Source organism: Flavobacterium sp., assembly GCF_046296355.1.
Classification (GTDB): domain Bacteria; phylum Bacteroidota; class Bacteroidia; order Flavobacteriales; family Flavobacteriaceae; genus Flavobacterium.
The window spans coordinates 1-46,897 of record NZ_JBKBLM010000012.1; the positions used below are offsets into that span (position 1 = coordinate 1).

The window sequence follows — 46,897 nt, forward strand, 5'->3', positions numbered from 1 at the left end:
CTTCTCTGTTGTTGTACATCATCCAAAGGATAATCACGAAGATTAAAGCAAAACCGATAATCGAATTAAAATCAAATTTCTTTTGTTCCATTTTTTATTTATTTGTCATAAGAAGCAACAATGAATTAATTGTTACATCTTTATTTTTTATGTTTTACCATTGCGGCCACAAAGCTAACAAAAATTGGGTGTGGATTGGCAACAGTACTCCTATATTCCGGATGGTATTGTACACCGATGAAAAAAGGATGGTTCTTAATTTCGATGATTTCTACCAAACCGGTATCAGGATTGACTCCCGAAGCAATCAAACCTGCTGCTTCCAGTTGTTTCCTGTACTCATTATTAAACTCGTAACGGTGACGGTGACGCTCTTGAATTTGGCTTTTGCCATAAATTTCATAGGCCAAACTTCCTTCTTTAATATCACATTTCCAAGCGCCTAAACGCATCGTTCCTCCTTTGTCGGTAATCGTTTTTTGCTCTTCCATGATAGAAATCACCGGATGTTTGGTTTCCTCATTCATCTCGGTTGAATTGGCATCTTTCAATCCGAGAATATTTCTGGAATATTCGATAACCGCCATTTGCATGCCCAAACAAATTCCGAAAAACGGAATGTTATTTTCACGGGCGTAACGAACCGTATCAATTTTTCCTTCAATGCCTCGACCACCAAATCCCGGTGCTACCAAAATTCCGTCTAACCCTTGTAATTGCTCAGCAGCATTGGCCTCATCCAAATATTCCGAGTGAATACTGATTACATTTACTTTAGTCTGATTCGCAGCTCCGGCATGAATAAAGGCTTCTAAAATCGATTTATACGAATCTTGCAATTCTACGTATTTTCCAACCAAACCAACGTTTACTGTTTGTTTTGGATGTTTTAATCGGTGTAAAAAAGTGTTCCAGTTTTTTAAATCCGGAGCCGCTTTTTTGGGTAAGTTTAATTTCTTTAGCGCAACGATATCCAAACCTTCTTCCAACATCAAATTAGGCACTTCATAAATTGTTGAAGCATCTATAGATTGGATAACAGCTTCGCGTTTTACGTTACAGAATAACGCTAATTTTTGACGCAATTCGTCTGATATTTCGTGTTCGGTTCGACAAACTAAAATATCCGCTTTTATACCGCTTTCCATCAACGTTTTTACCGAGTGTTGGGTTGGCTTTGTCTTTAATTCTCCGGCTGCCGCCAAATAAGGAACTAATGTTAAATGGATTACTAACGAATTAGATTCACCCAATTCCCAAACCAATTGGCGTACAGATTCAATGTATGGTAACGATTCGATATCGCCGACTGTTCCACCGATTTCTGTAATTACTATATCAAAATCGCCTGATTGTCCAAGCAATTGCATGCGGTCTTTAATTTCGTTTGTGATATGAGGAACGACTTGAACCGTTTTACCCAAAAATTCTCCTCTTCGCTCCTTTTCAATCACAGAAAGATAAACTCTTCCTGTTGTAACATTATTCGCTTGCGAAGTCGGAACGTTTAAGAAACGCTCGTAATGACCTAAATCCAAATCGGTTTCCGCGCCGTCATCCGTTACAAAACATTCTCCGTGTTCGTAGGGATTTAAAGTTCCTGGATCGACATTGATGTAAGGATCAAACTTTTGTATGGTCGTTCGATAACCTCTAGCCTGTAGTAACTTGGCTAAAGAAGCTGCGATGATTCCTTTTCCTAAGGAAGATGTCACACCGCCGGTAACAAAAATGTATTTTGTTTGTGTTGGGTTCATTGTAAATTATGTTGCTGTGTTGTTGTTGTAAAAAACGAGGCAAAAATACAATTATAATTCGATTGTTAGATTGTTAAAATGTTAGATTTTTAGAAAAAAGAAAATCCAATAATCTAACTTGTCTAAGTAGTCTAAAAATCTAATAATCTTTCTTAGGATATTGCTTTTTGATATTGCGTACCAATTCTTCCAAACCGTTTAATTTGAGTTCGTAAACGAGTTGGAGTTGTTCTCCTAATTGTCCTTTTGGTAATCCTTTTTGAGAATACCAAACTACGTAATATTCGGGCAAGTCAATGAGATAATAGCCTTCATATTTGCCGAAAGGCATTTTGGTGTGCGCGAGTTTAATGAGGAGTTTTTGTTGGTCGTTCAAAATTACTTCCAATTAAAAACAATTTCTCGTTTGATATCGGGATGCAAACTGAAATGTACCGGACAAGTTAATGCAGTTCTTTCCAAAATGGTTTTGGTTTTTTCATCGGCTTCGAGGTTCATTTCAAAAGTCACGTGAATTTCGGAAATTCTTCTTGGATCAGCGGCCATAATTTTAGTTACTTCAGCGGTAGAACCGGAAAAATCTACACCCATTTCACGAGCTTTGATTCCCATAACGGTAAACATACAACTGGCAAATCCATTGGCAACTGTATCCGTTGGAGAAAAAGCTTCTCCTTTGCCATTGTTGTCTAGTGGCGCATCGGAAATGATTTCGCTTCCGGATTGTAAATGGATGGAAGACGTTCTCAAATCTCCTAAATAAGTAACTTTGGATGTAGGCATTATAAAGCTTCTTTGATGGTTAAGTCGGTGTCGTAATACAAAATATAAATTCCGTTGTTTGAGTATCCGTAAGTAGCATTTTGGGTATAATCAAATTTGTTTTCTATTTGCTCAGAAGCATCGGTTTGAATGCTTTCTTCAAAAGTTTTTTCCTGTGACAAACGCAGTAAAGTATCAAAAGTCAAATCAAAACCTCTAATGGCATATTGATTTGGAATAATTTTATTGGACTTTTTATATTTTGCATCAAACTGATTGGCTTCAACCGTTTCGTTTGGTCTTGACAATGACGGATAAAGCAATTTCAATTTAGTCAAACGAGTCAAAGATATTTCTTCGAAATCTAAGGTTTCGTTGGGTTCCATAATCACCAATTGCACTTGGTAATCCTTCTGGGCCGAAAGCATCGCATTAGTTGTGGCCAAAATCATCCCTGTACTCTCAGATGCTAATAGTACATAATTCATTTTGTCTTTTTGCAAATGGACACGCAAACTGTCGGACACAAAACTTCCTTTGGCGCTTAAGCCAACCAGTTTTGTATCGCTTTGCATTTCCTGTATGTATTGTTTTACGCTGCCTTTTTTGGCATCAACCACAGCAATAACGTTACCACCTTTGGTTTTCATATACTGAAAAACCGAACCACGCATTTGCTCTAATGACGGCATTGATTGGTACAAATTGGCAAACTTTTTTCCTGTGTCTTTGGATAGCGGAGAGATAACCGGTGTTTTGGTTGGCTCTAATAACTCGGCCAATTTTTCAACATTGGCTTGGTAGAACGGCCCGATAATCGCATCCATACTTGCCAAATTATTTTGTTGTACCAATGCGGCTGCGTTTGAATTACTTTTGGTTTCTTGAGAATCTAAAATTTTGATATCGATATTCATTCCCAAAACTTTGGCAGAATCAATGGCCATCAATGCGCCCGAATAAAAATCTAAGGTCAGATTGAGAAACTTATCCTTTTTCAAACGCGCTTGGGTTGAATTGACTGTGTCGTTTTCAATTTTACTGATATTAAAGGGCAAAAGTAATGCGAGTTGTTTCCTCGCATTAGTGTTTAAATTCTTCATTAAATTGCCTTGATCCTTTTTGGGGACATTAACTTTCTGACCCATGGGTACCCGCAAAATCATACCCAGTTTGATTCCTTTTTTCAACTCCGGATTGAGCTGAATTAATTCGGTTTCAGTAATTCCGAAATCGGTGGCAATGCTTTGAATCGTTTCTTTTGGCTTGACCACATATTCCTGCAAATATTTTTTTCCTGAATTCGGATTAACAACTGCCGGTTTTTCTTTAATTGGTTCAGCTGATTCAACAGGTTTTGAAGTTACCGCAGGCGCATTTCCCGAAACCACTAATTTTAATCCCACTGGAAAATCAGTCAAAATTGCCGGATTTAATCTTTCCAACTCTTGAATGGTCATGCCATATTTTTTTGAAATCCCGTATTTGGTCTCCTTTGGTTCGATGATGTGATAAGCAGCATTTGTTTTGGGTGATTCAACCTTTGGTTCGCTTTTCACGACTACTTTCGGTGTCTCTTTTGGAGCCGGAACCGGTTTTTCTAAAGGTGGTTTCTCGTAAGTTTCTCGACTTACAACACCTGATGGAATCTTTATTGTTTGTCCAATTTTCAGACCTTCTTTTAACAAATCGCCATTGGCTTCTTTTAATGCCTCTACCGAAACACCATATTGTCTGGAAAGACTAAACAAGGTTTCTTTGGGTTGCACCAAATGAGTTGTTGGATTTGAATTAGCTTTAGGCTGTGTTTGCTTTGGCGCAATTACCGTTGGCTCTGCCGATGATGGCGGAATCAACAAAACGCTGTTCAATTGGATTCCGTTTTGAGAATCGGGATTAAGTTTATAAATATCAAAAGGAGTAACCTTGTATTTTTGCGCTATTAACGTGATCGTTTCCCCTTGCACCACAGTATGCTTGACGTATTTGTCTTGTTTCGCCGAAGAGCTAAACGTGACAATCAGTACAAAAAGCAGTGAGAAAATAATTCGGTTTTTCATAAATTGGTCATTTATTTAACGTTAAAGTTAACAAAACTTTTGACTTGCAATGTTTATTGCTTTACTTTTCATTAACTTTTTTATGTTAACAAAAACTATTCCCATTCTATCGTTGCAGGTGGTTTTGAGCTGATATCATACACTACTCTGTTTACGCCTTTTACTTTATTGATGATTTCATTGGAGATTTTCATCAAAAAATCATAGGGTAAATGTACCCAATCCGCAGTCATTCCGTCAGTTGATTCAACGGCACGAAGGGCTACAACTTTTTCATAAGTACGTTCGTCTCCCATTACTCCTACACTATTGACCGGCAATAAAATAGCTCCGGCTTGCCATACTTTATCGTACAAACCGTGTTCTTTTAATCCGTTGATGAAAACGGCATCTACTTCTTGCAGAATTCTAACTTTTTCAGGCGTTATTGCACCCAAAATTCTGATAGACAATCCCGGTCCTGGGAACGGATGCCTTCCTAAAAGTTCAGGGTCGATGCCCAATGTTTTTCCTACGCGACGCACTTCATCTTTGAAAAGCATGCGCAAAGGTTCAACAATTTGGAGTTTCATAAAATCGGGTAAACCGCCAACATTGTGGTGTGATTTTATAGTGGCCGATGGTCCTTTTACCGAAACCGATTCGATTACATCAGGATAGATTGTTCCTTGCGCCAACCATTTTACGTCTTCAATAAGATGTGCTTCATCATCAAATACTTCGATAAAAACTCGACCGATGGCTTTTCGTTTGGCTTCCGGTTCTTCGATTCCGTCTAAGGCTGAAAGAAAACGTTCTGAAGCGTCAACGCCTTTTACGTTTAATCCCATGTCTTTGTATTGGTGCAATACGTTTTCGAATTCGTTTTTGCGAAGCAAACCATTATTTACGAAAATACAATAGAGGTTTTTACCAATGGCTTTATTCAACAATACAGCAGCCACGGTAGAATCTACGCCACCTGAAAGTCCAAGAACTACTTTATCGTCTTTAACTTTTTCTTGTAATTCTTTCACACAATCTTCCACGAAAGCATTCGGGGTGAAATTTTGCGGTACTTCGGCTATTTTGACTAAGAAGTTTTCTAAAATTTGTTTTCCATCGGTTGAATGGTATACTTCAGGATGAAATTGAATAGCATAGGTAGTTTCTCCTTCAATACGATAAGCTGCATTGGCTACGTCTTTGGTACTAGCTAACAATACACCATTGGTTGGCATTTGTTTAATCGTGTCACTATGACTCATCCAAACCTGACTGTTTAAAGCTACTTCCTCAAAAAAGGCTTCGTCATCTTTGATAAAATACAAATTGGCTCTACCATATTCACGAATATTACTTGGTGCCACTTCTCCACCGTTGAAATGGGCTAAATATTGGGCACCGTAACAAACCGCCAACAAAGGCATTTTACCACGAATTTGAGATAAATCAGGATGAGGAGCATCTTCTCCTCTCACAGAATAAGGGCTACCCGAAAGGATAACTGCTTTATAGGACGATAAATCATCAGGAAAATGATTGAACGGAAAAATTTCGCAGAATATGTTTAATTCGCGAACGCGGCGTGCAATAAGTTGTGTGTATTGCGAACCGAAATCTAAAATAAGTACGTTGTGTTGCATGCGCAAAAGTACTACTCTCGATTGAAAATAAAAAACGGCAAAAGAAGAATCTTTAAAGGAATTTTCTTTTGCCGTAAATTTTGGGAATAGCGCTTACTCTTTCACTATCTTTTTGGTCTTTTCACCGCTAATTGAATCTACTTTTAAAAAGTAAATGCCATTAGAATAATTAGAAACATCAATAGTTGCTTGCGAAGTATCGGTAATTTGAGTTAACAAAACCCTGCCTTGCATATCACATAACTGAATGGATTTGATAATACTATTGGCCGTAACGGTGATGTTGTCTTTGGTTGGATTAGGGTAATAATCAAAATCTAATTGGGTAAAACTTTCTACTCCTAAAACCGTATTTTCTCCTTGTAAATACAAAGAAACCGGTATATAACCTTGTGCGCCTACAAAGACAGCATCAGGCACAGCTATTTGAAACGAATGGGCACCCGGACTTAAATTACCCAAACTGATTTCGCGAATAGGAATAACCGAACCCGGACACCAATTGCTAAAAGACTGCCATTGTGATGGCGTTCTTGGGGTTGCACCATAAATTCCGTTTGCCTGAGTATTATAAATTCGGTAAGGCTCACAAGTTAGTTCGCCCGGACGATACGTCAATATCTGGTTGGAATCCAAAGAAATATAATGCCATCTTCTGTTGTATTCTTCTCCACCTGAATTGGCTCCGTGATTGGACGTAATCAAATAAAATTTAGCATTATTAATTTGGGAATCAAGATTAAAATTGATGGTTCTTACAGTTGTTCCTATCGCATCTGAAGCACCGGTCGCATAATTATTGAGATCCTTTTTGAAATTTAAAGGCAAAATAAAAGTGTCGTCGGGCACCGTTGTATCTGTATTGGTAATAAAATTCAATGTTCCGTAAAACACATCATTCCGACCTGAACAACCTGCGATTTGTGTATTGGCTGCATAAGGCACACCAAATAATTCAAACTCTATCCAAAAATCATAAAGCGTATTTAGGTACTCGTCTTTTAATATTTTGGTTACATTATCTACTGTAAAAGTGTAAGGCACCAAATTGGGCGCAACATTTTTATTCATAAACGGTGTTATAAATCTGCCTAACTCAATTCTGCTTGTAGTGGCCGGACTATAAAACGGAGATCCTTTGGGCACTAAGGCCAAATTGATATTTCCGATTCGGTCATAGTTATCGCACGCGGCAGAGATTGAAATATCAAGCGTTAGGGTATTTCCAATTTGCGACAATACTTCGGGTGTCAATTTTTTGGTAAACAAATCGTTTCTCAATCTGACTACATCGGCCGCAGTAGGATGGTTTACCAAGGCAGCATAGCCGTCATAAAACAATACGTCTTCATAAATAAGAATGGTAGTTTGCGCTTTAGATGTTAGGGATAATCCTAAAAGGAAAAGTACTAAAAAGTAATATTTCTTCATAGTTGTGTTTTTGGTTGTTAAGTGTGTAAAAGTAAAAAAAAGTTTATTTAAACTGAACTTATTTGCCTGAAAATCAAAAGGAAATCACAGAATAAAAAAACACCTGACAGATTCCAAAAACCGGTCAGGTGCAACTAAATATTTTTAATAATTATTTTTGTTTAAATGCTCTTAAGCCCGGAAAGTAAGCCGTATCGCCTAATTCTTCTTCTATACGCAACAACTGGTTGTATTTCGCCATACGGTCTGAACGCGAAGCCGAACCCGTTTTGATTTGACCACAGTTTAAAGCTACGGCTAAATCAGCAATGGTGTTGTCTTCTGTTTCTCCTGAACGGTGAGACATTACCGAAGTATAGCCCGCGTTATGTGCCATATTTACCGCTGCAATGGTCTCCGTTAAAGTTCCAATTTGATTTACTTTTACTAAGATAGAATTTGCGATTCCTTCACTAATTCCACGTGATAAACGTTCTACATTGGTTACGAATAAATCGTCACCTACCAATTGGGTTTTGTTTCCGATTAACTCTGTTAAATATTTCCAACCTTCCCAATCGTCTTCATACATACCGTCTTCGATAGAAATGATTGGATAATTTGTTGCTAAAGACGCTAAGTATTCCGCTTGTTCTTTTGAAGTTCTGATTTTTCCGGTTGCGCCTTCGAATTTTGTGTAGTCATATTTTCCGTCTACATAAAACTCTGAAGCGGCACAATCAAGGGCAATCATAATTTCGTCTCCAAATTTATATCCTGCATTTTCAACCGCTTTTTTGATGGTATCCAAAGCATCTTCTGTCCCGCCGGCAAGGTTTGGTGCAAAACCACCTTCGTCACCTACTGCTGTAGAAAGATTTCTATCGTGTAATACTTTTTTCAAGTTGTGGAAAATTTCTGTTCCCATTTGCATTGCATGAGTGAATGATGTTGCTTTTACCGGCATAATCATAAACTCTTGGAAAGCGATTGGCGCATCGGAGTGTGAGCCACCATTGATGATGTTCATCATGGGAACCGGTAAAGTATTGGCAGAAACACCACCTACGTAACGGTATAATGGCAATCCTAATTCGTTAGCTGCTGCTTTAGCAACGGCCAAAGAAACGCCTAAAATTGCATTGGCACCAAGGTTTGATTTGTTTGGAGTAGCATCCAATTCAATCATTAATTGGTCGATGTGATTTTGTTCGAAAACAGAAACACCCATTAATTCAGGAGCAATAGTATCGTTAACATTCTTCACGGCTTTCAAAACTCCTTTACCCATATAGGCTTTTCCGCCGTCTCTTAATTCTACTGCTTCGTGTTCTCCGGTTGAAGCGCCACTTGGAACAGCAGCACGACCTAAAACGCCGTTTTCGGTTACTACATCTACTTCAATAGTTGGATTTCCTCTGGAATCAAGAATTTGTCTTGCGTGAACTTTGATGATTATGCTCATTGTATATTGTTTTTAGATTTTAATTAGGTTCACAAATTTAAGAAATTTAAAAAAGCCATTATTAATTATTTACACAACTTATAAACGCAATCGATTTAGTTTGGCCAAAATTTAACACAAATTCATTTTACCGTTAATTATACAAGTTTAATGCAATATTGCATAACAACTGTCATTGATGTTCTGTATAACTTTACGGTAATGTTTAAAACCTATTTGTCATGAAAAATGCTACTCTTAAAAACAGTGTCCGAAGTAAATTATTTACTATAATTTACTTGGTTCTTTTGGTTGGACTTATTCCAACTTCTATATACTCACAAGATTATCGTTATATCAATGCTTATATGGATGATTTTGGAAAGAACGAAATGTTTGTAAAGAAATCGTTAATGGATTATTCGGTTACTATCGTAGAATCACAATTGGCCTCGAGATCTAATGCTGCTGCCGGAAAAATTATTGAAAAATTGGAAAGTATGAATGCCAATTTAAGAAGTAACAACAAAGGCTTTGAGAACAACACTTCGCTTAGAGACAGCTTTATCAAAATGAATCAAAAAACGATAGTGTCTTTGCTTAACGGGAGTTTGATTTTAAACGATTATGAATACCAAAGCACTTTATCATTGACCGAAATTGGGGTAAATCTTAATCAGAAAGAAAAAGACTTGGCCAGTTATTTTCAAGAATTGAAAGATTATGAAAAAAGCAAAAAAGCTTTTGGAACCCAATACAATATGACTTTAAAGAGTTGTAACGGCAAAAATGTTTTAGAATACAATGCCTTACAAAACGTATTATTTTATAAAATCAATGTGATTGACCAAAAACTAACTTTTGTAATTACGGCGAAGGATAAAAAAGGATTTTTCGACTGTTTGAACAGTATAACCGTTATGCACCAAGCTGCTTTGGCAAAAACTACTCAGTATAACAACAATTTTAAAGACAACACGCTTAACGCTGCCAATATAAAATATTCGAATTTCATCAATGACCAAAAAGGAAAATTTGCCAATTTATTTAATGATTATGTGGATGAATACAATGCGCTTCAAACCTTAAAAAATTCAAAAGCTCCGCAAACCAATGAGACTGTTGCTAATTACAACCAAGTCGTTAGAAGTTATAATACCAAAAAGAATTCGTTTTATGCTGTTTTTAATACCATTCAAACTGCCAAAAAAGTATTGTATGACAGTTGGTTTGTAACCAATGGCACTTTCTTAAAAAACAACGGGGAATTTGAAAACATCCACACAAAATATGCTGTTAACAATTAATTCCCCGTATTAGAATTTAGTCTGTGAAGGCAAAAGGTTTATACTTCAAGTAAGCTTTTTGCCTTTTTGATGTTGGTGATAAAATCATCAAACAAATAAGAAGAGTCATGCGGACCTGGACTGGCTTCCGGATGGTATTGCACCGAAAATACATTTTTTGATTTCATTCTCATTCCCGCAACAGTATTGTCGTTGATATGGTAATGCGTGATTTCTATATCGGTGTGATTTTCCAATTCTTCTCTGTTGACTGCGAATCCGTGGTTTTGCGAGGTGATTTCTCCTTTTCCGGTCAAGATATTCATTACCGGATGATTGATTCCTCTGTGACCGTTGAACATCTTGTAAGTTGATACGCCATTGGCCAAACCTATAATTTGGTGTCCTAAACAAATCCCGAAAACGGGTTTATCTGAAGTAATCATTTCTTTTGCCACTTCGATTACACCTTCTAGTGGTTCCGGATCGCCCGGTCCGTTTGACAAGAAGTAACCATCAGCATTGAAGGATTTTAGCTCTTCGAAAGTGGCGTTGTATGGGAATACTTTGATGTAGCAATCTCTTTTCGCTAAATTTCTCAAGATGTTTCTTTTGATCCCTAGATCTAAGGCTGCGATTTTATAAGTAGCATTTTCTTCTCCGAAGAAATATGGTTCAGTAACAGATACTGTTGACGCCAATTCCAAACCTTTCATATCGGGAACGTTGGCTAATAATTGTTTTAATTCTTCTATCGGAGTTCCGTCAGTACAGATTACGGCGTTTTGAGCACCGTGGTCACGGATGTAACTTACCAAAGCTCTTGTATCGACATCTGAGATACAGATTAGGTTTTCTTTTTCGAAGTAATCGTAAAGGTTGCTTTCCGAATCGGGGCGCGAATGGGTAAAGCTGAAGTTTTTACAAACTAGGCCTGAAATCATGATTTTGTCAGCTTCTACTTCATTGGCGTTTACACCATAGTTTCCGATGTGCGGATTGGTAGCTACCATGATTTGTCCGAAATAAGACGGATCGGTGAAGATTTCTTGGTAACCGGTCATTCCGGTGTTGAAACAAACTTCGCCAAAGGTTTTGCCGGAGATACCGATTGATTTTCCGTAAAAGATGGTGCCGTCTGCTAGTAGTAAGAGAGCTTGTGGTCGTGTGGTGTACTTCATTATCTTGTTGTGTTGTAGTTTTGCAAAATTAAATTATTGTACTGTGATAATAAAACAGAATTATAAAAGTTTATAAACATTCCTTTTGTTTTCTTTTTAGCCCTGATTGTAGAAGTTGCCGTGCAACTCGAAAAGCAGGAATATGGATGGCTGATAAATCCCGAACCATTCGCTCCTGACTTTGACACTACCTCTTTGCTCGGTACAAGCCAAAAAAAAAGGATAAACAAAACGTTTATCCTTTATATTTAAGAATGGGCAACCATTAGGCTTGCTCTTCTTTAGATTCTTCATCAGCCGGAGCTTTCGGAGTTTCGTCAGCCGGAGTTTCTTCCACTTCGGCAACTGCCGGAGCTTCTTCAACAACTTCTGGAGTCTCAACTTCAGCAACTGGAGTTTCTACAACCTCTGCAGCCGGAGTCTCAACAACTTCTTCTACGATTGGAGCAGCCTCTTCAACGATTGGAGCTACTTCTTCTACAACTGGTGCAGCAGTAGGAGTTGCAGCAGGCGCAGTCGTTTTCTTAGCACGACGTGTTCTACCTTTTTTCTCTTCTTTTTTACCTCCGTTGTATAGTTCGTTGAAATCTACTAACTCGATCATGGCCATATCAGCGTTATCTCCAAGACGGTTACCCATTTTGATGATACGAGTATATCCACCCGGACGATCTCCTACTTTCGCAGCTACGTCTCTGAATAATTCAGTTACGGCGTATTTGTTGCGTAAGTAAGCGAAAACGATACGTCTGTTGTGCGTAGTATCTTCTTTTGATTTTGTTACCAATGGCTCAACAAATTGTTTAAGCGCTTTAGCTTTAGCAACAGTAGTATTAATACGTTTGTGCTCGATAAGAGAACAAGCCATATTAGCCAACATAGATTTTCTATGTCCGGTCTGTCTGCTTAAGTGATTTACTTTTTTTCCGTGTCTCATGACGTGTTTTTTTAACCTTCATCTTGCTCAATCCACCTTGGAGAGCAAAATATGAAGTAATTTATTCTTTATCTAATTTATATTTACCTAAATCCATTCCGAAAGTTAGATTCTTGTTGGCTACTAATTCGTCTAACTCAGTTAGCGATTTTTTACCAAAATTACGGAACTTCATTAAGTCGTTTTTGTTGAAAGATACAAGATCTCCAAGGGTATCAACTTCGGCTGCTTTCAAACAATTAAGTGCTCTTACTGATAAGTCCATATCAACCAATTTGGTTTTCAATAACTGTCTCATGTGTAATGACTCTTCGTCGTAAGACTCTGTTTGAGCAATTTCATCAGCTTCAAGAGTAATTCTCTCATCGGAGAATAACATAAAGTGGTGAATTAAAACTTTGGCAGCTTCTGTTAAGGCATCTTTTGGATTGATTGAACCATCAGTTTTGATTTCAAAAACTAATTTTTCATAATCTGTTTTTTGCTCCACACGGAAGTTTTCAATGGCGTATTTTACATTTTTTACCGGGGTAAAGATAGAGTCTGTAAAAATAGTACCAATGGCTGCATTTTGTTTTTTGTTCTCCTCAGCAGGAACATAACCACGACCTTTCTCGATAGTTAATTCCATGTTTAGGTTAACTTTGCTATCCAAGTTACAAATTACCAGTTCCGGGTTTAACACCTGAAAACCGGAGATGAATTTTTGAAAATCACCTGCTGTAATTTGGTCTTTTCCTGAGATTGAGATAGAAACCGTTTCATTATCTACATCTTCGATTTGACGTTTGAAACGTACTTGTTTAAGATTAAGGATAATTTCGGTAACATCTTCAACAACTCCTGAAATGGTAGAAAACTCATGCTCAACTCCTTCGATACGAACCGAAGTAATGGCATAACCTTCTAACGCAGAAAGTAAAACTCTTCTAAGTGCATTACCAACGGTCAATCCGTATCCCGGTTCTAAAGGTCTGAATTCAAACTTACCTTCAAAATCGGTTGAATCGATCATGATAACTTTATCGGGCTTCTGAAAATTAAATATTGCCATATAATTTAGACTATTGTCAATTATTATTTGTTGTACAACTCTACGATTAATTGTTCTTTAATGTTTTCTGGGATTTGAAGTCTTTGAGGAACAGAAACAAAAGTTCCTTCTTTAGTATCATTATTCCAAGTGATCCATTCATATACATGAGAAGAGTTGGCTAATGAACGCTCGATAGCTTCAACAGATTTAGATTTTTCACGAACAGCAACTTTGTCACCTGGTTTCAAGTGGTAAGAAGGGATGTTTACCAATTCTCCGTTTACAGTAATGTGACGGTGAGAAACGATTTGTCTTGCAGCTCTTCTTGAAGGTGCAATTCCCATTCTAAATACAACGTTATCTAAACGAGCTTCACATAATTGTAAAAGGATTTCGCCTGTTACACCTTTAGAAGCTGCTGCTTTTTCGAAAAGGTTTCTGAATTGTTTTTCTAAAATACCGTAAGAGTATTTAGCTTTTTGCTTTTCCATTAATTGGACAGCGTATTCAGATTTTTTACCTCTTTTTTTAGCCATCCCGTGTTGTCCAGGAGGATAATTTCTTTTTTCGAAGGATTTGTCTTCTCCGAAAATTGCTTCGCCAAATTTACGAGCAATTCTAGTTTGTGGACCAGTATATCTTGCCATTTTAAATTGTTTTAAGATTGAGATTATGAATTCAGGTCACATCCTTCGATAATCTATTCGCCAATCTTGATTATACTTATTGTTTGTTTAATTAGATACTGAAAATAAATTCAGTATAAATTATACTCTACGTCTTTTAGGAGGACGACATCCGTTGTGTGGCATTGGAGTAACGTCAATGATTTCGGTTACTTCAATTCCTGAATTATGAATAGATCTGATAGCAGACTCACGTCCGTTACCCGGTCCTTTTACATAAACTTTTACTTTTTTAAGACCAGCTTCTAAAGCCACCTTTCCACAATCTTCTGCTGCCATTTGAGCTGCGTATGGAGTGTTCTTTTTAGAACCTCTAAAGCCCATTTTACCGGCTGAAGACCAAGAGATAACTTCACCTTTTTTGTTAGTTAACGAAATGATGATGTTATTAAAGGTAGCATTAATATGAGCTTCACCCGTTGATTCAACGATAACTTTACGTTTTTTTGCAGTTGCTTTAGCCATATTATTTATTATTTAGTTGCTTTTTTCTTGTTAGCAACAGTTTTTCTTTTACCTTTTCTTGTTCTAGAGTTGTTCTTAGTTCTTTGTCCTCTTAACGGAAGACCAGATCTATGACGGATACCTCTATAACATCCAATATCCATTAAACGTTTGATGTGCAATGACACTTCTGAACGAAGTTCACCTTCAATTTTGTAATATGATACCGCATCACGGATTCCTCCGATTTCGTCATCATTCCAATCTTGAACTTTTTTATCTTGGCTTACTTGAGCTTTTTCTAAAATCTCAATAGCTCTACTTCTACCTACTCCGAAGATGTAGGTTAAAGCGATAACTCCTCTTTTGTTTTTTGGGATGTCTACCCCTGCTATTCTTGCCATAACTTATCCTTGTCTTTGTTTAAATCTAGGATTCTTTTTATTAATCACGTACAATCTGCCTTTGCGACGTACGATAATGCACTCGGCACTTCTTTTTTTAACTGATGCTCTTACTTTCATATTAGTAGCTTTAGTATCTATAAGTAATTCTTGCTTTTGACAAATCGTAAGGGCTCATTTCCAATTTCACTTTGTCACCTGGTAACAATTTGATGTAATGCATTCGCATTTTACCGGAGATGTGAGCAATCACAATATGTCCATTTTCTAATTCCACACGAAACATAGCATTGGATAATGCTTCAATGATTGTTCCGTCTTGTTCTATTGCTGATTGTTTTGCCATAAAAATTAAGCTACTGCTTTTCTATTTTTACCACTTTTCATCAATCCGTCATAGTGTTTATTCAATAAATAAGAATTTATTTGTTGAATAGTATCGATAGCAACACCAACCATAATGATTAATGAAGTACCACCATAGAACATTGCCCAAGATTGTTGTACATCAAGACTAACAACAATGGCTGGGAACACAGCGATTAATGCTAAAAATAATGAACCAGGGAATGTTATAAGAGACATGATTTTATCTAAGAAATCGGCTGTTTCCACTCCGGGTTTAACACCAGGAATAAAACCACCACTTCTTTTTAAATCATCGGCCATTTTGTTTGTTGGAACTGTAATTGCAGTGTAGAAGAATGTGAATATTAAAATCAACAAAGCAAATACAAAGTTGTACCAAAATCCGAACATATTACTAAAAGTACCTGCAATAGACTGAGACGTTTCAGATTTTGAAAGTCCGGCTAAAGCCGCAGGGATGAACATAATCGCTTGTGCGAAAATGATTGGCATAACTCCTGCAGAATTCAATTTCAAAGGAATCCACTGTCTGTTGCCACCCATCATGTCTTGTTCAAAATCACCGGTTGTTGTACGACGAGCGTATTGTACCGGAATTTTTCTAACTGCCATTACTAATAGCACGCAAGCAATGATTACCAATAACCAAACTACGATTTCAAATACCAATAACATTGGACCACCATTATTGTTGGTCACTTTAGAGGTAAATTCTTGAAATAATGCTTGTGGCAATCTGGCTAAGATACCCACCATAATCAATAGTGAAATACCGTTACCAATACCTTTGTCTGTAATTTTTTCACCTAACCACATGGCGAATATTGTACCTGTAGTTAGAATTAATACTGAAGAGAACAAAAATTGGAATGAATCAAATCCTAAAAGGAAGGCACCCGGAGGTAGCGTAGTGTATAGGTTATAGATATAACCAGGACCTTGTACCAAAGTGATTGCGATGGTTAACCATCTTGTTATTTGATTTAATCTTTTTCTGCCACTTTCGCCATCTTTTTGCAATTTCTGCAAATAAGGAATAGCGATACCCATTAATTGAACAACAATTGAAGCTGAAATGTAGGGCATAATACCTAACGCAAAAACTGATGCTTTAGAAAAAGCTCCACCGGTAAACATATCTAGTATTGATCCAATACCTTTATCTGTTTGACCTGCTAAGTTTTCTAATTGTGTAGCATCAATTCCCGGAAGAGTTACATGCGCTCCAAATCTGTAAACTAATAAAAGAAGTAACGTTAAAGTTATTCTTGTTCTTAGTTCTTCTATTTTCCAAACATTATTTAATGATTCAAAAAATTTCTTCATTGTTCTATTAATTATAAGGTTACAGCTTCTCCACCGGCAGCTTCAATAGCCGCTTTAGCAGTTGCAGTAAATTTGTGAGCAGTTACTTTTAATTTTGCTTTTAATTCTCCTCTTCCTAAAATCTTAACCAATTCGTTTTTAGTAGCCAAACGGGTTTCTACATATACTGTAAAATCTACTGTATCTGTAACAGTTCCGTTGTCTACCAATAACTGAAGTGCATCAAGGTTGATCCCTTGATATTCTTTACGGTTGATGTTTGTGAAACCAAACTTAGGCACACGTCTTTGAAGTGGCATTTGTCCACCTTCAAAACCAATCTTTTTAGAATAACCAGAACGAGACTTTGCTCCTTTGTGACCACGTGCAGCGGTACCACCTTTACCAGAACCTTCTCCTCTACCTAATCTTTTATTTTGATTGTGTGTAGAACCTTCAGCAGGTTGTAAGTTACTTAAATTCATCACTATGATTTGTTATTTAACTTCCTCTACGGAAACTAAGTGTTTAACTTTATTTATCATTCCAAGGATAGCTGGATTTGAATCATGCTCCACAACCTGTCCCATTTTACGAAGACCTAAAGCCTCTAATCCTCTCTTTTGTGTAAGAGGACAATTGATTTTGCTTCTAACTTGTTTTACTAATAATTTAGCCATAATTTCCTTGAATTAACCTTTAAAAACTTTTTCTAAAGAAATACCTCTTTGTTTTGCAACAGTAACGGCACTTCTCATTTGTAATAAAGCATCAAAAGTTGCTTTTACCACGTTGTGAGGGTTTGATGAACCTTGTGATTTTGACAATACATCGTGGATACCAACCGACTCAAGAACCGAACGAACAGCTCCACCAGCGATTACTCCGGTACCGTGAGATGCAGGCATCAAAAATACTGCTGCTCCACCAAATTTTCCTTTTTGTTCGTGAGGTACAGATTGACCACTTAAAGGAATTCTAACTAAGTTTTTCTTTGCATCTTCTACTGCTTTAGCAATAGCTTCAGAAACGTCTTTAGATTTTCCTAAACCATGTCCAACAACACCGTTTTCATCACCTACTACTACAATTGCAGAGAACCCGAAAGCTCTACCACCTTTTGTAACTTTGGTAACACGATTTACACTTACCAGACGATCTTTTAATTCAAGACCGCTAGGTTTTACTAATTCTACATTTTTGTATTTAGACATAATATATTAGAATTTAAGTCCAGCCGCTCTTGCGCCTTCTGCTAATGATTTAATACGACCGTGGTACAAATAACCTCCTCTATCGAAAGTTACTTCAGTGATCCCGGCTTTTAACGCTTTTTCTGCTGCAAGTTTTCCAACTGCTGCGGCAACTTCAACGTTTGTACCTTTAATATCTACTCCTTTATCTTTTGATGAAGCAGCCAATAAAGTAACTCCATTCACATCATCGATTAGTTGTGCGTAGATTTCTTTATTACTTCTGAATACAGATAATCTTGGTCTAGCAGTAGTACCGCTAACAATCTTTCTGATTCTGAATTTAATTCTTTGTCTTCTTTCAGTTTTTGTTAATGACATAATGCTAATTTTTACGCTGATTTACCTGCTTTTCTTCTTAATACTTCACCAACAAACTTAACCCCTTTTCCTTTGTAAGGTTCTGGTTTACGGAAACCTCTGATTTTCGCTGCGATTTGTCCGATTAATTGTTTGTCGAAAGATGTTAACTTCACGATTGGATTTTTCCCTTTTTCAGAAATCGTTTCTAATTTTACTTCAGGAGCAACTTCTAAAACAATATTGTGAGAGAAACCTAAGGCTAAGTCTAATTTTTGTCCTTGGTTTGAGGCTCTGTAACCTACTCCAACCAATTCTAATTCTTTGGTAAAACCTTCAGATACACCCACAATCATGTTATTGATTAATGATCTATATAATCCGTGTTTTGCTCTATGATCTTTACTATCAGATGGTCTTTCTACTACTAGTTGACCTTCTTCAACTTTTACTGTTACGTCTGCGTAATCTTGTGTAAGTTGACCTAATTTTCCTTTAACTGTAATTACTGTTTCACTAACTTCAACAGTTACACCAGCAGGAATCGAAATTGGATTTTTACCTATTCTTGACATTGTTTAACTGTTTTAATTAGTATACGTAACAAATTACTTCTCCACCAACATTTAATTGCTTAGCTTGTTTCCCGGTCATTAAACCTTTTGAAGTTGAAACAATAGCAATTCCTAATCCGTTAAGGATTCTAGGTAACTTTGATGCACCGGCATATTTACGTAAACCTGGTTTACTAATTCTTTGGATATCTTTGATTACAGACTCTTTAGTATCTTTATCATACTTCAAAGCGATTTTGATAGTACCTTGTACAGTACTGTCTTCAAATTTGTAACTTAAGATATATCCTTGATCGAATAAAATCTTTGTGATTTCTTTTTTCAAGTTCGAAGCCGGGATTTCAACCACTTTGTGGTTTGCCATCACTGCATTTCTAACTCTCGTAAGATAATCTGCAATTGGATCTGTATACATATGTATAAATTTGCGGTTATGGTTTTCAAGAGGCACTCGCCTAATGAACCTTTAACCAATTAAAATTATTTTTTGGTTTGCAAAAGTAATAACTTATTGCGAGATTACCAAGAAGCTTTTTTAACTCCCGGGATTAATCCGTTATTAGCCATTTCACGGAATGTTACACGTGAAATACCAAATTGACGCATATACCCTCTTGGTCTACCTGTTAATTTGCAACGATTGTGCATACGAACCGGTGAAGCATTTTTTGGTAATTTTTGTAAGCCTTCGTAATCTTTAGCTTCTAATAAAGCTTTTCTTTTCTCAGCGTACTTTGCTACCGTTTTTTCTCTTTTCACCTCACGGGCTTTCATTGATTCTTTAGCCATGTCTTAATTCTTTTTAAAAGGTAAACCTAATTCAGCCAATAATGACTTTGCTTCTTTGTCTGTGTTGGCAGAAGTTACGAATGTAATATCCAAACCTGATATTTTATTTACTTTATCAATATCAATTTCAGGGAAAATGATTTGTTCGGTAACACCAAGGTTGTAATTACCTCTTCCGTCAAAACCAGTAGCTTTGATACCGCTAAAATCTCTTACACGTGGTAAAGATGATGTGATAAGTCTATCTAAAAACTCATACATTCTTTCTCCTCTAAGAGTTACTTTGGCACCAATTGGCATACCTTTTCTCAATTTGAAAGACGCAACGTCTTTCTTAGAGATTGTAGATACTGCTTTTTGTCCAGTTACTTTTGTTAATTCGTCAACTGCATAGTCAACTAATTTTTTATCAGAAACTGCTGCTCCAACGCCACGGCTTAAAACGATTTTTTCCAATTTAGGAACTTGCATTACGTTTTTATAACCGAATTCTTCTTTAAGGGCAGCAATTACTCTGTCCTTATATTCTTGCTTAAGTCTAGGTGTATATGCCATAACTATAATACTTGATTAGATTTTTTTGAAAATCTCACTTTCTTATCTCCTTCTGTCTTGATTCCAACTTTAGTAGCTTTTTTAGATTTTGGATCAACCAAAGCCAAGTTTGAAATATGAATAGGAGCTTCTTTCTTAACAATTCCTCCTTGAGGGTTTTTAGCACTTGGTTTTGTATGTTTCGAAACCATGTTTACCCCTTCAACGATTGCTTTGTTTTTCTCACGGTTAACACTTACAACTTTACCTTCAGTTCCTTTGTGGTCACCGGCGATAACAGTTACTGTGTCTCCTGATTTTATTTTTAGCTTTATCATTTTACTAAGAATTAAAGCACTTCTGGTGCTAATGATACAATTTTCATGAATTGTTTTTCACGAAGTTCTCTCGCAACCGGACCAAAAACGCGTGTTCCTCTCATCTCACCTGCTGCGTTCAAAAGAACACAAGCATTGTCATCAAAACGGATATAAGAACCATCGGCTCTTCTCACTTCTTTTTTGGTACGTACAACAACTGCAGTAGATACAGCACCTTTCTTAACGTTTCCGTTTGGTGTTGCGTCTTTTATTGACACTACAATTTTATCTCCAACAGAGGCATAACGACGTTTCGTTCCTCCTAAAACACGGATAGTCAAAACTTCTTTTGCTCCTGTGTTATCTGCTACTTTTAATCTCGATTCTTGTTGTACCATAATTACTTAGCTCTTTCAATGATTTCAACTAGTCTCCAACATTTGGTTTTAGATAAAGGTCTTGTTTCCATGATCTTTACTGTATCACCAATGTTACAGTCATTTGTTTCGTCGTGTGCATGAAACTTTTTAGTTTTTAACACGAACTTACCGTATAACGGGTGTTTTACTCTGGTTACTTGTGCCACAACAATAGACTTGTCCATTTTGTTTGACGTAACAACACCAATTCTTTCTTTTCTTAAATTTCTTTTATCTTCCATTTTAGCTAGCATACAATTATTGTAACTCTCTTTTAGTTAGCTCTGTTGCTACTCTAGCAACCGCTCTTCTAGCACTTCTAATTTGAAGTGGATTGGCAATTGGAGAAATAGCGTGTGCTGATTTTAGGTCAGAATACGCTTTTCTTAACTGACTAAGTTTTTCTTGCAACTCAGCTGCGGATAGATTTATAATTTCTGATTGTTTCATAATTAATTTTAGATTATGCTTCGAAATCTCTAGCAACGACAAACTTAGTTTTTACAGGAAGTTTTTGAGCGGCAAGACGCAAAGCCTCTTTAGCAACAGAAAGTGGAACTCCACCAACTTCAAACATAATTTTTCCTGGTTTTACAACGGCAGCCCAATATTCGACTGCACCTTTACCTTTACCCATACGTACCTCAAGAGGTTTTTTAGTGATAGGTTTGTCTGGGAAAATATTAATCCATAATTGACCTTCTCTCTTCATGTAACGAGTTGCAGCAATACGCGCAGCTTCGATTTGACGTGAAGTTAAGAACATTCCATTTTCATGTACTGATTTAATTCCAAACATTCCACTTGAAAGTTCGTGTCCTCTTTGAGAAACGCCTTTCATTCTACCCTTCTGTACCTTACGGTATTTTGTTCTTTTAGGCTGTAACATTTTTCTTTAGTTTAAAATATTTACTTTCTTTTACGGTCTCCACCAGGTTTTCTGTCTTTGTTAAAAGGTTTTCTGTCTCCTCCTTTTGAAGAATCACCACCTTTTCCGCCAGAAGCCTGTTTTTTATCCATTCCAACAAGTGGAGATAAATCACGCTTTCCGTAAACCTCACCTTTCATGATCCATACTTTGATACCCATTCTACCATAAGTAGTATGTGCTTCAGCCAAAGCATAATCAATATCGGCTCTGAAAGTTGATAGAGGAATTCTACCTTCTTTGAATTGTTCTGAACGTGCCATTTCAGCGCCGTTCAAACGACCAGAAATCAAAACTTTAATACCTTCTGCATTCATACGCATTGCTGCTGCGATAGCCATTTTAATAGCTCTTCTGTATGAAATACGGCTTTCGATTTGACGTGCAATACTAGTTCCAACTAAATATGCATCTAACTCAGGTCTTTTAATTTCAAAGATGTTGATTTGAACCTCTTTGTCAGTAACTTTCTTAAGTTCTTCTTTCAACTTGTCTACCTCTTGACCACCTTTTCCGATAATAATACCAGGTCTAGCAGTTGTGATAGTAACGGTTACAAGTTTCAAAGTTCTCTCGATGATTACTTTTGATACACTAGCTTTTGATAAACGAGCATGGATATACTTTCTGATTTTATAATCTTCAGCGATTTTGTCACCGTAATCATTTCCACCATACCAGTTTGAATCCCATCCTCTGATGATACCAAGTCTGTTTCCTATTGGATTTGTCTTTTGTCCCATCTTAATTAATTTGCTTGTGTGTTATCATTAGCTCCTAACACGATTGTCACGTGGTTTGAACGTTTTCTAATTCTGTGTGCTCTTCCTTGTGGCGCCGGACGAAGTCTTTTCAACATCATTCCACCGTCAACACGGATTTCTTTTATAAATAAGCCTGCTTCTGAAACGTTTCCGTCAGCATTTTTCTGCTCCCAATTGTTGATTGCAGATAATACTAATTTCTCTAGTTTTCTTGAAGCTTCTTTTGAGCTAAATCTTAAAATGTTTAAAGCTCTTTCCACTTTCTGACCTCTTACCAAGTCTGCTACTAAGCGCATTTTTCTAGGTGAAGTAGGGCAGTTATTCAATTTCGCGAAAGCAATAGACTTATTAGCCTCTTTTCTCGCATCTGCTGTTTCTCTTTTACGAACTCCCATTGCTTCTTATTTTTTACCTTTATTTTTTGCTCCAGCGTGACCTCTAAAAGATCTAGTCGGTGAAAACTCTCCTAATTTGTGTCCTACCATGTTCTCAGTTACATAAACCGGAACGAATTGGCGACCATTGTGAACTGCGATAGTTTGTCCAACGAAATCCGGAGTAATCATAGATGCTCTAGACCAAGTCTTAACCACACCTTTATTTCCACCAGCAATATTTTCCTGAACTTTCTTATCTAATTTATAGTGTACAAAAGGTCCTTTTTTTAATGAACGTGCCATGTCTTATTATTTCTTTCTGCGTTCTACAATATACTTGTTACTCGGGTTAACTTTAGAACGAGTTCTATAACCTTTAGCAGGAAGACCTTTTCTAGAACGTGGGTGACCTCCAGATGAACGTCCTTCACCACCACCCATTGGGTGATCGACAGGGTTCATTGCTACCGGTCTTGTTCTTGGTCTTCTACCTAACCATCTTGATCTACCTGCTTTACCAGATACGATTAATTGGTGGTCAGAGTTAGATACTGCTCCAATTGTAGCTGAACAAGTCAACAAGATTAATCTTGTTTCTCCTGACGGCATTTTAATTGTTGCATATTTACCATCTCTTGCCATTAACTGAGCAAAAGTTCCTGCGCTTCTAGCAATAGTAGCTCCTTGTCCCGGACGTAATTCAATACAAGAAATTACAGTTCCTAAAGGAATTTTGCTCAAAGGCAAAGTATTTCCGATTTCAGGAGCTGCACCTTCACCAGATACAACAGTTTGTCCTACTTGTAGACCATTTTGAGCAACGATATACGTTTTCTCTCCATCAACATACCACAATAATGCGATAAAAGCAGTTCTGTTTGGATCATACTCGATTGATTTCACTGTAGCAGGAATTCCTACTTTAGTTCTTTTGAAATCAATGATACGATACCTTTGTTTGTGACCACCGCCTGTATAACGCATGGTCATTTTTCCTTGACTATTTCTACCACCTGAGTTTTTTATCGGTGCGATCAATGAACGCTCCGGCTTATCAGTCGTGATGGCGTCAAAACCATTCACAACTCTAAAACGCTGACCAGGGGTAATAGGTTTTAATTTTCTAACTGACATTTTCTATTAGATATTATTATAAAAATCTATTGTTTCTCCTTCTTTTACTTGTACGACAGCTTTCTTGTAGCTGTTCGTTTTTCCGCTAATCAAACCACTTTTTGTATATTTAGTAGTTCTATCAGCTCTATAGTTCATCGTGTTAACAGAAACAACAGAAATTCCGTAAGCAGCTTCTACAGCTTTCTTAATTTGAACTTTGTTTGCTTTTTTATCAACAACAAAACCAAAACGGTTGAAAACCTCACCTTCTTTGGTGATTTTTTCAGTTATGATAGGTTTAATTATAATACTCATGGTCTATTATTTGCTTAAATTTTCTTCAATTCCTTCTAAAGATCCTTCTAAAAGAACTAAATTATTTGCATTTAAAATCTCGTAAGTACTTAATTCTGAGTTAGTTACTACGCTAGATGCCTTTAAATTGCGTGACGACAAATATACATTTTTATTTGAATCACCCAACACAAACAAAGATTTTTTGTTTTCTAACCCTAAAGCTTTCAAAACATTAATGAAATTTTTAGTGTTTGGTGTTTCAAAATTAAAGTCTTCCACAACTAATAAATTTGATTCTTTAACTTTCAAAGAGAAGGCAGATTTTCTGGCCAATCTTTTTACAGTTTTGTTCAATTTGAAAGAGTAGCTTCTTGGTCTTGGACCGAATACTGTTCCTCCACCTTTGAACAATGGACTCTTTTTAGATCCTGCACGAGCAGTACCTGTTCCCTTTTGTTTTTTAATCTTACGAGTACTTCCCGCAACTTCAGCTCTTTCTTTTGCTTTGTGCGTTCCTTGTCTTTGATTTGCTAAGTATTGCTTAACATCAAGATATACTGCGTGATTATTTGGCTCAATGCCGAATACTGAATCAGAAAGTTGTACTTTTCTTCCAGTATCTTTTCCGTTGATATCTATAACTTTTACTTCCATTACTTCTGAATGATTACGTAAGAGTTTTTGCATCCAGGAATAGCTCCTTTGACAACAAGTAAGTTCTTTTCAGCTACTACTTTTAAAACTCTAAGATTTTGTACTTTTACATTATCACCTCCCATTCTTCCCGCCATACGCATTCCTTTGAATACACGTGATGGATAAGAAGATGCTCCTACAGAACCTGGCGCTCTCAAACGGTTGTGTTGTCCGTGAGTAGCTTGTCCAACACCACCAAAACCGTGACGTTTAACAACCCCTTGGAAACCTTTTCCTTTTGATACACCTTGTACATCAACAAATTCTCCTTCGCTGAATACATCCACGGTAATATTATCACCTAATTTGTAATTTTCTTCAAACCCTTGGAATTCAACGACTTTCTTTTTTGCAGAAGTTCCCGCTTTTTTAAAGTGACCTAAGTCAGCTTTAGTAGCGTGTTTTTCTGATTTGTCATCGAAACCAAGTTGAAGAGCTGTATACCCGTCAACCTCATTGGTTCTGACTTGGGTAACGACACAAGGTCCAGCCTCGATTACTGTACAAGGAATGTTCTTCCCGTTTTCATCGAAAATGCTAGTCATGCCGATTTTTCTTCCAATTAACCCAGACATAATAAACTAATTATTAATTAATAAAATTTTTGTTATTCATTCATAAAGAATTAAGTATTAGAATAATTTGCAAAATCCTAATACTTAAATCTTAAATTGGCAAAGAGTATTACTTATACTTTGATTTCAACTTCAACACCACTTGGCAACTCTAATTTCATTAGAGCATCAATCGTTTTTGAAGAGGAAGAGTAAATATCTAATAATCTTTTATACGAACTTACTTCAAACTGCTCTCTCGCTTTTTTGTTAACGTGTGGAGAACGCAATACAGTAAATATCTTTTTGTGTGTAGGTAACGGAATAGGACCTGTTACAACAGCACCTGTGCTTTTCACAGTTTTTACGATTTTCTCTGCTGATTTATCAACCAACATGTGATCGTAAGACTTCAATTTTATTCTAATTTTTTGACTCATCTTGATAAGAATTAAGCGTTACCTTTTGCTTTTTTGATTACTTCTTCAGAAATGTTAGAAGGAGTTTGCTCGTAGTGAGAGAATTCCATTGTAGAAGTTGCTCTACCTGAAGACAATGTTCTTAAGGTTGTTACATAACCAAACATTTCAGATAATGGCACGTTAGCTTTGATGGTTTTTGCACCAGCTCTGTCACCCATGTCATTTACTTGACCTCTACGACGGTTAATATCACCAACGATATCTCCCATGTTTTCTTCCGGAGTAATAACTTCCATTTTCATGATTGGCTCAAGGATTACAGCTCCAGCAGCTTTTGCTACTTCTTTGTATCCCATTTTAGCTGCCAATTCGAAAGAAAGTGCATCAGAATCTACCGGGTGGAAAGATCCATCCAATAAAGTTACTTTTAAACTATCTACTTGGTAACCCGCTAACGGACCAGTTTTCATAGCTTCTCTGAAACCTTTCTCTACAGAAGGAATATATTCTTTAGGAACGTTTCCACCTTTAACTTCGTTAACGAATTGTAATCCTACAGGCACTTTTCCATCAACTTCATCAGCAGGCTCTAATCTAAATACGATATCACCGAATTTACCACGACCTCCAGATTGTTTTTTATAGGTTTCTCTGTGTTGAGCAGATTTTGTGAAAGCTTCTTTGTATTCTACTTGAGGTTCCCCTTGGTTCACTTCAACTTTGAATTCACGTTTCATACGATCTACAAGGATGTCTAAGTGTAACTCACCCATACCTGAAATAATCGTTTGACCTGAAGCCTCATCTGTTCTTACGGTAAACGTTGGATCTTCTTCAGCCAATTTAGCCAAAGCCATACCCATTTTATCAACGTCAGCTTTAGTTTTTGGCTCAATAGCGATACCAATTACCGGCGCCGGGAATTTCATTGACTCAAGAATGATTGGGTGCTTTTCGTCACACATTGTATCTCCAGTTTTGATATCTTTAAATCCAACTGCTGCTCCAATATCACCTGCCTCGATGTACTCGATTGGGTTTTGTTTGTTAGCGTGCATTTGGTAGATACGAGAAATTCTTTCTTTGTTTCCTGAACGAGTGTTCAAGATGTATGAACCGGCATCTAAACGACCTGAATAAGCACGGAAGAAAGCCAAACGACCAACATAAGGGTCAGTAGCAATTTTAAATGCCAAAGCTGCGAACGGCTCTTTTACATCAGGACGACGTAAGATTTTAGTTTGATCTTCTTCTAATAAATCAGCATCATCAGGGTGAATCCCTTCAATACCTTCTTTATCTAAAGGAGATGGTAAATATTTACAAACAGCATCCAACATAAATTGAACACCTTTGTTTTTGAATGAAGATCCTGCAATCATAGGAATGATAGCCATATCCATTGTAGCAGCTCTTAAAGCCGTGTTGATTTCGTCTTCAGTAATAGAATCCGGATCTTCCATGTATTTATCAAGCAAGTTTTCATCATAATCAGCAACTGCCTCGATAAGGATATCTCTGTACTCTTTAACTTCAGCAACCATGTCAGCAGGAATCTCAACAACGTCAAAAGTAGCGCCTAAAGTTTCATCATGCCAAACAATAGCTTGGTTTTTCACTAAGTCAACTACTCCTTTAAAGTCGTTTTCTTCACCGATTGGCAAAGTAATCGCAACAGCGTTAGATTTTAACATGTCTCTAACTTGTTGACAAACGCTTAAGAAGTTAGAACCTTGACGGTCCATTTTGTTTACGAATCCCATACGTGGAACTCTGTATTGATCCGCTAATCTCCAGTTAGTTTCTGATTGAGGCTCAACACCATCAACAGCACTAAATAAGAAAACCAATCCATCCAATACACGCAATGAACGGTTTACCTCTACGGTAAAGTCAACGTGTCCGGGAGTATCAATAATGTTAAAGTGGTAATCTTGAGAAGTTGGTAAAGGCTTACCTTGTTCTGTTGGAAAACTCCACTCACAAGTTGTAGCTGCCGAAGTAATAGTAATACCTCTTTCTTGCTCTTGTGCCATCCAGTCCATTGTTGCAGCACCATCGTGCACTTCACCAATTTTGTGTGATTTTCCGGTATAGAATAATATACGCTCTGTTGTTGTTGTTTTACCAGCATCAATGTGAGCTGCAATTCCGATGTTTCTTGTAAATTTTAAATCTCTAGCCATTTCTTAAATATTAAAATCTAAAGTGAGAGAATGCTTTGTTTGCTTCTGCCATTTTGTGAGTATCCATTCTCTTTTTAACAGCAGCACCTTCTTCTTTAGCCGCAGCCAAGATTTCAGAAGCTAATTTACCAGCCATTGACTTTTCATTTCTTCTTCTAGCATAAAGTATCATCCACTTCATGGCCATAGAGATTTTTCTGTCTGGTCTGATTTGCATTGGAATTTGGAATGTCGCTCCACCTACTCTACGACTACGTACTTCTACGTGAGGCATAACATTGGTTAAAGCATCTTTCCAAACTTCTAATGATGCTTTTTCATCATTGTTCTTTTTCGCTTCTACGATTTCCATGGCATCATAGAATACTTTGAAAGCTGTTGATTTCTTACCATCCCACATCAAGTTGTTCACGAAACGCGTTACTAACTGATCGTTAAATTTAGGATCCGGTAAAAGTGGTCTTTTCTTTGCCGCTCTTTTTCTCATGTCTTTTCTTTAAAAGTTTTAAAATTACTTTTTAGCTTCTTTTGGGCGTTTAGCACCGTACTTAGATCTTCTTTGTGTTCTTCCTGCTACACCTGATGTATCAAGTGCACCACGCACAATGTGGTATCTAACTCCTGGTAAATCTTTTACCCTTCCGCCTCGCACTAATACTATCGAGTGCTCTTGTAGATTATGTCCTTCTCCAGGGATGTAAGCATTCACTTCGTTTCCATTAGTCAAACGTACACGCGCAACTTTACGCATGGCTGAGTTTGGTTTTTTTGGAGTAGTAGTGTAAACACGCGTACAAACACCTCTTCTTTGAGGACAAGAATCTAAAGCAACCGATTTACTCTTCTTAGTGATTTGAGTTCTTCCTGTTCTTACTAATTGTTGAATTGTTGGCATAATTAAATACTAAAATTTCTTTATTTATTAAAATCCCGCTTTTTTAGGGGTTGCAAATGTAGTAATTATTTTTAATGAAACAAATCATAATTAATTAATTTTCAACCATATTCTTTTTAGACAGTATTATCTACAATAAAAAAGGAATTTTTACGTTATTTTTATCCAAACTTTCAAGTCTTTGAAAAAGATTTTCTTCTTCTTTTTTCTAATTATCGTTAGCTGGAATACTTCGGCTCAAAATTTCTATCTAAAAATCATCGGACAAAATGATGCAGAAAACAATACAATTGACAGTATCAGCTATGCCAAAAAACACGACAATGTAAAATCGATAGTGAACGAGAATAATTCATTCTACGAAAGGCTAACCAAAAAAGGTTATTTAAACGCTCAATTCATAGAAAACTTCAAACTAAATGACAGTGTTTTTTGCTACAAATACAGCGTCGAAAAAAGAATAAATTATGCACGCATATATATAGGTATAAATAACCGTGAAAATATACCCGTAACTTACCGCTTAAAAAACGACACCTTAACCCTTTCTTTTGAAGAAATAGATGTTTTTCTAAACAACACCTTGATGAAATTAGAAAACGATGGTTTTTCAATGGCGAAAGTCCAACTCAACAACATCCAAAACAAGAATAATATCATTACCGCTGATTTATTTATAACCAAAGAGACAAAGCGACAACTCAACAGCATCGTGATTAACGGTTATGATAAATTTCCCGTGAGTCACAAAAAGAATATTACCCGACTTTACCGCAACAAGATTTTTAATCAAAAGAATTTAGACAAACTCTACAATGATTTTGAAAAATTCCGATTTGTCAAACAAACCAAATATCCGGAAATCTTATTCACCAAAGATTCTACTAAAGTTTATGTCTATTTGGAAAAGGCAAAGCCCAATTCTTTTGATGGCTATATCGGCTTTACCAATGACGAAGAAAGCAAATTAATTTTGAGTGGCTATTTGGATTTGGTATTAAGCAACATTTTAAACTCGGGAGAAAAATTCTCGCTATATTGGAAAAGCGACGGTCAAGACCAAAAAACATTTAACCTCGGACTAGAATTGCCTTATATTTTCAAAAGCCCGATTGGTCTCAAAACAGAACTCAACATTTTCAAGCAAGACAGCACATTTCAAAACACCAGAACCAATTTCGAGCTTGGTTATTATTTCAATTACAACACCCGATTGTATCTGGGTTATCAATCTACCGAATCCAGTGACATCCAAAATGTTAATACAACCAACTTGAGTGACTTCGACAATTCCTACCTCACAACCGCATTGGAATTTACTGATTTCAAAAATGATGATTTTCTCTTTCCCGAAAAAACAAGCTTCAACCTAAAATTAGGCACCGGAAAAAGAGATTCAAAACTCCTCTCCGACAATCAATTTTTTGGAAGTTTGCATCTCAAACACAATTTCTATCTGAACCCGAAAAACATTTTCAATATAAAGTCGCAAAATTTCTATTTACAAAGCAAGAACTACATCGTTAATGAATTGGCACGTTTTGGAGGTATCAATTCTATTCGAGGATTTAATGAAAACAGTTTACAAGGCAACACCTTTACCTCTTTACTAACCGAGTATCGTTACGTAGTTACCTCAAACTTATACGTTCATTCAATTCTTGACTATGGTTTTTTGCAAGACGACACCACCAATAACCAGGTAAATCTTTTCGGTTTCGGATTTGGATTCGGGCTTTTGTCAAAAAACGGATTATTCAATATTATTTATGCAAACGGAAACACTAACAATCAGGCCGTCAAGTTCTCAAATTCAATAGTACACATCAGCTTTAAAGCAAGTTTCTAAATGTTTAAAACTTTAACATTAAAATTTAATATTAAATTAGGATTTTTAAGATTTATTTAAGACTTTTGGTTCACTAATTATAACCAAATTAAATAATGAAAACAAAGTTAAATGGATTCTTGACGCTTTTTATAGCGTTATTGGTGCAAATCTCTTTTGCGCAAGAAAGGATTGTTACTGGTATTGTTACAGACAATAGTGGTTTACCAATTCCGGGAGTTAATGTTCTTGTTAAAGGAACTAAATTAGGTACTCAAACCGATTTTGATGGTAAATTTACCATTAGTGCCGCTCCAACTCAGACCCTTATTTTTAATTATGTAGGCATGAAGTCCCAAGAAATTGTGGCTGCATCAACTACAATTAATGTAAAAATGAAAGATGATGCTGTCGAGTTAGAGGGTGTAGTTGTAACTGCATTGGGTGTTAAAAAATCCGAAAAAGCAGTAACCTATGCTGCACAATCTGTTAAAGGTGGTGCCTTGACTGAAGCCAGAGAGTCAAATTTAGTTAATGCTTTATCCGGAAGAGTAGCCGGGGTTAATGTTACAAACTCGTCAGGAGCTGTAGGTTCATCTTCAAGAATTGTTTTGAGAGGTAATTCTACTATTACGGGTAGCAATGAAGCTTTATTTGTAATTGACGGTGTTCCTTTTGACAATACCAGCTACGGTAACTCAGGATCCGGTGGTGGTAGAGATTTACCTAATGGTGCTGCCAGTATTAATCCGGACGACATCGAATCAGTAACGGTGCTAAAAGGACCAACTGCTGCAGCCTTATATGGTATACGAGCTAGTAAAGGGGTTATATTAATTACCACAAAGTCTGGAAAGAAAAAAGACAAATTTGAGGTGTCATTCAATTCAAACACTACTTTTTCTAATCCTTTAGTTTTGCCAAATTTCCAAAACTCATACGGACAAGGTGCTACCTCAGATTACTTTGAGTTCGTAGACGGTGCAGGTGGTGGTTACAATGATGGTGTTGACGAAAGTTGGGGACCAGCGTTGGACAGAGGATTATCTTTTGTACAATGGGATTCCTTTAAAAATGGAGGATTACCTTCACCATGGGTATCACGTCCAGACAACGTAAAAGATTTTTACGAAACAGGTGTGTCTCAATCCAACAATGTCTCAATTATTAGTGGAGGTGAAAACAATAACTTCAGATTATCAATCGGAAATAGTGACGAAAAAGGAATGATTCCTTTTACTGAATTCAAAAAATTCAATGTTGGTTTCAACGGAAATATGACTTTAGGAAAAAAACTAACCGCTGGTATCAGCATGACTTTCTTCAACAACAAGAGTGATAACTTACCGGTTGTTGGATATTCAAGTCAAAACGTTGTGCAACAATTCATTTGGTCTGCCCGTAACGTTCAGTTTACTGACTTAAAAGATTGGAGAAACTTCCCCTTAGCCGGTGCAAATACACCAGCCGCAGGAACACCAATAAGCTGGAATACAAATTTCCAAAACAACCCTTATTGGCATTTAGAAACAAACATTAATACTTTTGATCAAGATAGAATTACAGGAAATACTTTCTTGAATTATAAATTCACTGATAACCTATCCATCAATGGTAAATTAATGTTAGACCACTATTCTCAGAGAGAAACTTTAAGAAACGAAAAAGGTTCTAACGAAAACATTGACGGTTACTATGCTGAAATTGCCAGAAGATATTCTGAGATTAATGCTGAGGCTATTTTAACTTACCAAAGAAACTTAACAACTGATTTGTCTTTGACTATTAATGGTGGTATGAACACCATGAAAAGAATCGGTACAAGACAATTAGGTGAGTTATCAGGAGGATTAGAATTGCCAGGATTATTCACTCTATCAAATGTTAAATCTGGAACTACTCCTACTATTGACAGTGATTACACAGAGCAAAGAATTAATAGTATTTTAGGTTTCGGACAATTGGCTTATAAAGGTTATGCTTTCCTTGATTTTTCAGGTAGAAATGACTGGGCTAGTGTATTACCAGCTAAGAACAACTCATTCTTCTACCCTGCTGTTTCAGGTTCGTTAGTACTCTCTGAAGTATTTGGATTTGCAAGTAGCAAAGTTAGCTATGCTAAATTAAGAGGAGGTTGGTCAAAAGTTGGAGGTATCGGTCCATTAGACCCATACAGCTTAAACAGAACATTTGCTCTTGCCAACAACAACTTTGGTACTGTATCATCAGTTCCAAACACCCAATGGAATCCAAATCTAAAACCGGAAAGCACAACAGGAGTTGAGTTTGGTTTAGACTTGAATGCATTCAACAACAGAGTTCGTTTCAGTGCAACTTACTACGATCAAACCAGTGAAGATTTGATTTTACCTTTACAAATTGATGCTGCTTCCGGATTTACATCATCATGGGAAAATGCCGGTGAAATGAACAACAAAGGTATTGAACTTCAATTAGGTGCAACAGTATTGAAAAAAGGTGATTTCACATTTGATGTTGATTTAAACTTTGCTAAAAACAAAAATGAAGTAATTAGTTTAGGTTTAACAGATGCTTATGTTTTAGGCGGACAATGGGACATGGAGCTTCAAGCCAGAGTAGGTGAAGCTTACGGTTCTATTGTTGGTTATCCTTTCTTAAGAAACGATGCTGGTCAAGTTGTATACGAAAACGGTTTACCCCAAGTAAACAATACAGAAAAAGTGGTTCTTGGAAACATTACACCGGATTGGACTGGAGGTGCAAACTTCACTTTCAAATACAAAAACTTTGACTTAAGCACACTATTAGACGCAAAAATGGGCGGAGAGATATTCTCAATGACTTACATGTGGGGTAGATATGCTGGAACCTTAGAAGAATCTCTTATTGGTAGAGAAACTGGGGTTATTGGAAATGGTGTTATGGCAGACGGAAACGGTGGTTATGTACCTAACAACGTTGTTGTTGACGCTAAAACATTCAACCAAAATGCTTACGATTATTCTAATTTTACCGAAAGTGGAGTATTTGATGCCAGTTATGTAAAATTAAGACAAATTATATTTGGGTATTCATTACCTAAAAAATGGTTAAACGGAACATTTATTCAGGACTTCAGAGTATCTGTAGTAGGTAGAAACCTAGCTATTTTATACAAAAAAGTACCTCACATTGATCCTGAGACAGGTTTCAGTAGTGCTAACGGTGAACAAGGCCAAGAATTTGGTCAATTACCATCTGCAAGAACTTATGGGTTTAACATTAATATTAAATTCTAAAAAAAGTTATGAAAAAAGTATTTTCTTTATTTATGGCAGCACTTGTTTTATGGAGCTGCGATAGTAATTTTGAAGAGATTAACACCTCTCCAAATAGCTCTCAGACAACAGACCCTAATTTATTGCTCTCATCGGCAATGATTACCACTCAAAACACTTTGTACAATGCGCAAATTGGAGGTGATATGGGAACTTGCTGGGCACAACAATGGTCAAAAGTTCAATACAATTCTGAAGAAAGATACACTCCGAGAAGAGCGGTAATGAATTCGGTTTGGACTAATCTTTACGCTAGTTCAATAGCAGAATGTAAAGCTGCTTATGAATTGGCTGGAGAAAGCGGAAACACTAATTTACAAGCTATAAGTTTGGTATTAGAAGCTAATAATTTCCAAATTTTAACGGATGTTTTTGGTCCGGTTCCTTTTAACGAAGCAGTTGTTGCTGGAAATACAAAACCGGTTCACGATACTGAAGAAGTTGTATACGATGGAATTTTAAGTTTATTGGATGAAGCTGAAACCTTATTTGCTTCAGGAACTGGTGAATTCACTACTACAGCTGACTTTATCTACCAAGGTGACGTTACTAAATGGAGAAAGTTTGGGGCTTCACTTAAATTGAAAGCCTTAATGAGAATTTCTGGTAAAAGAAATGTATCTGCTGAAGTAAATGCACTTGTTAGTTCAGGTCTTTTGATGTCTTCTAACGCTGATTCAGCTCAATTAGCCTACACTTCAGCGCAACCGGATGCTAATCCAATCTACGAAACTATCGTATTTGGAAACAGAGCAGAGTACAAAGTAAGTTCTGTTTTAGTTGACAAACTAAACCTACTTAGTGACCCTAGACTTAGTGTATTTGCACAAGTTAACAACGCAAATGCCTATGTTGGTAATGTTCCGGGGGTTGAAAACCCAGGTAATTACAACGGATTCTCTTCTCCAGGTGTAGATTATTTATCACCTACCTTACCAGGTGTACTTTTATCTTATGCACAAGTAGAACTTTATTTAGCTGAAGCTGCTTTAACAGGTGTTATCTCCGGTGGTTTGGCTACTGCTGATACTCACTATAGAAACGGAATTGCCGCTAACATGGAATTCAATGGTGTTTCAGCATCGCAAGTTACAGCCTATCTATCACAACCAAGCTTAGACTTCGCTTCTGTAGCTGTTGGTAAAGAGAAAATTGGTCTACAAATGTGGTTTGCTCTTTATGGTCAAGGTATAGAAGCTTGGACAGAATGGAGAAGAACCGGACAACCGGCTTTATCTCCGGTAGTAGATGCACAAATTAGTGTTATCCCAAAAAGATTCTATTATTCAACTGATTCACAAAACTTTAATCAAACAAACTATCAAGCAGCAGTAGCATTACTAGATAATGGTGATACTATGCTTTCAAAAGTTTGGTGGATGAATTAATAAAAAAACTATGAAAAAATTTATTTATTTATTTATGGCAATAGCATCTTTAGGTGTTGTGTCATGCGAGGATGAAGACAATGATCTTCTTACCGGTAATCAAAATGAAGGTGGACTGTTAAGTGTTAATAGTATACTTGTTCCCTATGTAGTAGGAAATGGTGCTGATTTTGAATATGCAGCTTCAATTTCTGCTTTCCAAGGTGATATCCAAGTTAACTCTGTGGATATTTATAAAACATTTACAAATGTTGCTGGCGAAAGTTCTAATACTGCATTATTAAAAACAGTTACTTTTCCAAATACTGCTCAAGTAGAGAACTTGGATTTCACGGTTTCTTACAACGAATTAATTAGTGGTTTAACACTAAACGGTGCTCCACTACCAGCTAGTGATAGTGCTTTAAGTATTGGAGATTCTTGGACTTTAACTTATGTATCTAACACAAGCGCTGGAACTCAAGCCCAAAACTTGAAAACAACAAAAGTTTCTGTGGGTACTCGTTTTGCAGGTCAATACAGTGTGATTCAATGTGAATATTGGAGAATCAATGTACCTAGACCCGATGTAACAGGACCATTCTTAGGAACAGTTGTTACTATTGAATCTGTAAATTCAACAACTTATAGAAAATTAGAGTGGGCAGGTCCATTCTCTGGGAATGAGTTCTATTTCACAATTGATTCTAATGACGACATTTTAGTACCTACCACTTATGATGGAGCTGCACAGATACTAAATGCCCTACCGGCTATAAACTGTACAGAAACTCCAGGCGATATGCTTAACGCATGTGCATTCCCTGGCATTCAAAACAAAGCTGTTAGAGATGACGTACTCGGTAAAGACAGACTTTATATGAGTTATGGTTATATCGCTGCTACTGGTCCAAGAGAATTCTATGAGGTCCTTGAAAAAGTTGTTGACTAATTAAATACACAATTATGAAAAAAATATTTAATAATAAATTTGGTTTTGCTTTGCTTTTGTCATCAACACTTTTTGTGTCTTGTGATGATTCTGGTGATGCAACAGGCTATAGTAATTTAATAGTCAATGAAGATGTAGTAGGTACTATTAACTTAGCAAGCCCATTAACAAATTCACAAACAGTACGAGAAGGAGATCAAGCAGTATTTACTTATACTATCACTTTAGACAACCCTCAACCTGTTGATATTCATGTGTCTGTTTTACAAACAGCGGGTGATGCAGATGATCATGACTTCGAATACGATCATGAAATCGTAATCCCTGCTTACGCTACTTCTGCTTCAGGAGAGATTAAAATCTTAAATGATGACGAAGACGAAGACGATGAAACATTTACACTTCGTATTAGTAATGCTAACACTTCTAATGCTACTATAGCTTCTCAAGAATTGTCTTTTACAATTATTGATTGTTATTCTGATTTAGCAGGAACTTACAGCTACGTTACTACTAACATTGGAGAGCCGGGAGGTGGTTTTGTTGATGGACCTATCTCAGGAACAGTAACTTTCACCGCTGCCGGTGCCGGAGTATACAACATCTCTGATGCTTCTTTTGGAGGCTGGATTGGTCTTTACGGACCAGGAAATGTTGCTACTGGAGTACAATTAGTTGACTTGTGTGGTGAGATGGCTTACTCTGGTGTTGACCAGTTTAATGAAGTATTTACTTTCTCTAACCTAGTGATTAATGGTGCTGATATGTCATTCCACTGGGAAAATGATTACGGCGAATTTGGTGATACCACTCTGACAAGAACAGATGGTACCAATTGGCCAAACTTGACTTTACCATAATACTTTAAGTCTAAATCTTAAAACCACCAGTTTTCACTGGTGGTTTTTTTATATCTTTGCCCCATGGAAAAAGAAAACCAAATCTTCGGCATTAGAGCCATTATTGAAGCCGTCAATGCCGGAAAAGAAATCGATAAAGTATTTATACAAAGCGACACCCAAAGCGAATTGATGCAGGAATTGATGAAAGCCATGAAAAAGCACAGCATCAATTTCTCCTACGTTCCCGTTGAAAAATTAAACCGATTAACCCCTAACAACCACCAAGGCGCAGTAGCCACCATCGCTCCTATTACTTTCGTAAAACTCGAAACTTTAGTTGACAGCGTTGTTGAAAGCGGCAAAATGCCTCTGTTTTTAATTCTGGACCAACTCAGCGATGCCCGTAACTTCGGCGCCATTATCAGAACGGCTGAATGTACAGGTGTTGACGGAATCATCGTCCAAAAAACAGGATCCGCTCCTGTCAATGGCGATACCGTAAAAACTTCAGCAGGTGCGGTTTTCAACGTACCGATTTGCAAAGTAGACCACATCAAAGACGCCATATTTTACCTTCAAGGCAGCGGCATCAAAACCGTAGCCGCAACTGAAAAAACGGAAGACAGTATTTACAGCATCGACCTAAACCAACCCATAGCCATCATCATGGGAAGCGAAGACCGAGGCATCAACCCTTCAGTATTGAAAATCGTAGACGAGAAAGCAAAACTACCTATGTTCGGAACTATCGGTTCATTAAACGTTTCTGTAGCTTGTGGTGCGTTTTTGTATGAAACAGTAAGACAAAGACAATAAACTGATTTCAGATATTTAATATCTAATATTATAAATCTAATATTTAAGAGCGAATGGCTCGGGATTTATGAGTAAACCTTATTCCCGCTTTTCGTTATACTTCGTGCCACTACAATCGGGGCTAATTAGCCAGCTATTCTGCTAACTTGTTATCGTCAGTCGCTTCTTTAAAGTGATAAATATAATTAATTCCGGTTGCCGGAATTTCTTCCACTATTTCTTCAGGTTCAGGTGTATTGACAAAATTCCCGTTTTCGTCGAAATGCTTCATAAACATATCGTTTTCGGGATTGAATTCGGGTTTCTCCCATTCGTATTGAATAGCCTTTTTATAATCGGGAGTTTTAAAAATAACGGCGAAAGCAAAACCGGTAATTAGACCGGCCAAATGTCCTTCCCAAGAAATAGTCTTGTCAACATCCGGAAAAACATACCAAACCATTCCGCCATAAAACATTACAACCGTTAGCGACAAAGCCATCAGTCGGTAATATTGTGTCATCATACCTTTGAAGAAAATAAAGGAAACCAGCACATAAATCAAACCGCTCGCGCCAATGTGAAAAGAGTTTCTGCCAATTATCCAAGTAATGGTACCGGAAATCAAAATCCCATAGCACAATACCTTCAGCGAAATATCCCTGTAGAAATAAATCAGTGCTGTGGTTAACACAAACAACGGAATCGAATTATTGGCAATGTGATTCAAATCGCCATGCAAAAACGGGCTAAAAAGCACGCCTTGCAAACCCAAAAATGTTCTTGGTAAAATTCCATGCGAAGTCAAATCAACATTAAAACTGTTCTCAAAAAAGAAAATTGCCCAAATTAAAATCAGCAGAAAGCTCGGAATAATCCAAACCGATGGTGTAAACTTAAAATGGTGGTAATCGTTCATGGTTTTATTTTAACTATTGATTCTTGTCAAAAACACAGCCAAATTAAAAGTAATGCTAATTTGTCAGTTAAGAAAATTTAAAAGAAGCCAACCGTTTGTATTTAGCCCCGATTGAAGTGACACGAAGTATAACGGAAAGCGGGAACACGGTTTAAAAAATGCCTGAACGATTGGCTCCAAAAACTTTAAAATCGTATTTTTACCAAATGGAAGCACCACTTGCCGAACGCATCAGACCGCAACGTTTAGAGGATTACATCAGCCAATTGCATTTGGTGGGCGACAATGGTTCGTTGACCCAACAAATTGCGCGTGGTGTGATTCCGTCCATGATTTTTTGGGGTTCGCCCGGAACCGGGAAAACGACTTTGGCCCAAATCATAGCCAAGCAAAGCAATCGCCCGTTTTATGAATTGAGCGCCATTAATAGCGGTGTAAAAGACATCCGCGACGTGATTGAAAAAGCCAAAACCAGCGGCGGTTTGTTTACAGCCAAAAACCCAATATTGTTTATTGATGAGATTCACCGTTTCAGCAAATCACAACAAGATTCTTTATTGGCTGCGGTAGAAAAAGGTTGGGTAACACTAATCGGAGCCACAACTGAAAATCCGAGTTTTGAAGTCATTCCCGCTTTGTTGTCACGTTGTCAGGTTTATGTACTGAATCCGTTTTCGAAAGAAGATTTGTTGGCTTTATTGCAACGTGCGATAAAAAAAGACAAAATCATTTCGGCCAAAAAAATAAAATTAAAGGAAACCGAAGCCTTATTGCGACTTTCGGGTGGCGACGGACGCAAACTATTAAATATTTTTGAACTCGTGGTAAACGCAAGCCCTGAAGGTCAAATTACGATTACTAATGATAAAGTTTTAGAACTCGTTCAACAAAACACAGTACTTTACGATAAAACAGGCGAACAACATTACGATATCGTTTCGGCATTTATTAAATCGATTCGCGGCAGTGATCCCAATGGTGCTGTTTATTGGTTGGCCCGAATGATTGAAGGTGGCGAAGATGTAAAGTTTATTGCCCGACGCATGTTGATTCTGTCAAGTGAAGATATCGGCAACGCGAATCCGACGGCTTTTATCATGGCAAACAATACCTTTCAAGCGGTTTCTACGATTGGTTATCCTGAGAGTCGAATATTATTAAGTCAGTGTGCTATTTATTTGGCAACCTCGCCTAAAAGCAATGCAAGCTATATGGCAATTGGTGAAGCCCAAGCTTTGGTGAAACAAACCGGAGATTTATCGGTGCCGATTCATTTGCGAAATGCACCTACAAAATTGATGAAAGAATTAGGTTACGGCGAAGAATACCAATATTCGCATAATTACGCCAATAACTTTTCGGAACAAGAATACTTACCGGATGAAATCAAGAATACCGATTTGTACAAACCCGGAAACAATGCCCGTGAAAACGAAATGCGGACATTTTTAAAGAATCGTTGGAAGGATAAGTATGGGTTTTAGTTTTAGTGTTCAGTCTTATCAGAATTTCAAGTTAATCGGTTCTGAAACCAGCTTGCCATTATCGTAGTATTCAAAAACCCATTTTCCTTCTTTGATTAAAACCGTTCCATTCACCCCATTTTTATCGGCCATAAAAACATTTTTTTGGGAAGTATTGAACAAACGCATGATGACTTTGGGCTCATTGTCTATTACTTGATAACCATTGGCTGTAGGCTGAGCAAAAAAGAAAACTTCTGAAGTTGTTACCGGAATAGCCTCTTTTGCGGCATCAATTTTAGAATCAATTACTCTCAAGACTGGTTTTTCTTCAGTCGTTTGCTGAGGAATTGCAACGCCGGAGTAATTGTAATTCAGTGTTTCAAAAGACTTGGCTGCTGCTCTTAAGGCCTGACTGTAGGCGATAGAATATTGCTTTTCTCTACTGCTTCCGATTTCGGTTTGGTAAACAGTATTGCCTTTACAATCTTTTAAAGCGACTCTCACTTTGGTAGCAAATAACCCACTTTCATTGAATAAATCAGCCGTTAAAAAATCACAGCGATTGCCAACATTATTATCAAAAAAGGCATCATCACTAAAATAGGCTTTGAACCCATATTTTTGAAGTAATAATTTCACCGAAGTATTTAATCCATGCTTGTCATCCTCTTTAAAAGAATCAAATCTTTTGGGCACGATTACATACTGATAATCATTCACACTTTGTGCAAAAGACGCTAGAGACATCAACAAAATTAAAGAGAGCATTATTTTTTTCATGTTACAATATATTTTTTAATTCTACTAGACGGTTTATGGTCATTATCTCAGGAATATCGTGGCTGTTTTTCTCATCAAACAAAATGGCTTTCATCCCAAAATCAATCGCGCCTCTGACATCTGCATCAATACAATCGCCAATCATAATGGCGTTTTCTTTATTGGTTTTAGCCAAAGATAAGGCAAATTCAAATATGTTTCGATGTGGTTTTTTGACGCCGGCCATTTCTGAATTGGTCACCGTTTTAAAATAACTTCCCAAACCCGAATTGTTGATTTTTTTATACTGAACTTCCGCAAAACCATTAGTGATAATGTGCAGATTGTACTTGGGCAACAAATAATCTAAAACTTCTATCGCACCATCAAAAAGTTGGTTATTATCCGGTAAAAAAGCTATATAATCATGGGCAATTTGATCAATGTCTTCATCCGAAATAGAGTAGTTTAATGCATCAAACGATTGTTTCAACCGCTGATAACGGAGTTCTTCATGGGTAATTTTATCTACTTGGTACAACTTCCAACAAGCTTGGTTGATGGGTGCGTAAACTTCAATAAATTCTGTTGTATTTAGATTTGGATGATGCACTTTGAATATTTTATCAAAAGCCAAAACCGAATTGCGGTCGAAATCCCAAAGTGTGTGGTCTAAGTCAAAAAAAATATCAGTGATGTGTTTCATTTTAAAATATGCCTTCGTCTTGAAAGCTTAAATAGCCGTTTTCGGTGATGATGATATGGTCGAGCACTTTGATATCGAGTTGCTCTCCGGCAAATTTAAGCTTTTTAGTAATTTCTCTGTCGGCATCACTGGCTAATAATTTACCCGAAGGATGATTGTGCGATAAAATAATCGCCGTAGCATTGTGTTCTAAAGCTATTTTGAAGATTAAACGAACATCTACCACGGTTCCGGTAATGCCACCTTTGGACAATTGCGATTTGTAAATGACTTTGTTCGAATTGTTTAAATACAGCACCCAAAATTCTTCATGAGGCAATTCGCCTATTATTGGTTGCATAATTTCAAAAACGGCTTTGCTTGAAGTTATTTTGTCTAAAACAGCGGTTTCTTCCGTTCTTCGTCTTCTGCCTAATTCTAAAGCGGCCGCAATAGTGACAGCCTTCGCCTCGCCTATTCCTTTGAATTCCATCAATTGCTTTATTGACAATTTGCCCAAAGCATTTAAATTGTTATTCACGCTCGACAAAATCCTCTTACTCAAAGAAACAGCGCTTTCATTCCGACTTCCTGAACCAATGAGAATCGCGATTAGTTCAGCATCACTTAGTACTGCTTTGCCTTTCAGCATGAGTTTTTCACGTGGTTTATCGTCTTCTGCCCAATTTTTTATGGAGAAATTTTGATCGTTTATCATTTTTTTAAAACTAAAATAATGATAAATGTAAGAATTTTAATTTAATTAATCAATCCTTTTACCTCATCAAAGTTTAATCCGCCATAGTTTCCTGAACTCATTAATAGTAAAGCTGAATTATTTAAATCATAGGAGAACAAAAAGTCCTTGAATTCTGCCGGATTGGTAAAAATAATCAAGTCATCGCGTTTGAAAGATTGTGCAATTTGCTCATAAGTTACTTCTTCCAATTGTTTGATTTTAACCGCATCGGGTGAATAGAAAACGACTGCCACATCTGCAGCAGCGAGTGCGCCTTCGTATTCTTTCAAGAATTCAGCATTCAAACTACTGTACGTATGCAATTCCAAACACGCTACTAATTTTCTATCAGGATATTGTGCTTTAACGGCTTTGGTTGTTGCCGACACTTTACTTGGCGAATGAGCGAAATCTTTGTAAGCTACTTTGCCTTTGCCTTCTGCGATTTTTTCTAAACGTTTGCTTGCGCCTTTAAAACTGGCAATGGCTTCGTAGAAATCGGCTTCATCTACGCCCATGTTCTGGCAAATCCATTTGGCTCCGGCCAAATTATTGAGATTGTGGGCTCCAAAAACCTCAATAGGCATTGGTCCTTCTGGCGTATCTAATAAAGTTGTGCCGTCTTTTACTGAGTAACTTGGCGTTTGATAAGGCAATCTTCGGATGGTGTTGGTGCTTTCTTCGGCAACTTTTTTAACGGTTTCATCTTCTTCGTTATAGACTAAAATACCTCCTTTGGTAATTTGGCTGACAAAAATTTCAAATTGCTCTACATAATTTTCAAACGTTGGAAACACATTGATATGATCCCAAGCAATGCCCGAAAGTAAAGCAATATTGGGTTGGTACAAATGAAATTTTGGTCTTCGGTCTATTGGGGAAGACAAATATTCATCGCCTTCTAACACAATGAAATCATTGTCGTGCGTCAAATGTACCATGGTATCAAAACCTTCTAATTGGGCACCAACCATATAATCGACTTCGATGTTGTGAAAATGCATCACGTGTAAAATCATTGAAGTAATGGTCGTTTTTCCGTGAGAACCACCAATAACTACTCGGGTTTTATTTTTAGATTGCTCGTATAAAAATTCGGGATAGGAGTAGATTTTGAGTCCGAGTTCTTGCGCTCTCAACAACTCCGGATTATCCGCTTTGGCGTGCATTCCGAGAATTACTGCTTCAATATTGGCTGTAATCTTTTCGGGAAACCAACCCATTTCTGCCGGCAACAAACCTTTCTTTTCCAATCTTGATTTGGATGGTTCAAAGATAGCATCGTCACTTCCGGTTACTTGGTATCCTTTATTGTGTAGGGCCAAAGCTAAATTGTGCATGGCAGCACCGCCAATGGCTATAAAATGTGTTCGCATTGTTAGGATTTGTTTTTTTCTTGATAGGCTTGCATCAGCAATTTGGCTTTTTCCGGCTGATTCATTTTGTTTTTATACAAATTGGCTAATTTTTGATAGGTAGTTTTAGAACCGCCGACTGCTATGGCTCTGGCATAATTTCTCTCAGCTTCAGTATAGCGTTCAAAATATTCAGCTATTCGACCTTTAGACAAATAACCGTCAACCGGAGAAATTTTGAACAATTCACCTGCATATTGCTGTGCTTTTCGTTCGCTTCCGCCGACAATGCCGGGCAATTCAAGATATAATTCGATTAACGCCCAACGAGCTTCGATATGATTAGCATTAAGTTGAATGGCTTTTTCAAAAGACGCTTTTATATCATCAATCATTCCAAGAGCTTTGAATTTATTGGATTCTTTGGCTTTCATTCCGAGGCAACCTCCGTATTTGTAATGGTAGTTGGCTTCTGCCGGTTTGAGTTTTCTCAATTTATCATAATAAGTCATGGCTTTGTCCCATGATTTATTGGCACCTTCTATATCTCCCAAGTATTCCAATGCTTTTAAATGATTTGGATTTGTTTTGATAAAATCCTCAAAAATTGGTTTTGCCAAAATATATTTGGCTTGCAAAAACAACTTCTCGCCTTTCTCAAAATCAGATTGGGCGAAAATCAGCAGCGGAAATAAAAGTATGATTTTAAAAAAAAGATTTCTCAAACTTACTTTGGTTTAGTGAGAAACAAATATAGACAATTTATACTATTTCCTTGTATTGATTCGGACTGAATTTAGCCCTAAAAAAGACAAATAAATCGTCTTTTATTTACAAGAATCATTGATTTGTCAATAAAAAAATCCTCTATAAACGGTAAAAAACTATCGTTGAAATACACTTCTTATAAAACATAAAATACTGTTAATAAAGTACTTATAGTATTGACGTTTGTCAAAAACGACTAAAAATTGATGGAAAAACATACAAAAAACTGCAGTTAGTCGATTTTTGAGGTTATACAACTAAAAATAATACCATCTATAGACACCCACTCTAAATTTGTATAAGTATTAACGAAGTTTAAAATTCATCGCCCTATGAAAAAAAACTACATGCAAACAGAAATTAATTTATTGCTAGAATTATTTTTTTCCAAAAAATATATCCTACTTCTAGCAACGCTTTTACTTTTAGTAAGCGGATCTTCATCAGCCCAAACAGCGGGACCAAATTATCCTGCCACGGGTAGTTTTATCGCCGGTGCCAATACAGATTGGACCAATCCAGGTAATATAACTGCCGACGACACTGCCTATGCTACACTTACATTGAGTAGCGGACAAAGTTCTGATTACTTACAAGGTACTAATTACGGATTTTCTATTCCTACAGGAGTTGTAATCAATGGAATTACTGTTTCAATTATGAGACAAAGTAATTCTATTTCCAGTTCAAGAAGTATACAGGACGTTGTGGTTCGTTTGGTTAAAAACGGAACAATCGTTGGTAACAATTATGGTGCAACCGCTACTATTTGGCCGGCTACTATGATTGCAGCCAATTATGGTGGAACCACAGATTTGTGGGGAACGACATGGACAGCCGCTGATATTAACAATGCCAATTTTGGTGTTGTGCTTTCTGTAAACTCACCAACAGCAACCAGAACAGCTTCAGTTGATTATATAAGAGTAACAGTAAGCTATACACCTGCGCCAACCATTTCAAACTTCTCGCCTACCAGTGCTTGTGTTGATTCATCACAGTCGGTAGTTATTACGGGTAATTATTTCAATGGTGCTTCTGCTGTTAGTTTTAATGGTGTTTCAACTAGTTTTACCGTAAACAGTAATACTCAAATAACAGCTACACTTCCGATTGGAGCTACAACGGGGGTTATTGCCGTGACTACACCTTCAGGAACGGTTACAAGCGCAAGTAATTTTACAGTTAATCCTTTACCGGTTTTAGCCGCTATTACAGGAACAACCTCAGTTTGTATTGGTTCAACTACAACATTAGCGAATTCAACTTCAGGCGGAACATGGTCTAGTGCTTCTCTAAGTGTAGCTACCATAAACCCAACTACAGGTGTGGTTACCGGAGTTGCCTCAGGAACTTCTTTAATCACTTACACTTACACTAATGGAAATGGTTGTACGAATAGCACCAATACAACGGTAACCGTAGATGCATTACCAGTTGTTTCAGCACCAAGCAGCGTTTGTTTAGGCGATACAGCTCAGTTGACACCAAATTCCGGAGGAACTTGGATTAGTAATGATACAACCAAAGCCACAGTTGATAATACCGGTCTTGTAACAAGTATAGCTAACGGAAGTGTAACTTTCACTTTTACCAATAGCACCACAACTTGTAGCAACACCACAACTGCGATTTCTGTTTTAGCTTTACCAGCTATAAACTCACAACCATCGGCTTCACAAACCGTTTGTTCAGGAAGTTCAGTAAGTTTAAGTGTTAGCGCTTCAGGTGCCGGTTTAACTTATCAGTGGTACAATGGCATAAACCCTTTGTCTAACGGAGGCGCTTTTTCGGGAACCAATACTGCCACTTTAACTATTAATCCTATTGCTTCAAGTCATGCCGGGACAGATTATTACTGTGTAGTAAGCGGAACTTGTTCACCAAGTGTGACCTCTAATAATGCAACGCTGGTAGTGAACCAAGTCGTTGCGATTACAACTCAACCTGCTATTTCTCAAACGATATGTGTTGGTGATACTGCTTCTTTTT

Annotated in this window: 53 protein-coding genes and 2 pseudogenes; 9 read left to right on the forward strand and 46 right to left on the reverse strand. The window is 37.0% G+C overall.

The genetic code is table 11. The annotated features are described in order from the left end of the window. Positions 1 to 140: 140 nt before the first annotated feature. The 7 genes from ACK4HO_RS06680 to eno all read right to left on the reverse strand — a co-directional run bounded on the left by ACK4HO_RS06680 (position 141) and on the right by eno (position 9,079). Positions 141 to 1,757 carry a CTP synthase gene (locus ACK4HO_RS06680; RefSeq protein ID WP_409664257.1) on the reverse strand — a complete coding sequence of 539 codons (1,617 nt, stop codon included), beginning with the start codon at positions 1,755 to 1,757 and terminating at the stop codon, positions 141 to 143. A 139-nt stretch (positions 1,758 to 1,896) separates the two neighbouring features. Beyond that, a complete protein-coding gene (locus tag ACK4HO_RS06685) occupies positions 1,897 to 2,136 on the reverse strand; it encodes a DUF3820 family protein (RefSeq protein WP_409664335.1) in 240 nt (79 codons plus the stop codon). Continuing rightward, positions 2,136 to 2,540: an OsmC family protein gene (locus ACK4HO_RS06690; protein ID WP_409664259.1), complete on the reverse strand. Its 405-nt coding sequence runs from the start codon at positions 2,538 to 2,540 to the stop codon at positions 2,136 to 2,138. Before ACK4HO_RS06690 ends, ACK4HO_RS06685 begins: the two co-directional genes overlap by 1 nt. Then, entirely contained in the window at positions 2,540 to 4,579 is a 2,040-nt protein-coding gene (locus ACK4HO_RS06695) for a LysM peptidoglycan-binding domain-containing protein (protein ID WP_409664261.1), read from the reverse strand. The genes ACK4HO_RS06690 and ACK4HO_RS06695 overlap by 1 nt, the downstream gene beginning before the upstream one ends. Before the next feature lie 95 nt (positions 4,580 to 4,674). Beyond that, entirely contained in the window at positions 4,675 to 6,204 is a 1,530-nt protein-coding gene (guaA, locus tag ACK4HO_RS06700) for a glutamine-hydrolyzing GMP synthase (protein ID WP_409664263.1), read from the reverse strand. Between the two features lie 93 nt (positions 6,205 to 6,297). Beyond that, entirely contained in the window at positions 6,298 to 7,635 is a 1,338-nt protein-coding gene (locus ACK4HO_RS06705) for a peptide-N-glycosidase F-related protein (protein WP_409664265.1), read from the reverse strand. 151 nt (positions 7,636 to 7,786) lie between these two features. After that, entirely contained in the window at positions 7,787 to 9,079 is a 1,293-nt protein-coding gene (gene eno, locus ACK4HO_RS06710; protein WP_409664267.1) for a phosphopyruvate hydratase, read from the reverse strand. 221 nt (positions 9,080 to 9,300) lie between these two features. Between eno and ACK4HO_RS06715 the strand changes: the two genes are divergently transcribed. Further along, on the forward strand, positions 9,301 to 10,365 hold the full coding sequence (locus ACK4HO_RS06715; protein WP_409664268.1) for a hypothetical protein: 1,065 nt from the start codon (positions 9,301 to 9,303) through the stop codon (positions 10,363 to 10,365). Positions 10,366 to 10,403: 38 nt separating this feature from the next. Here the strand turns inward: ACK4HO_RS06715 and carA are convergent, their stop codons facing one another. The 33 genes and pseudogenes from carA to rpsL form a co-directional block, all read right to left on the reverse strand. Next, positions 10,404 to 11,525 carry a glutamine-hydrolyzing carbamoyl-phosphate synthase small subunit gene (carA, locus tag ACK4HO_RS06720; protein ID WP_409664270.1) on the reverse strand — a complete coding sequence of 374 codons (1,122 nt, stop codon included), beginning with the start codon at positions 11,523 to 11,525 and terminating at the stop codon, positions 10,404 to 10,406. A 475-nt stretch (positions 11,526 to 12,000) separates the two neighbouring features. After that, positions 12,001 to 12,462, reverse strand: a pseudogene (rplQ, locus tag ACK4HO_RS06725) (50S ribosomal protein L17); the annotation flags it as partial. A gap of 61 nt (positions 12,463 to 12,523) precedes the next feature. Continuing rightward, positions 12,524 to 13,516: a DNA-directed RNA polymerase subunit alpha gene (locus ACK4HO_RS06730; protein WP_121312871.1), complete on the reverse strand. Its 993-nt coding sequence runs from the start codon at positions 13,514 to 13,516 to the stop codon at positions 12,524 to 12,526. A 23-nt stretch (positions 13,517 to 13,539) separates the two neighbouring features. Then, complete coding sequence (gene rpsD, locus ACK4HO_RS06735) at positions 13,540 to 14,145, reverse strand: 30S ribosomal protein S4 (RefSeq protein WP_176305657.1); 606 nt, start codon at positions 14,143 to 14,145, stop codon at positions 13,540 to 13,542. A 120-nt stretch (positions 14,146 to 14,265) separates the two neighbouring features. Beyond that, on the reverse strand, positions 14,266 to 14,649 hold the full coding sequence (rpsK, locus tag ACK4HO_RS06740; protein WP_121312869.1) for a 30S ribosomal protein S11: 384 nt from the start codon (positions 14,647 to 14,649) through the stop codon (positions 14,266 to 14,268). 8 nt (positions 14,650 to 14,657) lie between these two features. Then, a complete protein-coding gene (gene rpsM / locus ACK4HO_RS06745) occupies positions 14,658 to 15,032 on the reverse strand; it encodes a 30S ribosomal protein S13 (RefSeq protein ID WP_171222661.1) in 375 nt (124 codons plus the stop codon). A 3-nt stretch (positions 15,033 to 15,035) separates the two neighbouring features. Continuing rightward, on the reverse strand, positions 15,036 to 15,152 hold the full coding sequence (gene ykgO, locus ACK4HO_RS06750) for a type B 50S ribosomal protein L36 (protein ID WP_002987490.1): 117 nt from the start codon (positions 15,150 to 15,152) through the stop codon (positions 15,036 to 15,038). 10 nt (positions 15,153 to 15,162) lie between these two features. Next, complete coding sequence (gene infA, locus ACK4HO_RS06755; protein ID WP_008254466.1) at positions 15,163 to 15,378, reverse strand: translation initiation factor IF-1; 216 nt, start codon at positions 15,376 to 15,378, stop codon at positions 15,163 to 15,165. A 5-nt stretch (positions 15,379 to 15,383) separates the two neighbouring features. Then, on the reverse strand, positions 15,384 to 16,727 hold the full coding sequence (gene secY / locus ACK4HO_RS06760; protein WP_409664274.1) for a preprotein translocase subunit SecY: 1,344 nt from the start codon (positions 16,725 to 16,727) through the stop codon (positions 15,384 to 15,386). Positions 16,728 to 16,738: 11 nt separating this feature from the next. Further along, the gene (gene rplO / locus ACK4HO_RS06765; protein ID WP_121312866.1) at positions 16,739 to 17,191 is read right to left on the reverse strand and encodes a 50S ribosomal protein L15; all 453 of its coding nucleotides are present in this window, start codon (positions 17,189 to 17,191) and stop codon (positions 16,739 to 16,741) included. A gap of 12 nt (positions 17,192 to 17,203) precedes the next feature. Then, positions 17,204 to 17,386: a 50S ribosomal protein L30 gene (gene rpmD, locus ACK4HO_RS06770; RefSeq protein WP_121312865.1), complete on the reverse strand. Its 183-nt coding sequence runs from the start codon at positions 17,384 to 17,386 to the stop codon at positions 17,204 to 17,206. A gap of 12 nt (positions 17,387 to 17,398) precedes the next feature. Next, positions 17,399 to 17,923 (reverse strand): 30S ribosomal protein S5, encoded by a 525-nt coding sequence (rpsE, locus tag ACK4HO_RS06775; RefSeq protein WP_121312864.1) that lies wholly within the window; start codon positions 17,921 to 17,923, stop codon positions 17,399 to 17,401. Positions 17,924 to 17,926: 3 nt separating this feature from the next. Next, positions 17,927 to 18,280, reverse strand: a complete 354-nt coding sequence (gene rplR / locus ACK4HO_RS06780) for a 50S ribosomal protein L18 (RefSeq protein WP_121312863.1) — start codon at positions 18,278 to 18,280, stop codon at positions 17,927 to 17,929. A gap of 11 nt (positions 18,281 to 18,291) precedes the next feature. Next, positions 18,292 to 18,834 (reverse strand): 50S ribosomal protein L6, encoded by a 543-nt coding sequence (gene rplF / locus ACK4HO_RS06785; RefSeq protein WP_133533885.1) that lies wholly within the window; start codon positions 18,832 to 18,834, stop codon positions 18,292 to 18,294. 16 nt (positions 18,835 to 18,850) lie between these two features. Beyond that, complete coding sequence (gene rpsH, locus ACK4HO_RS06790) at positions 18,851 to 19,249, reverse strand: 30S ribosomal protein S8 (RefSeq protein WP_187661032.1); 399 nt, start codon at positions 19,247 to 19,249, stop codon at positions 18,851 to 18,853. 104 nt (positions 19,250 to 19,353) lie between these two features. Further along, positions 19,354 to 19,623 (reverse strand): 30S ribosomal protein S14, encoded by a 270-nt coding sequence (rpsN, locus tag ACK4HO_RS06795; protein WP_187661033.1) that lies wholly within the window; start codon positions 19,621 to 19,623, stop codon positions 19,354 to 19,356. Positions 19,624 to 19,626: 3 nt separating this feature from the next. Further along, positions 19,627 to 20,178: a 50S ribosomal protein L5 gene (gene rplE / locus ACK4HO_RS06800; protein WP_121312859.1), complete on the reverse strand. Its 552-nt coding sequence runs from the start codon at positions 20,176 to 20,178 to the stop codon at positions 19,627 to 19,629. Between the two features lie 2 nt (positions 20,179 to 20,180). Beyond that, entirely contained in the window at positions 20,181 to 20,495 is a 315-nt protein-coding gene (rplX, locus tag ACK4HO_RS06805) for a 50S ribosomal protein L24 (protein WP_409664280.1), read from the reverse strand. 11 nt (positions 20,496 to 20,506) lie between these two features. Then, entirely contained in the window at positions 20,507 to 20,875 is a 369-nt protein-coding gene (rplN, locus tag ACK4HO_RS06810) for a 50S ribosomal protein L14 (protein WP_007803649.1), read from the reverse strand. 2 nt (positions 20,876 to 20,877) lie between these two features. After that, entirely contained in the window at positions 20,878 to 21,138 is a 261-nt protein-coding gene (rpsQ, locus tag ACK4HO_RS06815) for a 30S ribosomal protein S17 (protein ID WP_121312857.1), read from the reverse strand. Positions 21,139 to 21,154: 16 nt separating this feature from the next. Beyond that, positions 21,155 to 21,346 carry a 50S ribosomal protein L29 gene (gene rpmC, locus ACK4HO_RS06820; RefSeq protein WP_121315001.1) on the reverse strand — a complete coding sequence of 64 codons (192 nt, stop codon included), beginning with the start codon at positions 21,344 to 21,346 and terminating at the stop codon, positions 21,155 to 21,157. 13 nt (positions 21,347 to 21,359) lie between these two features. Further along, positions 21,360 to 21,785 (reverse strand): 50S ribosomal protein L16, encoded by a 426-nt coding sequence (gene rplP, locus ACK4HO_RS06825; protein WP_187661035.1) that lies wholly within the window; start codon positions 21,783 to 21,785, stop codon positions 21,360 to 21,362. A 20-nt stretch (positions 21,786 to 21,805) separates the two neighbouring features. Continuing rightward, positions 21,806 to 22,567 carry a 30S ribosomal protein S3 gene (gene rpsC, locus ACK4HO_RS06830; RefSeq protein ID WP_121312855.1) on the reverse strand — a complete coding sequence of 254 codons (762 nt, stop codon included), beginning with the start codon at positions 22,565 to 22,567 and terminating at the stop codon, positions 21,806 to 21,808. A 5-nt stretch (positions 22,568 to 22,572) separates the two neighbouring features. Next, complete coding sequence (gene rplV, locus ACK4HO_RS06835; protein WP_121312854.1) at positions 22,573 to 22,983, reverse strand: 50S ribosomal protein L22; 411 nt, start codon at positions 22,981 to 22,983, stop codon at positions 22,573 to 22,575. A gap of 6 nt (positions 22,984 to 22,989) precedes the next feature. Further along, positions 22,990 to 23,268 carry a 30S ribosomal protein S19 gene (rpsS, locus tag ACK4HO_RS06840; protein WP_007136562.1) on the reverse strand — a complete coding sequence of 93 codons (279 nt, stop codon included), beginning with the start codon at positions 23,266 to 23,268 and terminating at the stop codon, positions 22,990 to 22,992. A 6-nt stretch (positions 23,269 to 23,274) separates the two neighbouring features. Further along, the gene (gene rplB, locus ACK4HO_RS06845; protein WP_121312853.1) at positions 23,275 to 24,099 is read right to left on the reverse strand and encodes a 50S ribosomal protein L2; all 825 of its coding nucleotides are present in this window, start codon (positions 24,097 to 24,099) and stop codon (positions 23,275 to 23,277) included. Positions 24,100 to 24,105: 6 nt separating this feature from the next. Next, positions 24,106 to 24,396 (reverse strand): 50S ribosomal protein L23, encoded by a 291-nt coding sequence (rplW, locus tag ACK4HO_RS06850; protein WP_121312852.1) that lies wholly within the window; start codon positions 24,394 to 24,396, stop codon positions 24,106 to 24,108. 6 nt (positions 24,397 to 24,402) lie between these two features. After that, entirely contained in the window at positions 24,403 to 25,032 is a 630-nt protein-coding gene (gene rplD, locus ACK4HO_RS06855; protein ID WP_121312851.1) for a 50S ribosomal protein L4, read from the reverse strand. Continuing rightward, positions 25,032 to 25,649, reverse strand: coding sequence for a 50S ribosomal protein L3 (gene rplC, locus ACK4HO_RS06860; RefSeq protein ID WP_409664286.1), 618 nt, complete (start codon positions 25,647 to 25,649; stop codon positions 25,032 to 25,034). The genes rplD and rplC overlap by 1 nt, the downstream gene beginning before the upstream one ends. 113 nt (positions 25,650 to 25,762) lie before the next feature. Then, a complete protein-coding gene (gene rpsJ, locus ACK4HO_RS06865) occupies positions 25,763 to 26,068 on the reverse strand; it encodes a 30S ribosomal protein S10 (RefSeq protein WP_026710316.1) in 306 nt (101 codons plus the stop codon). Between the two features lie 11 nt (positions 26,069 to 26,079). Beyond that, complete coding sequence (gene fusA, locus ACK4HO_RS06870) at positions 26,080 to 28,236, reverse strand: elongation factor G (RefSeq protein WP_409664288.1); 2,157 nt, start codon at positions 28,234 to 28,236, stop codon at positions 26,080 to 26,082. Positions 28,237 to 28,246: 10 nt separating this feature from the next. Then, positions 28,247 to 28,723: a 30S ribosomal protein S7 gene (gene rpsG, locus ACK4HO_RS06875; RefSeq protein ID WP_409664290.1), complete on the reverse strand. Its 477-nt coding sequence runs from the start codon at positions 28,721 to 28,723 to the stop codon at positions 28,247 to 28,249. Positions 28,724 to 28,747: 24 nt separating this feature from the next. Beyond that, complete coding sequence (rpsL, locus tag ACK4HO_RS06880; RefSeq protein WP_007136570.1) at positions 28,748 to 29,131, reverse strand: 30S ribosomal protein S12; 384 nt, start codon at positions 29,129 to 29,131, stop codon at positions 28,748 to 28,750. Positions 29,132 to 29,312: 181 nt separating this feature from the next. Here rpsL and ACK4HO_RS06885 point away from each other — a divergent pair, with 181 nt between their 5' ends. The 6 genes from ACK4HO_RS06885 (at position 29,313) to rlmB (ending at position 38,235) form a co-directional block, all read left to right on the forward strand. Then, positions 29,313 to 30,980 (forward strand): hypothetical protein, encoded by a 1,668-nt coding sequence (locus tag ACK4HO_RS06885; protein WP_409664293.1) that lies wholly within the window; start codon positions 29,313 to 29,315, stop codon positions 30,978 to 30,980. A gap of 95 nt (positions 30,981 to 31,075) precedes the next feature. After that, positions 31,076 to 34,219, forward strand: a complete 3,144-nt coding sequence (locus tag ACK4HO_RS06890) for a SusC/RagA family TonB-linked outer membrane protein (protein ID WP_409664295.1) — start codon at positions 31,076 to 31,078, stop codon at positions 34,217 to 34,219. An 8-nt stretch (positions 34,220 to 34,227) separates the two neighbouring features. Continuing rightward, entirely contained in the window at positions 34,228 to 35,646 is a 1,419-nt protein-coding gene (locus tag ACK4HO_RS06895; RefSeq protein ID WP_409664297.1) for a SusD/RagB family nutrient-binding outer membrane lipoprotein, read from the forward strand. Between the two features lie 10 nt (positions 35,647 to 35,656). Beyond that, positions 35,657 to 36,577, forward strand: a complete 921-nt coding sequence (locus tag ACK4HO_RS06900) for a hypothetical protein (protein ID WP_409664299.1) — start codon at positions 35,657 to 35,659, stop codon at positions 36,575 to 36,577. Positions 36,578 to 36,591: 14 nt separating this feature from the next. Further along, positions 36,592 to 37,437, forward strand: a complete 846-nt coding sequence (locus ACK4HO_RS06905; protein ID WP_409664301.1) for a hypothetical protein — start codon at positions 36,592 to 36,594, stop codon at positions 37,435 to 37,437. Between the two features lie 63 nt (positions 37,438 to 37,500). Continuing rightward, positions 37,501 to 38,235 carry a 23S rRNA (guanosine(2251)-2'-O)-methyltransferase RlmB gene (gene rlmB, locus ACK4HO_RS06910; protein ID WP_409664303.1) on the forward strand — a complete coding sequence of 245 codons (735 nt, stop codon included), beginning with the start codon at positions 37,501 to 37,503 and terminating at the stop codon, positions 38,233 to 38,235. A gap of 133 nt (positions 38,236 to 38,368) precedes the next feature. On the opposite strand, the gene ACK4HO_RS06915 is transcribed toward rlmB, so the two are convergent. Continuing rightward, the gene (locus tag ACK4HO_RS06915; RefSeq protein ID WP_409664305.1) at positions 38,369 to 39,133 is read right to left on the reverse strand and encodes a rhomboid family intramembrane serine protease; all 765 of its coding nucleotides are present in this window, start codon (positions 39,131 to 39,133) and stop codon (positions 38,369 to 38,371) included. Positions 39,134 to 39,339: 206 nt separating this feature from the next. On the opposite strand from ACK4HO_RS06915, the gene ACK4HO_RS06920 reads away from it, so the two are divergent. After that, positions 39,340 to 40,617: a replication-associated recombination protein A gene (locus ACK4HO_RS06920; protein WP_409664338.1), complete on the forward strand. Its 1,278-nt coding sequence runs from the start codon at positions 39,340 to 39,342 to the stop codon at positions 40,615 to 40,617. Between the two features lie 18 nt (positions 40,618 to 40,635). Here the strand turns inward: ACK4HO_RS06920 and ACK4HO_RS06925 are convergent, their stop codons facing one another. From ACK4HO_RS06925 to ACK4HO_RS06945, 5 genes are read right to left on the reverse strand one after another with little or no spacing between them, the layout of a single operon-like run. Further along, positions 40,636 to 41,379, reverse strand: a complete 744-nt coding sequence (locus tag ACK4HO_RS06925) for a hypothetical protein (protein WP_409664307.1) — start codon at positions 41,377 to 41,379, stop codon at positions 40,636 to 40,638. 1 nt (position 41,380) lies between these two features. Then, a complete protein-coding gene (locus ACK4HO_RS06930) occupies positions 41,381 to 42,064 on the reverse strand; it encodes a YjjG family noncanonical pyrimidine nucleotidase (RefSeq protein WP_409664309.1) in 684 nt (227 codons plus the stop codon). A gap of 1 nt (position 42,065) precedes the next feature. Further along, positions 42,066 to 42,761 (reverse strand): RadC family protein, encoded by a 696-nt coding sequence (gene radC, locus ACK4HO_RS06935; RefSeq protein ID WP_409664311.1) that lies wholly within the window; start codon positions 42,759 to 42,761, stop codon positions 42,066 to 42,068. Positions 42,762 to 42,802: 41 nt separating this feature from the next. After that, entirely contained in the window at positions 42,803 to 44,158 is a 1,356-nt protein-coding gene (murC, locus tag ACK4HO_RS06940) for a UDP-N-acetylmuramate--L-alanine ligase (protein WP_409664313.1), read from the reverse strand. Between the two features lie 2 nt (positions 44,159 to 44,160). After that, the gene (locus ACK4HO_RS06945) at positions 44,161 to 44,862 is read right to left on the reverse strand and encodes a tetratricopeptide repeat protein (RefSeq protein WP_409664315.1); all 702 of its coding nucleotides are present in this window, start codon (positions 44,860 to 44,862) and stop codon (positions 44,161 to 44,163) included. 375 nt (positions 44,863 to 45,237) lie between these two features. On the opposite strand from ACK4HO_RS06945, the pseudogene ACK4HO_RS06950 reads away from it, so the two are divergent. Further along, positions 45,238 to 46,897: pseudogene (locus ACK4HO_RS06950) on the forward strand (hypothetical protein); the annotation flags it as partial.

Bases quoted from the DNA above. Each gene is read 5' to 3' on its own strand.
- ACK4HO_RS06680 (WP_409664257.1), bottom strand. From the start codon at position 1,757: ATGAACCCAACACAAACAAAATACATTTTTGTTACCGGCGGTGTGACA.
- ACK4HO_RS06690 (WP_409664259.1), bottom strand. From the start codon at position 2,540: ATGCCTACATCCAAAGTTACTTATTTAGGAGATTTGAGAACGTCTTCC.
- ACK4HO_RS06695 (WP_409664261.1), bottom strand. From the start codon at position 4,579: ATGAAAAACCGAATTATTTTCTCACTGCTTTTTGTACTGATTGTCACG.
- guaA (WP_409664263.1), bottom strand. From the start codon at position 6,204: ATGCAACACAACGTACTTATTTTAGATTTCGGTTCGCAATACACACAA.
- ACK4HO_RS06705 (WP_409664265.1), bottom strand. From the start codon at position 7,635: ATGAAGAAATATTACTTTTTAGTACTTTTCCTTTTAGGATTATCCCTA.
- eno (WP_409664267.1), bottom strand. From the start codon at position 9,079: ATGAGCATAATCATCAAAGTTCACGCAAGACAAATTCTTGATTCCAGA.
- ACK4HO_RS06715 (WP_409664268.1), top strand. From the start codon at position 9,301: ATGAAAAATGCTACTCTTAAAAACAGTGTCCGAAGTAAATTATTTACT.
- carA (WP_409664270.1), bottom strand. From the start codon at position 11,525: ATGAAGTACACCACACGACCACAAGCTCTCTTACTACTAGCAGACGGC.
- ACK4HO_RS06730 (WP_121312871.1), bottom strand. From the start codon at position 13,516: ATGGCAATATTTAATTTTCAGAAGCCCGATAAAGTTATCATGATCGAT.
- rpsD (WP_176305657.1), bottom strand. From the start codon at position 14,145: ATGGCAAGATATACTGGTCCACAAACTAGAATTGCTCGTAAATTTGGC.
- rpsK (WP_121312869.1), bottom strand. From the start codon at position 14,649: ATGGCTAAAGCAACTGCAAAAAAACGTAAAGTTATCGTTGAATCAACG.
- rpsM (WP_171222661.1), bottom strand. From the start codon at position 15,032: ATGGCAAGAATAGCAGGGGTAGACATCCCAAAAAACAAAAGAGGAGTT.
- ykgO (WP_002987490.1), bottom strand. From the start codon at position 15,152: ATGAAAGTAAGAGCATCAGTTAAAAAAAGAAGTGCCGAGTGCATTATC.
- infA (WP_008254466.1), bottom strand. From the start codon at position 15,378: ATGGCAAAACAATCAGCAATAGAACAAGACGGAACAATCATTGAAGCA.
- secY (WP_409664274.1), bottom strand. From the start codon at position 16,727: ATGAAGAAATTTTTTGAATCATTAAATAATGTTTGGAAAATAGAAGAA.
- rplO (WP_121312866.1), bottom strand. From the start codon at position 17,191: ATGAATTTAAGTAACTTACAACCTGCTGAAGGTTCTACACACAATCAA.
- rpmD (WP_121312865.1), bottom strand. From the start codon at position 17,386: ATGGCTAAATTATTAGTAAAACAAGTTAGAAGCAAAATCAATTGTCCT.
- rplR (WP_121312863.1), bottom strand. From the start codon at position 18,280: ATGTCATTAACAAAAACTGAAAGAAGACAAAGAATTAAATTCAGAATC.
- rplF (WP_133533885.1), bottom strand. From the start codon at position 18,834: ATGTCAAGAATAGGTAAAAATCCAATTTCGATTCCTGCTGGTGTAACT.
- rpsH (WP_187661032.1), bottom strand. From the start codon at position 19,249: ATGTATACAGATCCAATTGCAGATTATCTTACGAGAGTTAGAAATGCA.
- rpsN (WP_187661033.1), bottom strand. From the start codon at position 19,623: ATGGCTAAAGAATCAATGAAAGCCCGTGAGGTGAAAAGAGAAAAAACG.
- rplE (WP_121312859.1), bottom strand. From the start codon at position 20,178: ATGGCATATACACCTAGACTTAAGCAAGAATATAAGGACAGAGTAATT.
- rplX (WP_409664280.1), bottom strand. From the start codon at position 20,495: ATGATAAAGCTAAAAATAAAATCAGGAGACACAGTAACTGTTATCGCC.
- rplN (WP_007803649.1), bottom strand. From the start codon at position 20,875: ATGGTACAACAAGAATCGAGATTAAAAGTAGCAGATAACACAGGAGCA.
- rpsQ (WP_121312857.1), bottom strand. From the start codon at position 21,138: ATGGAAGATAAAAGAAATTTAAGAAAAGAAAGAATTGGTGTTGTTACG.
- rpmC (WP_121315001.1), bottom strand. From the start codon at position 21,346: ATGAAACAATCAGAAATTATAAATCTATCCGCAGCTGAGTTGCAAGAA.
- rplP (WP_187661035.1), bottom strand. From the start codon at position 21,785: ATGTTACAGCCTAAAAGAACAAAATACCGTAAGGTACAGAAGGGTAGA.
- rpsC (WP_121312855.1), bottom strand. From the start codon at position 22,567: ATGGGACAAAAGACAAATCCAATAGGAAACAGACTTGGTATCATCAGA.
- rplV (WP_121312854.1), bottom strand. From the start codon at position 22,983: ATGGGAGTTCGTAAAAGAGAAACAGCAGATGCGAGAAAAGAGGCTAAT.
- rpsS (WP_007136562.1), bottom strand. From the start codon at position 23,268: ATGGCACGTTCATTAAAAAAAGGACCTTTTGTACACTATAAATTAGAT.
- rplB (WP_121312853.1), bottom strand. From the start codon at position 24,099: ATGTCAGTTAGAAAATTAAAACCTATTACCCCTGGTCAGCGTTTTAGA.
- rplW (WP_121312852.1), bottom strand. From the start codon at position 24,396: ATGAGTATTATAATTAAACCTATCATAACTGAAAAAATCACCAAAGAA.
- rplD (WP_121312851.1), bottom strand. From the start codon at position 25,032: ATGGAAGTAAAAGTTATAGATATCAACGGAAAAGATACTGGAAGAAAA.
- rplC (WP_409664286.1), bottom strand. From the start codon at position 25,649: ATGTCTGGGTTAATTGGAAGAAAAATCGGCATGACTAGCATTTTCGAT.
- rpsJ (WP_026710316.1), bottom strand. From the start codon at position 26,068: ATGAGTCAAAAAATTAGAATAAAATTGAAGTCTTACGATCACATGTTG.
- fusA (WP_409664288.1), bottom strand. From the start codon at position 28,236: ATGGCTAGAGATTTAAAATTTACAAGAAACATCGGAATTGCAGCTCAC.
- rpsG (WP_409664290.1), bottom strand. From the start codon at position 28,723: ATGAGAAAAAGAGCGGCAAAGAAAAGACCACTTTTACCGGATCCTAAA.
- rpsL (WP_007136570.1), bottom strand. From the start codon at position 29,131: ATGCCAACAATTCAACAATTAGTAAGAACAGGAAGAACTCAAATCACT.
- ACK4HO_RS06890 (WP_409664295.1), top strand. From the start codon at position 31,076: ATGAAAACAAAGTTAAATGGATTCTTGACGCTTTTTATAGCGTTATTG.
- ACK4HO_RS06895 (WP_409664297.1), top strand. From the start codon at position 34,228: ATGAAAAAAGTATTTTCTTTATTTATGGCAGCACTTGTTTTATGGAGC.
- ACK4HO_RS06900 (WP_409664299.1), top strand. From the start codon at position 35,657: ATGAAAAAATTTATTTATTTATTTATGGCAATAGCATCTTTAGGTGTT.
- ACK4HO_RS06905 (WP_409664301.1), top strand. From the start codon at position 36,592: ATGAAAAAAATATTTAATAATAAATTTGGTTTTGCTTTGCTTTTGTCA.
- rlmB (WP_409664303.1), top strand. From the start codon at position 37,501: ATGGAAAAAGAAAACCAAATCTTCGGCATTAGAGCCATTATTGAAGCC.
- ACK4HO_RS06915 (WP_409664305.1), bottom strand. From the start codon at position 39,133: ATGAACGATTACCACCATTTTAAGTTTACACCATCGGTTTGGATTATT.
- ACK4HO_RS06920 (WP_409664338.1), top strand. From the start codon at position 39,340: ATGGAAGCACCACTTGCCGAACGCATCAGACCGCAACGTTTAGAGGAT.
- ACK4HO_RS06925 (WP_409664307.1), bottom strand. From the start codon at position 41,379: ATGAAAAAAATAATGCTCTCTTTAATTTTGTTGATGTCTCTAGCGTCT.
- ACK4HO_RS06930 (WP_409664309.1), bottom strand. From the start codon at position 42,064: ATGAAACACATCACTGATATTTTTTTTGACTTAGACCACACACTTTGG.
- radC (WP_409664311.1), bottom strand. From the start codon at position 42,761: ATGATAAACGATCAAAATTTCTCCATAAAAAATTGGGCAGAAGACGAT.
- murC (WP_409664313.1), bottom strand. From the start codon at position 44,158: ATGCGAACACATTTTATAGCCATTGGCGGTGCTGCCATGCACAATTTA.